General features: G+C 73.0%; 34 protein-coding genes. 19 read left to right on the top strand and 15 right to left on the bottom strand.

The window, feature by feature from the left end; genetic code table 11:
* Nucleotides 1-5: 5 nt before the first annotated feature.
* A complete protein-coding gene (locus ACFCV8_RS13025; RefSeq protein ID WP_376685378.1) occupies nt 6-746 on the bottom strand; it encodes a 3-oxoacyl-ACP reductase family protein in 741 nt (246 codons plus the stop codon).
* 474 nt (nt 747-1220) lie between these two features.
* Here ACFCV8_RS13025 and ACFCV8_RS13020 point away from each other — a divergent pair, with 474 nt between their 5' ends.
* The 3 genes from ACFCV8_RS13020 to ACFCV8_RS13010 all read left to right on the top strand — a co-directional run bounded on the left by ACFCV8_RS13020 (nt 1221) and on the right by ACFCV8_RS13010 (nt 3777).
* Nucleotides 1221-1868 (top strand): class I SAM-dependent methyltransferase, encoded by a 648-nt coding sequence (locus ACFCV8_RS13020; protein ID WP_376685377.1) that lies wholly within the window; start codon nt 1221-1223, stop codon nt 1866-1868.
* A 203-nt stretch (nt 1869-2071) separates the two neighbouring features.
* The gene (locus tag ACFCV8_RS13015) at nt 2072-2449 is read left to right on the top strand and encodes a hypothetical protein (RefSeq protein WP_376685376.1); all 378 of its coding nucleotides are present in this window, start codon (nt 2072-2074) and stop codon (nt 2447-2449) included.
* Between the two features lie 353 nt (nt 2450-2802).
* On the top strand, nt 2803-3777 hold the full coding sequence (locus ACFCV8_RS13010) for a LuxR C-terminal-related transcriptional regulator (RefSeq protein WP_376685375.1): 975 nt from the start codon (nt 2803-2805) through the stop codon (nt 3775-3777).
* A gap of 121 nt (nt 3778-3898) precedes the next feature.
* On the opposite strand, the gene ACFCV8_RS13005 is transcribed toward ACFCV8_RS13010, so the two are convergent.
* Entirely contained in the window at nt 3899-5119 is a 1221-nt protein-coding gene (locus tag ACFCV8_RS13005; RefSeq protein WP_376685374.1) for a hypothetical protein, read from the bottom strand.
* A 472-nt stretch (nt 5120-5591) separates the two neighbouring features.
* On the opposite strand from ACFCV8_RS13005, the gene ACFCV8_RS13000 reads away from it, so the two are divergent.
* Nucleotides 5592-6380, top strand: a complete 789-nt coding sequence (locus ACFCV8_RS13000) for an SAM-dependent methyltransferase (RefSeq protein WP_376685373.1) — start codon at nt 5592-5594, stop codon at nt 6378-6380.
* Between the two features lie 96 nt (nt 6381-6476).
* Here ACFCV8_RS13000 and ACFCV8_RS12995 read toward each other — a convergent pair whose 3' ends face one another.
* Nucleotides 6477-7721, bottom strand: a complete 1245-nt coding sequence (locus ACFCV8_RS12995) for a cytochrome P450 (RefSeq protein ID WP_376685372.1) — start codon at nt 7719-7721, stop codon at nt 6477-6479.
* Between the two features lie 252 nt (nt 7722-7973).
* On the opposite strand from ACFCV8_RS12995, the gene ACFCV8_RS12990 reads away from it, so the two are divergent.
* Nucleotides 7974-8855: a hypothetical protein gene (locus tag ACFCV8_RS12990; RefSeq protein ID WP_376685371.1), complete on the top strand. Its 882-nt coding sequence runs from the start codon at nt 7974-7976 to the stop codon at nt 8853-8855.
* A 32-nt stretch (nt 8856-8887) separates the two neighbouring features.
* Here the strand turns inward: ACFCV8_RS12990 and ACFCV8_RS12985 are convergent, their stop codons facing one another.
* Nucleotides 8888-9445 (bottom strand): hypothetical protein, encoded by a 558-nt coding sequence (locus tag ACFCV8_RS12985; protein WP_376685370.1) that lies wholly within the window; start codon nt 9443-9445, stop codon nt 8888-8890.
* 122 nt (nt 9446-9567) lie between these two features.
* Nucleotides 9568-10281 carry a TetR/AcrR family transcriptional regulator gene (locus ACFCV8_RS12980; protein ID WP_376685369.1) on the bottom strand — a complete coding sequence of 238 codons (714 nt, stop codon included), beginning with the start codon at nt 10279-10281 and terminating at the stop codon, nt 9568-9570.
* A 119-nt stretch (nt 10282-10400) separates the two neighbouring features.
* Here ACFCV8_RS12980 and ACFCV8_RS12975 point away from each other — a divergent pair, with 119 nt between their 5' ends.
* Nucleotides 10401-11654, top strand: a complete 1254-nt coding sequence (locus ACFCV8_RS12975; protein WP_376685368.1) for a saccharopine dehydrogenase family protein — start codon at nt 10401-10403, stop codon at nt 11652-11654.
* Here ACFCV8_RS12975 and ACFCV8_RS12970 read toward each other — a convergent pair.
* Nucleotides 11648-13147, bottom strand: a complete 1500-nt coding sequence (locus tag ACFCV8_RS12970; protein ID WP_376685367.1) for a hypothetical protein — start codon at nt 13145-13147, stop codon at nt 11648-11650. The genes ACFCV8_RS12975 and ACFCV8_RS12970 overlap by 7 nt on opposite strands.
* A 249-nt stretch (nt 13148-13396) precedes the next feature.
* Between ACFCV8_RS12970 and ACFCV8_RS12965 the strand changes: the two genes are divergently transcribed.
* Nucleotides 13397-14461: a 2,3-butanediol dehydrogenase gene (locus tag ACFCV8_RS12965; protein ID WP_376685366.1), complete on the top strand. Its 1065-nt coding sequence runs from the start codon at nt 13397-13399 to the stop codon at nt 14459-14461.
* Nucleotides 14462-14508: 47 nt separating this feature from the next.
* Here ACFCV8_RS12965 and ACFCV8_RS12960 read toward each other — a convergent pair whose 3' ends face one another.
* Nucleotides 14509-15804, bottom strand: coding sequence for a serine hydrolase domain-containing protein (locus ACFCV8_RS12960; protein ID WP_376685365.1), 1296 nt, complete (start codon nt 15802-15804; stop codon nt 14509-14511).
* 282 nt (nt 15805-16086) lie between these two features.
* On the opposite strand from ACFCV8_RS12960, the gene ACFCV8_RS12955 reads away from it, so the two are divergent.
* From ACFCV8_RS12955 to ACFCV8_RS12930, 6 genes are all read left to right on the top strand, one after another.
* Nucleotides 16087-16956 carry a DUF4132 domain-containing protein gene (locus tag ACFCV8_RS12955; RefSeq protein ID WP_376685364.1) on the top strand — a complete coding sequence of 290 codons (870 nt, stop codon included), beginning with the start codon at nt 16087-16089 and terminating at the stop codon, nt 16954-16956.
* Nucleotides 16953-21866, top strand: a complete 4914-nt coding sequence (locus ACFCV8_RS12950; protein WP_376685363.1) for a DNA-binding protein — start codon at nt 16953-16955, stop codon at nt 21864-21866. Before ACFCV8_RS12955 ends, ACFCV8_RS12950 begins: the two co-directional genes overlap by 4 nt.
* A gap of 151 nt (nt 21867-22017) precedes the next feature.
* Nucleotides 22018-23172 (top strand): AAA family ATPase, encoded by a 1155-nt coding sequence (locus ACFCV8_RS12945; RefSeq protein WP_376685362.1) that lies wholly within the window; start codon nt 22018-22020, stop codon nt 23170-23172.
* Complete coding sequence (locus ACFCV8_RS12940; protein ID WP_376685361.1) at nt 23169-26927, top strand: DUF5682 family protein; 3759 nt, start codon at nt 23169-23171, stop codon at nt 26925-26927. The genes ACFCV8_RS12945 and ACFCV8_RS12940 overlap by 4 nt, the downstream gene beginning before the upstream one ends.
* Nucleotides 26924-28756, top strand: coding sequence for a hypothetical protein (locus tag ACFCV8_RS12935; RefSeq protein WP_376685360.1), 1833 nt, complete (start codon nt 26924-26926; stop codon nt 28754-28756). Before ACFCV8_RS12940 ends, ACFCV8_RS12935 begins: the two co-directional genes overlap by 4 nt.
* Nucleotides 28757-29054: 298 nt before the next feature.
* Entirely contained in the window at nt 29055-29309 is a 255-nt protein-coding gene (locus ACFCV8_RS12930) for a hypothetical protein (protein ID WP_376685359.1), read from the top strand.
* Between the two features lie 174 nt (nt 29310-29483).
* On the opposite strand, the gene ACFCV8_RS12925 is transcribed toward ACFCV8_RS12930, so the two are convergent.
* Nucleotides 29484-30836 carry a bifunctional folylpolyglutamate synthase/dihydrofolate synthase gene (locus ACFCV8_RS12925; RefSeq protein ID WP_376685358.1) on the bottom strand — a complete coding sequence of 451 codons (1353 nt, stop codon included), beginning with the start codon at nt 30834-30836 and terminating at the stop codon, nt 29484-29486.
* Nucleotides 30837-31377: 541 nt separating this feature from the next.
* Between ACFCV8_RS12925 and ACFCV8_RS12920 the strand changes: the two genes are divergently transcribed.
* Nucleotides 31378-32037: a DUF4232 domain-containing protein gene (locus ACFCV8_RS12920; protein WP_376685357.1), complete on the top strand. Its 660-nt coding sequence runs from the start codon at nt 31378-31380 to the stop codon at nt 32035-32037.
* A 75-nt stretch (nt 32038-32112) separates the two neighbouring features.
* Here the strand turns inward: ACFCV8_RS12920 and ACFCV8_RS12915 are convergent, their stop codons facing one another.
* Together ACFCV8_RS12915 and ACFCV8_RS12910 are read right to left on the bottom strand one after the other, a co-directional pair.
* Nucleotides 32113-33426: a hypothetical protein gene (locus ACFCV8_RS12915; protein WP_376685356.1), complete on the bottom strand. Its 1314-nt coding sequence runs from the start codon at nt 33424-33426 to the stop codon at nt 32113-32115.
* Nucleotides 33427-33527: 101 nt separating this feature from the next.
* Nucleotides 33528-34517 carry an SDR family NAD(P)-dependent oxidoreductase gene (locus ACFCV8_RS12910; RefSeq protein WP_376685379.1) on the bottom strand — a complete coding sequence of 330 codons (990 nt, stop codon included), beginning with the start codon at nt 34515-34517 and terminating at the stop codon, nt 33528-33530.
* Between the two features lie 234 nt (nt 34518-34751).
* Between ACFCV8_RS12910 and ACFCV8_RS12905 the strand changes: the two genes are divergently transcribed.
* The 5 genes from ACFCV8_RS12905 (at nt 34752) to ACFCV8_RS12885 (ending at nt 41537) form a co-directional block, all read left to right on the top strand.
* Nucleotides 34752-35792 carry a helix-turn-helix domain-containing protein gene (locus ACFCV8_RS12905; RefSeq protein ID WP_376685355.1) on the top strand — a complete coding sequence of 347 codons (1041 nt, stop codon included), beginning with the start codon at nt 34752-34754 and terminating at the stop codon, nt 35790-35792.
* A 111-nt stretch (nt 35793-35903) separates the two neighbouring features.
* Nucleotides 35904-36311, top strand: a complete 408-nt coding sequence (locus tag ACFCV8_RS12900; RefSeq protein ID WP_376685354.1) for a hypothetical protein — start codon at nt 35904-35906, stop codon at nt 36309-36311.
* Between the two features lie 710 nt (nt 36312-37021).
* Nucleotides 37022-37690 (top strand): macro domain-containing protein, encoded by a 669-nt coding sequence (locus tag ACFCV8_RS12895; RefSeq protein WP_376685353.1) that lies wholly within the window; start codon nt 37022-37024, stop codon nt 37688-37690.
* A gap of 160 nt (nt 37691-37850) precedes the next feature.
* Entirely contained in the window at nt 37851-39515 is a 1665-nt protein-coding gene (locus tag ACFCV8_RS12890; protein WP_376685352.1) for an ADP-ribosyltransferase domain-containing protein, read from the top strand.
* A 444-nt stretch (nt 39516-39959) separates the two neighbouring features.
* On the top strand, nt 39960-41537 hold the full coding sequence (locus tag ACFCV8_RS12885) for an alpha/beta hydrolase (protein ID WP_376685351.1): 1578 nt from the start codon (nt 39960-39962) through the stop codon (nt 41535-41537).
* Between the two features lie 99 nt (nt 41538-41636).
* Here the strand turns inward: ACFCV8_RS12885 and ACFCV8_RS12880 are convergent, their stop codons facing one another.
* From ACFCV8_RS12880 to ACFCV8_RS12860, 5 genes are all read right to left on the bottom strand, one after another.
* Nucleotides 41637-42977 carry a cytochrome P450 gene (locus tag ACFCV8_RS12880; protein ID WP_376685350.1) on the bottom strand — a complete coding sequence of 447 codons (1341 nt, stop codon included), beginning with the start codon at nt 42975-42977 and terminating at the stop codon, nt 41637-41639.
* Between the two features lie 386 nt (nt 42978-43363).
* On the bottom strand, nt 43364-43789 hold the full coding sequence (locus ACFCV8_RS12875) for an SRPBCC family protein (RefSeq protein WP_376685349.1): 426 nt from the start codon (nt 43787-43789) through the stop codon (nt 43364-43366).
* A 54-nt stretch (nt 43790-43843) separates the two neighbouring features.
* The gene (locus ACFCV8_RS12870; protein ID WP_376685348.1) at nt 43844-44854 is read right to left on the bottom strand and encodes an aldo/keto reductase; all 1011 of its coding nucleotides are present in this window, start codon (nt 44852-44854) and stop codon (nt 43844-43846) included.
* A 325-nt stretch (nt 44855-45179) separates the two neighbouring features.
* Complete coding sequence (locus tag ACFCV8_RS12865) at nt 45180-45953, bottom strand: SDR family NAD(P)-dependent oxidoreductase (RefSeq protein WP_376685347.1); 774 nt, start codon at nt 45951-45953, stop codon at nt 45180-45182.
* Nucleotides 45954-47004: 1051 nt separating this feature from the next.
* Nucleotides 47005-48042, bottom strand: a complete 1038-nt coding sequence (locus ACFCV8_RS12860) for a TIGR03571 family LLM class oxidoreductase (RefSeq protein WP_376685346.1) — start codon at nt 48040-48042, stop codon at nt 47005-47007.
* Between the last annotated feature and the right edge of the window lie 99 nt (nt 48043-48141).

The following is a 48141-nucleotide window of genomic DNA, read 5'->3' as shown; positions in this document are numbered from 1 at the left end:
CGCCGTCAGGCGGTGAAGCCGCCGTCGACGTGGAGGCAGGCCCCGGTGACGTAGGCGCCGTCCGGGCTCGCCAGATGGGCGACGGTGGCCGCGATCTCGGAGGCCTCCGCGTAACGGCCCAGCGCGGTCAGGCCCGCGATCGCCCGGGCGCCGGGCCCGTCGGCGGGGTTGGCGTCGGTGTCGGTGGGGCCGGGATGCACCAGATTGACGGTGATCCCGCGCGGGCCCAGTTCCCGGGCCAGCCCCCGGGTCATCCCCGCCAGGGCCGTCTTGCTCATCGAGTACAGCGCCAGCCCCGGGAAGGGGGCGCGGTCGGCGACGTTGCTGCCGATGCTGATGATGCGGCCGCCCGGGCCCATGTGCCGGGCGGCGGCCTGGGACGCGGTGAACGGTGCCCGGACGTTCACCGCCAGGGTGCGGTCGATCTCCGCCGGGCCCCAGTCCTCCAGGGGGCCGACGAGGAAGACCGCGGCGTTGTTGACCAGGACGTCCAGCCTGCCGAACGTCGCGGCCGCCTCGTCCACCGCGGCGGCCGGAGCCCCGGGCGCGGCGCTGTCGGCCCGCAGGGCCAGGGCCCGGCGCCCCGCGGCCCTGATCCGCTCGACCACGCCCTCGGCGCGTTCCGTGTTGTTCTCGTAGGTCAGGACGATGTCGGCGCCCTCCTCGGCCAGTCGCAGTGCCACCGCGGCACCGATACCCCGGCTGCCGCCCGTGACGAGGGCGACGTTTCCTTCAAGTCGGTTCATGGCACCGAGCTTTGCTGGTGCGGCGGAAGGGCGCTGGCGGGAATCCGACCCGGAATTCGGCACGTGGTGCTGCGGCGTCCGCCGTGGAAACCCGCCAGCCGCTCCGAGGGTGCGCGTGTCCGTGAACGCGGGAACGAGACCGACCGCCGTCACACTCGACTGCCCCGGCCCGCAGTCCCCGGCGGCCTTCTGCCAGCAGGCCACCGGCTTCGAGCCGCACCCGAAGCCGGACCCCGCCTTCGCGGGCCTCACCCGTGCGGACGGGCTCTTCACCGGCTTCCAGCGGGACGACGGCCGCCGGGCCCCGCGCCACCACGCGAACGGGGGCGGCGGCCACCCGGGCGACAGGCACAGGCCGAATTCCCTTCGAGGGAACGAGCCACGCCGCACGGGGAGTTGGGAACCTTCTCGGTACGCCCCGGCCGGCCCCGGACCACGGCCGGCTGAACCACGGAAGGAGGACAGTCCACGGCCATGGAGAAGGAACCGGGCACCGACGACTGGCTCCAGAACACCCGCACCTCGTACGACACCGTCGCCGAGAGCTACGCGGACCGCACCCGCCACCTCCTGGACGAAACCCCCGAGGAACGCGGCGCCCTGGCCCGCTTCGCCGGCCTGGTGCGCGCCCGGGGCGGCGGACCGGTCGCGGACGTGGGCTGCGGAACGGGCAGGATCACCGCCCACCTGAACCGGCTGGGAACGGACGCCTTCGGCATCGACCTGTCGCCCGGCATGATCGAGACGGCCCGGCACGAGCACCCCGGACTCCGGTTCGACACCGGCTCCATGACGGACCTCGCCCTCCCCGACGCCTCGGTGACCGGCCTGATCGCCTGGTACACACTGATCCACGTGCCCGACCACGAGATCGGTCCGGTCCTCGCGCACTTCCGGCGCGTCCTGAGGCCCGGCGGCCCGCTGCTGCTCGGCTTCCATGTCGGCGACGGGGTACGGCTGAAGACCGAGGGCTACGGCCACCCCATGAACGTCCGCGTCCACCGCCGCAGCCACGACCGGATGTCCGCATGGCTCGACGAGGCGGGCTTCACCGTCCGGTCGCGCACCACCCTCACCTCCGCCGAGAGCAGGCTCGGCGGCATCGTCCTGGCGCACCGGTGAAACGCGCCGCGGCCCGAACGGCCGCCGCACGGCGTGAACCGGTCTTCTTCGCCCGGTCCGATCGCCCGGGTCTCGTCCGGTTCGGCCTCGCTTGTCCGCGCGTTATCCGGCCAGCCTTTTGATTGAAGTCTTGATTGCCCGGGGGGCAGGGGTGAGGCTTGGCCGCGGCTGGACGGATCACCCGACCTTTGTGAGGAGAAGGCATGCGCATCCAGGGTCTGAAGAGGGCCGCGGCCGGTGTCGCGGTCATGTCCGCGGCGTTGCTGGCCGGAGTCGTGCCGGGAACGGCATCGGCATCCTCCGGTCCGGCCACCGGGACGGATCCGTCGCAGTGCGCCGTCGCGGGCAACATCTGCGTCTGGGAAGGCGCCCTCACCGGCCGGTGGGCCCTCTACGAGGACATCGGCACCGCGTGCGTGACCGCGCCGTTCGGCGTACTGGCCACCGTGAACATGACGGACCGACGGGTGGAGTTCTACCGCGACGGCGACTGCACGGGCACCTCCGCCCACAGCGAGCCCTCCCTGGGCCTGCACTCCTGGAAGAGCGTCGGCGCCCTGTACAGCTTCCGGGCCGTCTGACACGGCCGCCGCCGGGCCCGAGAGCACCTCGGCCCGGCGGCCCGCACCTTTCACCGGCACCACCCCACCGACCCCGCCCGGCGAAACGCCCCACGGCCTTCCCCACTCACCGCCCGCGGACCAGGTGACCGGATACCCCCACTGCCGACGGCCGCAGACCGGCCGCAGGCACATCCGCCCCCCCCCACAGGTGCCCGTACGGGTGCTCTCACCCGCACCGCACGTCGCGCCGCACGCACCCGGGCCCGCAGGACCGGCCCGGTGTCCGGCCGGCGATCTCTGACGGAACGACAGCCCCCGCAGGGGTGGGGCCGGTCGGCGGCGCCGCGCGGCGCCGCCGGGTTTGGGGGAACATGCGCACGCTGCGCCCGTTGCAGGATCTCGGCCTGTCCGCGAGAGCGGAGACCGTCTATCTCGCGCTCGTGGAACGGGGGCCGCAGACCCCGGCCGAGCTCACCGGCCGGCCGGAGCTGGCCGGGGTGCCGCTCGACGGCCTCAAGGACGCCGCCGCCGAGCTGGGCGACATCGGTCTGGTGTCCCGTACGGGCGGCAGGCTGACCGCCCAGCCGCCCCGCGCGGTGCTGGAGGCGGTCGCCGAGCGGCGCGCGCGCCAGGCCAGGGCCGCCTACGAGAGCGCCACGGCCCTGTCGCAGTACTGGCTCGACCACACCGCCGGGGCGAGCTACGTGGAGGTCGTCGACACCTCCGAGCGGCGCGGGGAGGTGCAGTCGTGGGTGCACAACGGGGCCGTGTCCCAGGTGCGCGCGCTGTCGATCGGGCCGGTGGGCGGGGGCGACCGGATGCCGGAGGTCGGCCCCGGCACCCTGGACGCGCTGGCCCGCGGGGTCGCCTACCGGGTGGTGTACAGCGCCAACATCCTGCAGGACCCCAAGGCGCTGGACGTGGCGCACGAGTGCGTGGCCCGGGGGGAGCAGGCCCGGGTCTTCCCCGACGTCGCGCTGAACGTCCTGGTCTGCGACGACCGTTTCGCCGTGGTCTCCGTCGCCGCCCCCAACCGTACGGGGCACCACAGCGTCGTCGTGCAGCCGTCGGGGCTCCTGGACGGGCTGACCGGCGTCTTCGAGTCGTACTGGCAGCTCGCCGTTCCGCTCCCGCCGGCCGGGGAGACCGTCAAGAGCGAGGCGGCCCCCGAGGGGCGGCAGCTGCTGAGCTATCTCAGCGCCGGGCTGACCGACGAGTCGATCGCCCGTGAGCTGGGGGTGAGCGAGCGCACCGTCGCCCGGCGCATCGCCCGCCTCCAGGAGATGCTCGGAGCCAAGACCCGCTTCCAGCTCGGCATCCAGGCCAGCCGCCGCGGCTGGCTGTGACCCCGGGCGGCAGGACAGGACGCGTGGACGCGGGTGCGCGCGGGGCGGGCCGGTGCGTGATCCGGCCCGCCCGCGCGGGTCCGCGGCCGGGGCGTTCAGCGCCCGCGCGCGGAGGGTGCCGCTACTTGCTGTCCGGCTTGACCAGGTCGGGCAGCTTGGCCTCGAAGAGCTTGTCGAACGTGAGGGCGGGCAGTATGTGCCCCTGGTTCGGTGCCTCGTTGGCTATGCTCGCGCCCCAGCTCGACGTGTTGAAACGCTGGTTGGGCGTGCCGTGGTGGCCGGAGCTGGTGAAGCTGCAGTCGCCGACCTGGTAGAACGACTTCTCGGACTTCAGGACGCGGGCGGCGTTCAGCGACTCGCCGCGGGAGTGTGTCAGGTAGTACGTGCCGAACGCGTCCGCCATGAGCTCGGTGCGGCGGGTGGCCTCCGGGCCGGTCAGGTCGCTCTCGAAGAGGTTCTTCTGGTACTGGACGTGGTGGCCGAACTCGTGGCCCAGGATGCCGCGCGGCGCGACGTCGCCCAGGTTCACCTTGTACATGCCCTGCAGGATGCCGTCGCCCATGATGATCCGGTCCGTGACGCCGAGCGGCGCCGGGTCGTCCTTCTCGCTGTAGGCGAAGGCGTTGAACGTGAAGATCGGGTTGGCGCCGCCCTGGAGGGACGGCTCGGAGTCGACCAGTTCGATGAGCATGTCGGCCAGGTCGAGGTTCTCTTCAGGTGTGCCGCCGTACAGCACGGAGAGCGTACGCGAGAGGCGGTCGGAGCTGGTGAAGACGTCCGCGCCGTGCATGGGGATCAGCTCGATGTTCGCCGAGTCGATGTCCCAGAAGCGCTTGAGGTTCTTCATCTCGGAGTTGAGCTGCTGGGTGTACTGGCCGTTGACGCCGAACGTGTTCGACGACGACTCCTTGCCGTAGATCAGCGCGTCGTAGGTGGGCATGTCGAACCCGCCGAAGAGCGAGAGGATGAAGATGTTCCACGGGTCCTGGACGTCGTCGAGGAGCGCGTTGGCGTACTGCGACAGCTCGGTCGTCTGGCACTGGTAGTCGCCCGGGTTGATCGCGCTGTCGCGGATCTCCTGCCACTGTCCGCCCTGCAGGCCGTACTTGACCTTCGCGGCGTCGAGACGGGCCTGCCAGTCGGCGGGCAGCTTCGCCAGGATCCGGTCGACGACGGCCTGGTGCTGCGGGTCCATGGAGGAGGTGTCGAGGGAGGACTGCGACGAGGGGCCCGCCGCAGCCGTGACACCGGCCGTGTCAGCGGCGTGCGCGGGAAGCGTCATGCCAAAGCCGCAGGTCGCGGCGATGACCAGGCTCGCTGCCACGGACAGGGTCTTCTTCACGGGGTCTCCTTTCGAGGGCGCCCGGACGAGGCACCCAAGGGCGACGCCCAGTCTGTAAGTCCGACTACCGGATCAAGAACAGTCGGTCACTGTCCGAAACCGGCATGTCTGGAACCTGACAACCTTGCAGGTGGTGCCGCCGCCCGGCGCCGCCTCGCCGCGGCCCGACGCGCCGCCGGGAGCCGCAGGAGGCAGGCGTACGATTCGGCCACACGGAGAATGAACTGCGAGAATCTCGCAACGACTTCGGCTACGGCTACGACATCACCGCACAAGAAGGCCTGCCCGTACTCACACAGATGCGTGACATGCACGGACCCGGCTCCTGCGCCGGACGGACCGGACGGGGTGACCCCCGGGCCCGCCAGGAACCGGACCTCCGCATCGGCACCCTTTGGCGCGGTGCTGTTCAGCCACCCCGGTCATCGGGCCGGACCCGACCGCAGCACACACGACACGAAGCGAGGCGCATATGAACCCCAACTCCGAGCTCGAGGCCCGGATACGCAGCGGCGTACCGCACTCGGCCCGTGTGTGGAACTACTGGATCGGGGGCAAGGACCACTACCCCGTCGACCAGGAGCTGGGGGACCAGGTCATCGCCACCTACCCGCAGACCCGGGAACTCGCCCTGGCGTCGCGCGCCTTCCAGGCCCGCGCGGTCCGCTACCTGGCCGGTGAGGCGGGAATCTCCCAGTTCCTCGACATCGGAACCGGCCTCCCCGTCCAGAACAGCACCCACGAAGTCGCCCAGACCGTACGGCCCACGGCACGCATCGTCTACGTCGACAACGACCCCCTGGTCCTGGCCCACGCCCGCGCCCTCCTGACGAGCGCACCGGACGGCATGACGAACTACGTGCACGCCGACCTGCGCGATGCCGAACAGGTGCTCCAGGAAGCCGCGGAGACCCTGGACATGACACAGCCGGTGGCCGTCATGGTGCTCTCCACCCTGGGACACGTCGAACCGCAGGCCGGCATCGATCTCATGCGCCGGTACATGGCCGGAACCCCTGAGGGCAGCCACCTCGTGCTCTGCGACACGATCGCCACCCCGCAGACACTGGCCGCGCAGGAGGCGTACGCCTCAGGAGACACCCCGGCCTACCTGGTACGCCGGCCCGAGGAGATCCTCGCGAGCGCCGACGGGATGGAGCTGGTGGAGCCGGGGTTCGGGTCCATCTCGCTGTGGCGTCCCGAGCCGGGTGAAGCGGGCGCCGAGCCCGTCGACCAGTGGGGATTCGTCGCCCGGAAGTGAAACGCGGCGCCCGCACACGGGCCGGGCGCCCGTCGGTCCCGCCGGCCACCGGCGGCCGGTCCCCTTCCCCCGGCGCACTTCGGCCGCCTCGCACCGTCAGGCCGCCCCGGTGTCCCCTTCCCCGCGGGCGGGCTCCAGCACCACGTCCAGGCGCCTGGTGGTGTGGGAGATGAAACTGGGCACCGGGGTGCGGTCCTCGCCGTCGGCGAGGCGGATGCCCGGGTAACGGCCGAAGAGCCGGGCGAGGGCGATCTCCCCCTCGGCGCGCGCCAGCGGAGCCCCCAGGCACAGATGGACGCCGTGCCCGAAGGCGAGGTGGTCCTTCGTCAGCCGCAGCAGGAGGAACCGGTCGGCGTCCGGCCCGTGCTCACCGGGATGACGGCCGGCCGCTCCGTAGCAGGCCAGGATCGGTTCGCCCCGGGCGATGACGGAGCCGTCGGGGAGGGTGATGTCCTCCACGGGGTAGCGCAGCGGCAGGTTCGCGATGGGCGCGTCGCGGCGCAGGGTCTCCTCGACGACATCGCCCCAGGTGGCACGCCGCGCGCGGACATGGCCGAGTTCCCCGGGGTGGGTGAGGAGGTTGCGGACGGCGTTGGTGAGGAGCCCGACCGTGGTCTCGAAGCCGGCGGTGATCACCAGCAGGAGCGTATCGATGAGCTCCTGCTCGTTCAGCGTCCCGTTCTCGTCGTCGCGGGCGTACACCAGCGCGGTGGTCAGGTCCTCGCCCGGGTTCTCGCGCTTGTACGCCACCAGATCGCGCAGGATCCCGTACAACTCCTCCTGGCAGGCCACCTGCTCCTGCCGGCCGTACGCGGTGGAGAAGATCACGTCGGCGAGCTGCCGGACCCGGTCGTGGTCCTGCCCGGGCATTCCCATGAGGCGGCAGATGAACAGGATGGGCAGGCGCCGGGTGTAGGCGGCGACCAGTTCCACGGGCTCACCCGGGGCATGTGCGGCGTCGAGGGCGTCGAGCAGCCGGTCCGCCGTCTCCTCGATGACGGGGACCATCTCGCGGGTGCGCCGGGCGGTGAACGCCGTCCGGACGAGCCCGCGCAGCCGGTGGTGGTCCCGCCCGTACGCGGTGAACATGTTCCGGACGCTGACCCACAGGGCCAGCGGCCAGGTGCCCTGCGCGTCCTCGAAGCCGGGCCAGTGCGCCCGCGCGTCCTTCGAGATCCGGGGGTCGGTCAGCAACTGCCGCAGCCACCCGGGATCGGTGACGGCCCATGCCTCGACGCCGAGCACGTCGACCCGGCTGACCGGGCCCCGGGCCCTGAGCGCACGGTCCTCACCGCTGCGGTCGAGACCACGGGGGTCCAGTGCGTAGACGCTGCTGTCCATGAGGACCTCTCTTCGTACGTGCCCGGGCGGGCGGACGGCACCGGTGGGCGCCGCAGGGATGGTGCCCACCGGGCCCGGGCGGGACACGGGCACCGCCCCGGCCCACCCGGACGGGGGCCGCCCGGCTCCCCGTGTTTACGTCAACGAGCCTTAATCCAGGGTGTGTTGACGGTCATTGCCTACCGCTGCTGTAATCCACTCGCCTGTGAAAACAGTGTTCTGCACAGCAGAACAGAAGGAGGGCGGGACCGGATGAAGCTGGGCAGGATCTCGGCGGTCGCGGCAGTCGCGGCCGCGACACTCATCGGGAGCGCCGCGTCTCCCGCCATGGCCGCGGCGGCCTGGACACGGACCGCGGACTACGAACGGTGGACCGGGTTCAACGCACTGGAACGCGGCCAGGGCGTCGCCACGGACGGGACGTACTTCTACTACGCCGGACCCGGCGGAATGGTGAAGGCCACCGCCGCGAACGACTCCGAGGCCGCGTCGTCGATAGCCCCCATCCCCTGGGAACTGAGCGGAACGTACGGCAGCGACCACATAGGCGACGTGGAGTACTACGGCGGCTACGTGATCGCACCGCTCGAGGACGGCGGCAAGAACTACCAGCACCCGCTGCTCGCGCTGTACGACGCGAGCGACCTGAGCTACACCGGCCGCTATCTGCAGCTGCCCCTCGCGCAGATGCCGGGCGGCGTGCCCTGGGTCGCGGTCGACGCCGCGGCCGGACTCGTCTACACCTCGCCCTGGGACCACGACGCCGCACGGGGTACGGACAAGCTCGTCGCCTACCGCCTCGACGACCTGCTGAACCTGCCGTCCGGCTCGACGCTCCCCGTGGCCCGGACCGTGACACTGTCGCAGCCCCTGAGCCGGATCCAGGGCGCCGCGATGTGGCAGGGCAGGCTCTACGCCTCCGTGGACGACAAGGCGAAGTCCGTCTACTCGGTCGACCCCGCCTCCGGCCAGGTCGCCTACGAATTCCACCAGGACGTGGAACCCGGGGACGAGGTCCAGGGAATCGCCGCCTGGGACTTCGGCCCCTCGGGCGGTCAGCTGCACATCGTCAACGTGGGATCGGGCTGGAAGTCGATCTTCCTCTACCTGCAGCACTACACCCGGGCCGGCTGAACCGGCCCCGCCCCGGGCCCCCGCGGCAGCGCTCAGCCCGGCCCGGGAGCGAGCGGGGGAAGGCCGTGCGCGGCGAGGGCGCGGCCGGCGAAGTCCGGGTCGGCGAGGGGGACATGCCGGTCGGCGAGGAGGGCGAACAACTCCGCGAGCCCGCGTGGGCCGCCGCCCCGGAGCCGGTGGCCGGAAGCGAGGCCGAGCACACCGACGAGCGGCCCGCGGCCGGTGGCCGGCGTCGAGGCCAGGCGCAGCCGCAGGGTGAGGCGGGCCGCGCCCGAATCGGGGTCCTCGTCGAGGTCCATGTCCAGGCCGGTGACATCCTCCCAGCGGTAGCGGCGGCGCAGCAGGGCCCGGGACAGGACGAGCCCCTCGCCGTCGGCGCGTACCCAGAAGCCGGCGGGCACGGACACGGCCACGGCCAGGGCCACCGCGGCGGCGACCGCCAGGCAGCCGCCGACGCCCAGCCGGTCCGCCGTACCGCCCGTGCCGAGGACGGCAGCCGTCACGAGACCCAGGAGGCAGCCGGGCCCCACGCCCGAGAAACGCCACAGGAAACCCAGCCGTACGCGCCGGAACCGGTTCGTCATGTCCATGGGCCCCATCCTGAAGCCCCGGTGTCACCGTTTCGCCCCGGTCCGGCCTCACCTCGGCCGCGACCGGACCGGCCGCCCCGGGGGGAATGCCCGCCCGGCCCGCTCCGTCCGTCCCGCCGGGGTCACCCGCCCGGCCGGGCGGCGGCCAGCTCCGCGGCGATCTCGTTCAGCAGCGTGTCCAGGAGCACCGGATAGGCACTGTGCGGCATCCGGGCCACCAGCAAGGGGGCCGTCGCCGCGATGTTCGGATGGGACTCGGCGGGCAGCCGGGCGTAGATCGAACCCCACATGTCCTCATCGGCCCCGCGGGCCTCCTCCGACAGCGCCAGCGCCCCCGCGTCGAGCGCGGCGAAGGCCAGCGACAGGTCGATGAACGCGTGGTAGAAGCGGACCGCCGCGGCATCGGGCAGGCCCGTCCCGCGCAGAATGCCGAGGATCGCCTCGTCCACCGCGATCTCCCGGGGCCGCCCGCTGACACGGCTGGCCGTGAGCACGGCGGCCTGGGGGTGGGCAAGATACGAGGAGTGCACGGCAAGCCCGAGGGACCGCAGATCGGTACGCCAGTCACCGACGGCCGCCCACCCGTCCATCGCCCGCCCCATCAGCTCGTTGCCGATGGCCCGCGCGATGTCGTCCATTCCCGCGAAGTACCGGTACAGGGTGCTGGGATCCGCCCCCAGCGCGGCCCCCAGCCGGCGGGCCGTCAGCCCCGTACTGCCGTGCTCCCGCAGCACCCGCAGGGCGGTCCGCACGATCAGCGCCTCCGAGAGCACCGAACCCTGCCGCGTCGGCCTGCGCCTGCGACGCGCCTCCTCGGGCACCACCTTCTTGGGCACTGCCTCACCCCTCCGCACCGCCGCCGACCCTTATGCCAACGCGGTTGACCTTACAGCAGGGGGTGCTGTTGCATCAGGGCCACTTCCCCAGGCACCCACCCCCGAGAAAGGCCCCCGACATGCGCGTACTCCTCGTCGGCGCAGGCGGCGTCGGCACCGCCGCGACCCGGATCGCAGCCCGCAGGGACTTCCTGACCCACATGGTCGTCGCCGACTACGACCTCTCCCGCGCACAGGCCGCACTCGACGCACTGCCCGAACACGACAGCCGCTTCAGCGCCCTGCGCCTGGACGCCTCCGACGAGAAGGCCGTACGCCGGGCACTCACCGAGCACCACTGCGACATCCTGCTCAACGCCACCGACCCCCGGTTCGTGATGCCCCTGTTCAACGCGGCACTCGCCACCCGAACGCACTACATGGACATGGCGATGTCACTGTCCGCCCCGCACCCCTCCCGGCCCTACGAACAGTGCGGCACCAAACTCGGCGACGAACAGTTCGCACTGGCCGGCGCATGGGAGGAAGCGGAACGCCTCGCCCTGGTCGGCATGGGCGTCGAACCCGGACTGTCCGACGTCTTCGCCCGGTACGCCGCGGACGAACTCTTCGACGAGATCGAGGAGATCGGCATCCGCGACGGCGCCAACCTGACCGTCGAGGGCCACGCCTTCGCCCCGTCGTTCAACATCTGGACCACCATCGAGGAATGCCTCAACCCGCCGGTGGTGTACGACAAGGAACGCGGCTGGTACACCACCCCGCCCTTCAGCGAACCCGAAGTCTTCGACTTCCCCGAAGGCATCGGCCCGGTGGAATGCGTCAACGTCGAACACGAAGAAGTGCTGCTCGTGCCCCGCTGGATCGACACCCGGCGCGTCACCTTCAAGTACGGCCTCGGCGACGACTTCATCGAGAAGCTCAAGACCCTCCACGAACTCGGCCTGGACTCCACCGCCAGGATCACCGTGCCCGGCGACGACGGCCCCGTACGCGTCTCCCCGCGCGACGTCGTCGCCGCCTGCCTCCCCGACCCCGCCGCACTCGGCGACCGGATGACCGGCAAGACCTGCGCCGGAACCTGGATCAGGGGCACCAGGAACGGCGAACCCCGCGAGGTGTACCTCTACCACGTCGTCGACAACCAGTGGTCCATGCGGGAGTACGGCTCACAGGCCGTCGTCTGGCAGACGGCCATCAACCCCGTCATCGCCCTCGAACTGCTGGCCACCGGCGCATGGACGGGCAAGGGCGTCCTCGGCCCCGAAGCCCTGCCCGCCCAGCCCTACCTCGACCTGCTCACCGCGTACGGCTCCCCCTGGGGCATCCGCGAACAGACCCGGGAACAGGACCGCACCCCGGCCGGTCAGTGAACGCAGACATGAGGCGCGGCGGCCCCCGCGACCGGGGGCTCGCTCGCCGCGGCCGCCCGCGCCACGTCCTCCAGCAGACGCAACCGCTGCGCACCATCCACGTACCGGCCGTCGACCAGCACGGAATGGATCCGCCGCGTATGACGGATGTCGACACGCGGATCCGCGTCCAGCACCACCAGATCGGCACGGTCCTCCGGCAGGCCGAGCATCCGGGCGGGCGCGACCGTCGCGGCATGAAGAACATCCCGGGCCGGCAGCCCCGCCTCGGCGAGCAACTCCAGCTCATGGTGGAGAGAGAAGCCCTGAACCGCGTAACCGGTCCCCGTGTCCGTGCCCGCCAGCAACTCCACACCGGCCCGGTGGAGTTCCCCGACGAGCCGCAGCCGGTGTTCGTAGATCCGCTCGATACGCGACACGTCCCGCGCGGTGCGCCACCCGGTCAGCGCGGACCAGATCCCGGGCCAGACACCGGTCATCCAGCCGGGCAGATACGCGAACTCCGGTGATTCGGCGGGAAGCCGGCCGGTGCGTTCCAGCGAATCGTGGACGGTGAGGGTCGGGACGACCCGGGTGCCATTGGCGGCGAGCCGGTCGAACAGGGCACGGGTACGGCCGACGTCGTACGTCCGCACCGCCTCCCACTCCACCGCGTGCACCTGCCGGAACCAGCTCGCGTAACGCTCGAAGCTCGTGCCGAGGGAGGAGTCGATACGCACCTTCGCCATGGCCCGCCCGACCTCGTCCGCCCGGGACGAGGTGGCCAGGAGGAGGGCGTGGAGGTGCTCGATGGACTGCTGCCCGGCATCGCTCGCACGGGCGGGGGAGAGGGTGTCGGGGCAGTGCCCCGCGAAACGCAGCCCCTGACGGCGGGACTCGTCGGCAACCGCCTCGTACGCCTCGGGCGTCAGCCGTGAGTACACCTTGACGAAGTCGCAGCCCTCCGCCTTCGACTCGCGCACCGCCTGCCGCGCGGCCGGGGCATCGGCGGCCTCGATGGCACGCTCACCGATGTCATCGGCCCACAACGAGGGCCGCCCGTCGATGATCGGGCCGGCGATCACCCAGCGCGGTCCCAGGAGCGTGCCCGCACGGACCTTCTCCCGCCACTCGTGGTGGAGCGGACCGCCCCACATCTCACGGACCGCGGTCACACCGTTGAGGGGGAAGAGGGGCGGCAGCACGGACTCGGGCCCGTCATTGTGGACATGGGAGTCCACCAGACCGCCCATGACCACGAACTTGCCGGTCAGGTCATACGTCACCGCCCCGTCGGGAACCACCACCTCGGCCGAACGCCCCACCTGGACAACACGGCCGTCACGCACGAGAACGGTACGGCCGGGACCCGCACCGAGAACCGTGGCACGGGTGAACGCGAGGACACGGCCCGCAGCCGTACGGGAAACAGCGGCCGCTGCCGGCGCGGCGGGCAGAAGGGCGCCGCCGGTGAGGGCGGCCGAACCGGCGAGAACTTCACGTCGAGTGGACATGACACCACCCTGGCCCGGCCCGGGGCACCGGTCACTGGCCCCAGGCAGTGGGCGCGAGGTGTCCGCAACACCACCACGGGGGAGGGGCACCACCCCGCGGCGGCCCCGCACCGGACCCGACGAGCGCCCGGCCACACAGAAACGTAACGTGGCTATTGGTGTGAATATGTCGCACAAGAGGTGCACCTCGCCCCACCGGCAGGAACCCGACACGGGGGTGAGCGGACCACAGCCGAAGGAGCCGGCCCAGTGAAGGCTGCACGCTACTACGACCGCGGTGACATCCGGATCGAAGACATTCCGGAACCCACCGTGCAACCGGGCACCGTAGGCATCGACGTCGCATACTGCGGAATCTGCGGCACCGACCTGCACGAATACCTCGACGGACCGATCTTCGTCCCACCCGCGGGCCACCCGCACCCGGTCTCGGGCGAATCCGCACCCGTCACACTCGGCCACGAAATGTCCGGCACCGTGTACGCGGTCGGCGAAGGCGTCGACGACCTGAAACCGGGCGACCGCGTCGTCGTCGAGCCCTACATCCTGCGCCCCGACGTCGACACCAGCGAGAACAACCCGACCTACCACCTCTCGCCCGACATGAACTTCATCGGGCTCGGCGGCCGCGGCGGCGGACTCGCGGAGAAGATCGTCGTCGAACGCCGATGGGTCCACCCCGTCGGGGACGTCCCGCTCGACCAGGCAGCGCTCATCGAACCGCTCTCGGTCGCCTACCATGCCTTCCAGCGCTCGGGCGCGAAGGAAGGCGACTTCGCCCTCGTCGGCGGCGCCGGCCCGATCGGGCTGCTCACCTGCGCGGTGCTCAAGGCGATGGGCATCACGGTCGCGGTCACCGAACTCAGCTCGCTGCGCCGGAAGAAGGCCCTGGACGCCAAGGTCGCCGACCACGTCATCGACCCCGCCGACACCGACGTCGCCGAGGAGGTCCGCCGCCTCACCGGCGGCAAAGGCGCGGACGTCGCCTTCGAAGCCACATCCGTCAACGCGGTCCTCGACACACTGATGGACGCCGTCAGGCCCGGCGGCGCCATCACCGTCATCTCGATCTGGGGCAGGCCCGCATCGCTCGACATGCAGAAACTCGTCCTCAAGGAGATCGACCTGCGCGGCACCATCGCCTACGTCAACTCCCACCCGCAGACCATCGAACTCGTCCGGGAGGGCCGCATCGACCTGGCCCCGTTCATCACCCGGACCATCGGCCTGGACGACCTGGTCACCCAGGGCTTCGAAACCCTGATCCACCACAACGAAACAGCCGTCAAGATCCTGGTGGACCCCCGCGCCTGACACCCGTTCCGGCCCGGCGGTCCACAGGGTCCGCCGGGCCGGCCGGCTCAGCGCAGGACCGCCGCCCAGGACCCGGGGGAGAGATCGGCGCCGGGGAGCACCGCGGGGGCGGGCGCGGCCGACAGCGCCGGGGACGGGGCGGTGGCGTACGCCGGGCACAGCGCGCCGACGACGTAGCGGTTGAGGGCGTCGTCGATCGGGCTCGGCTCGAAGCTCGTGCCGTCCGCGTCGAGCCGTTCGTACTTCATCAGGTTCCAGCCCGCGGACACCTGGCGGCTGCCGTCCGGACTGGACAGCGAGATGGTTCCGGCGCCGAACACCGCGCCGTCGTGGCCCCAGAAGCGGCCGCAGCCGGGGATGTCGACGGCGTACAGGCCGAGGCCGTAGTCGATGCCGCCCATCGGCACCGTGCGCTGCATCTCCCCGAGCGCCGCCGGGCCGATCAGCCGGCCGGTCAGCAGGGCGCGGTAGAAGCGGTTCAGGTCGTCGGTGGTGGAGACGACCGCGCCCGCCGTGGAGGCCCAGGACATGTCGTAGACGCTGTAGTCGCGGGGCGGGTCGATCAGGCCGTAGAAGTTCTCGTACATCCGGGCGTGCGGGCCGCGGATGTAGGGACTGCCCGGGTAGGAGGTGTGGTGCAGTCCGGCGCGGTCGATGACGTTCCGGGTGATGTACGTCTCCGGGTCCTGGCCGGTGACTTCGGCCAGGAGCAGTCCGGCGATGACGTAGTTGGTGTTGGAGTAGTGGGCGGGCTGGGCCCCCGGCGTTCCGGTGGCCGGGGCCGCGAGCCCCAGACGGACCAGTTCCCGCGGGCTGATGGAGCGGAAGCGCTCCTCGTCGAGGCTGGCCGTCGAGCCCTGCGCCAGGGACGGGAAGGCGTCGACGAGGTAGTCGCCGATGCCGCTGGTGTGGTTCAGCAGCATCCGGACGGTGATCCGGCGGCCGCGCTCACCGGGAACCAGGTCCGGCAGGTAGTCTCCGACGGGGGCGTCCAGGCGGATGCGGCCGCGTTCGACCTGCTGGAGTACGGCGACCGCGGCGAAGGTCTTGCTGATGCTGCCCACCCGGTGCCGCATCCCCGGCTTCACCGGGCGGCCCGTGGCCATGTCGGCGACCCCCGAGGCACCGGCCCAACTCCGGTCGCCGTCACGGACGGTGGAGTAGACGCCGTACATGCCCGCCTCATGGACGGCACGCAGGGAACTGCCGAGCGCCGCCGGGTCCAAGGCCGCCCCGGACGGGGACGACGGCACGGACGCGGCGACCGCACCCGGGGCCCCGGCCGAGGCCACGGGGACGGCGGCGGCCAGTAACAGGGTGGTGGCGATGACGGTCCCGGTCATCCGGAGGATACGCAACAGGAGTCCCTTCCCTCGTGTTCGAACATCTCCGGGTCATCCTGATCGATCATGTCCGGTGACGGCATCGTTCCTGGGAACGAGCCGTCACCGGACACCCCTGCCCTGCCGCCGGGCCGGCCGCCCCGCGAAGGTCCGGGGCCCTGCTCCCAGACCGCGTTGTCAGCGGCCCTCGTTAGTCTCCCCCTCATATCGCAGTTCAGGGACTTCGTGGTCCCTGGTTCCGGCTGCGCTGGTATCCGACGGACAGATGGAGGGGCACGGCTGATGGCGTGGCTGGCAGCGGGTGAGGGGTACGAGATCACCCTCGAGGACGGGCGTGTGGTCGCACGGCGCGCCGGGGGACGGCAGCTGAAGACACTGCCGAAGGCATTGCGCGACAGTCCCGAGGCCGACCGGCTCAGGCAGCTGGCCGAGTGGCTGGACCGGCACGCCGCCTCGTGCGTGGCCCAGGTGGACGCCTGGATGGTGTCGTCGCTCCCGGTCCCGACCGAACTGATCGTACGGGTGTGGCCGGACGAGGCATGGCAGGCGGCGCTGCGCGACATGGCCGTCGTGGGCGACGACCCGGACGAGACCGGCTTCCTGCGGGACGTCACCGGCGACGGGGAACTCAAGGTGGTCGACCTCGACGGCGAGACCGTGCGGCTGTCACCGCGCACGGTGACGCTTCCCCACCCCGTTCTCCTGCCGGACCTCGACGACGTGCGGGACTTCGCGGCCGACCTCGGCATCACCCAGAAGGTGGAGCAGATCCACCGGGCGACCTGGACCAGACCGGACGGACCGGACGGACCGGATGCCGGGCGCCCGGAGACGGAGGTACGGGACTACGCGGGCGGGAAGTTCGCCTCGCGGTTCGGCCTCGCGGCCCGCGCCACGAGCCTCGGCTACCGGGTGTCCGGCGGCTACGCCACCTGCAAGGTGCGCGACGGGGGCAGCAGCACGGAGGCGTCGGTGTGGATCGGCGAGCCGTACTGGGACGGGGAGTCGGAGACCGGCGCACTGAGCTGGCACGACGAGGACGGCCGCGCGGTGCGGCTGACCGAGGTCGGACCGGTGGCCTGGTCCGAGGGAATGCGCATGGCCGCTGCGCTGTACGCCGGCCGCACGATCGAAAAGGGTGGGGAAGCGTGACCGGGACGGTTGGAAACGACAACGGGGAACTGCTCGCGGCGGGCGCGGTGCTCCCGGCCGACGCGCGGGACGCGGGCCCTTCGGCGGTCGAGCTGACCGCACGGGCCTACCACCACACGGTGCTCGGCGAGGACCGGGTCGTCGTACGGCTGGCCGCGGCCGAACTGGGCTCCGCCGAGGACCTCGCCGCGAGCTTCCTGGGACTCGAACCGCACGGCGAGCCGGCCGTGGTCGGCCTCGGCCGGCGCCGGGAACTCGGCTTTCCCGAATGGGTGCTGGTGCACCACCCCGAGGACGGGCACCACGCCCTGGCGGTCGTACCGGAGCTGGACCGGCTGGCCCGGCAGGCCAGGACCAAGCCCAAGGCCGCCCTGGACGCCTGCCACGAACTGGCCGGGCGGCTCGCCCAGTCCGTCCCGCACTTCCTTCCCCTCTTCTACGAGCAGGCCGCGCGGGTCTTCCTCGGCGTCGAGAACAGCACGTACGCCGGCCAGCTGTTCGGCCGCGCCCGCGCGAGCGAGGCACAGCACGGACTGACGGTCGACGAGAACCGGCTCGACGCCGTGTTCCTGGAGTTCGCCCTGGCCGGCGCGCTGCCGGTGAAGGTACTGACCGGCTACGGCAAGGACCTCTCGGCCCGGCTCGCACCCGCCGAGGCGTACGAGCGGTTCCGGCGGCTGTGCGTGCGCCGCACCGCCGGCGGCCTCGCACCGTCCGCCCAGGCCGCGACCGAACTCAAGCGCCTCGCCCGCGCCGCGGCCCTCTCCGGCAACGAGGCGGAGCAGGACTACCTCGCCGAGCTCCTCCCGCTGCCGGCCACCCTGCGGGCCGCCGCCGGCTGGTGGAAATCGCACCGCGGCGCACTGGTCGCGCTCGCCCGGCGCGTCCCGTCCGTACGGGGCACCCTGCTGTCGATGGACCCGCCCGGGGACAACGGGGAGACGGCCGAACTGTGGCTGGGGATCCTGGCGGACTCGGGAGCCGACGCCGGCCTCGCCGACGCCGGCCTGCCGCAGGAGGAGCAGTGCTCCGACGGCGCGGCGGGCTGGCTGGAGCGCTTTTACAACGCCCGGCACCGCGGCTGGGGTCCGCGCCCGACACCGCCCGCCCTGCTCGAACTGACCGGGCGGGCGGCCGGCCGGATACGCGCCGATCTGGCGGCCCGGCCCGAGGACGGACGGTTCCTGCGCATCGGCACCGAGGACGCGAACCTGCTGGACCTCCTGCTCCAGCTGGACATCGCGGTCGCCGACCCCGAGACGAAGCCCACCCGCCACCGGCGCGACAACGCCCTGAACCTGTCGGACTGGGCGGACAGCGAACAGCCGCGGGACCTGGTCGCGCTCGCGGCCGACCCGCGCTTCCGGCCCGCCTTCGGCCGTGGCGCGGACAACTACAACAACGCGTCCTCCGGCGCGGACGTGATGCGGAAGCTGGCCGCCTCGCCCGGCGGCCGCCCGATGCTCACCGAATGGATGCGCGAGGTGGCCGCCTCGTCGGTGACCACCGGGCTGCCCGGACTGCCGAAGACGATCGAGCGGCTCTCGTGGCTGCCCTCCGAGGCCCTCGCGCTCGCGCCGCAGGAGGTCGCGGCCGCGGCCGGGGCCGACCTCGGCGAGGCCGTGGCACGCACGCTCCAGGGCGGCCTGTGGGAGGAACTGCGCTGGCCGGCGTGGGAGGAGGCGCTGGCGGAACTGGCGCCCGGACCCCACACCACCGAGGGCCTGACGGTCTGCGAGGCCTGGCCGTACCTGATCGTGGCCAACGCCACCCAGGCACGTGTCATCGACGCCGACTCCACCGTTCTCGTACACGATCTGCGGGTGCCCACCACGTCCGTGTGGCAGAGGGGCTTCCACTACGTGGACGGCGCACTGCTGGTGTTCTGGAGCACGTACGGCCGCGGCGAGCCGCAGGGCTACTGGCACACCGCACCCGACACGGTGTTCGCCCTCGCGGGCACCGACTCCTGGGCCATGCGCTCGGACCACCTCAGCCTGCAACTGCCCGGCGGCGGCCGCGCCACCGGCGGCGGGGTCCTCCACCGCGGCGACACGAAACTGCCCGCGGAGCACGCCCTGCTGTCCGACGGCACGTCGTACTGGGTGTGGCAGGCCAACGACGGGGAGGACAAGGGCGGCTGGCTCGAGTACGACCCCGTGAGCGGCGCCCACGGCCGGCGCTCGCAGCCCGGATTCCTCGCCGACGCACTGCTGCCGCACGCCCCCGGCGCCGAGCTGGCAGCGGCCTCGTGCCGGCTGCGGCCCGCCCCGGCGGTCGCGGACCCGGCCCCGGGGACGTCCGCGGACGGGCTCATCGGCTGGCGCGTCGTGCGGCTGCCCGACGGCAGCCACCACGGCGAGGACACCACCGGACGGTCCGTCACCCTCCCCAAGGGCGCGGGCAGGCCGGTCGCCGCCCTGACGTTCCCCGGCGACGACCGGCCGCGGGCACTGACGCAGCAGTGGCGCGAACTGTCGCTCAGCGACCCGCAGGGCCTGGTCACGGCGACCGCCGAATGCGACCACCGCAACGAGCTGTACGGGACCGCGGCCCGGGCCCTGCCGCCGCTGCCGTACCTGCACATGCTGCGCCCGCGTGATCCGCAGGGATCGGCCGCGCTGCGGCACACCGACGCGGAGACGGCCGGGGCCCTGCTCAAGGCGGCCGCGCTCGCGGAGCGGGCGGCGGACCTGCCCGCACTGGTGAGCACCGCGCTCCCGCAGCTCTCGGCACCCGAGCTGATCGCCGGCGTGGTGAAGGTGCTGCGCTTCGCGGTACGGCAGCAGAAGACACTGGACGCCGTCGCCGCACGGCTCGACCCCGCCACCGGGCCCGCCGAGACCCGGACCCAGGGACCGAGCGACCACACGCTCGCCAAGGCACTCCACGGCATCGTCAGCACCGGCTACCACCGCTACGGCGCGGACACCGACGTGACCCACCGCTACCTGGAGACCCTGGCGTCCGTACGCGCCGACACCGCCGCCACGGCACCGCCGGGCCGACTGCACCTCGACCTGCCGCCGCTGCCGTACTCGGGACTGCCGTTCGTTTCGCTCCTGGACGAGCCGGCCGCGATCGCCTACCGGGCCGTCGCACCCGGCAGCGACCCGGAACACCGCACAGCCCTCCTCGAAGTCCTCGGCCGGGTGGACGCGCTGGGCCTGGCCTCGACGGCGGCCTCGGCCGGCCACTGGCGCCAGGTCCTGGTCCGCCTGACAACACCCCACCTGCACACACCGGACGGCCAGCGGCGCAGCCTCGCGCACCGCAGCGTGCTGCCCCTGGGCGGCGGAGCCGCGCTCGGCTTCACCGAGCACAACTCCGAAGCCGACGGCGGGTGGGAGTTCGGCGCCCTGCTCCACGACCCGAGCGGACGTTTCGAGGTCCCCGGCCCCTACACCCTGAGCAGCGACACACCGGTGGGCGACCGGGTGCGCGGCGCCGACTGGCTGACCGGCTTCCTCACAGAGGCACGGACCCGTGCGGCAGCACCCTTCCTGCCGGACGCCGCCGACGAGTTCAGCGACCTCACCGGCGTGTCCCGGGCACTGGCCCGGATCGTTCTCGCGGGCATGCCCGACATCGACAGCTGGGAGAGCAACTTCCTGCCGGCCGAACTGCGCAGGACACTCGGCCTGAAGGTCGCCGAGGCGGGACACGCCCGCGACGAACTGCGCGCACTCCCGCTCGGGACACGCCGGGCGGTGCTCGCGGCGCTCCTGCCCGACGACCCGGCACGACTGTGGAACCAGGGCCCGGACATCACATCGGCGGCCGCCGTGTGGAACGAGAAGGTGGGACGGCGCCGGCAGGTGCCCGACTGGCTGGCGACGGAGGCCGCACGCGCCGCGCGCAGCGGCTGGCCCGTGCACCGGGCACTCCCGGCACTGCTGGAACCGGCCTCGTCGCCGGAGCTCGCCACCGACGTGCCGTGGCACATCGAGGGCGACCGCCCGGCGACGGCATCCCCCGCCGACGCACCGTTCACCTCGGCGGTACTGACCGGCTCGATGAGCCTGACGGCCTGGCTGGCCCACCGGCTGCCCGCCGGGGACCCGGTACGCGCGGCACTGCCGAGCGCACTGACCGCCGTGCGGCAACGCCTCGCCGCACCCGGACTGCTGCTCTCCGCCGGGTACTGCACCAGCCTCGCGGACTTCCGGAAGGTGGCCGGCGCCCCGACGGAGACGGCCCCGGACCACGAACGGTACGGCGCGGTCCTCATGGCCACGCAGGACGGCCAGCCCCAGCCCGCCGTACGGCCCGCCCTGCTCGACTCCACCGGCTCCGACCCGTACCTGGCCGCACTGCGCGGCGCCGACCAGCAGCCGACCGCGGTCGAGACGGCCCTGCGACGGGCCCACGACCCGGCGTTCGCACGGCTGCTGGCCGACCCCGGCGCACCCGCGGCCGGCACGGCGGACGACGAGGGCCAGTGGTGGCCGCAGGACCCGTCCCGGTCGGTGCCCGGGCACGTGGCCGAGGTCGCCGAGGCGCGCGCCCTGACCGCCGACGCGGCGACGCTGTACCTGATGCTGCTGGCCATGCCCGACCCGACGGACCGCAACACCGCACGATGGACAGGCTGGAAGCCGGCCCGTCTCAAGGCGGCGCGGGCCGAACTCGCCGCGACCGACCTGGTGGTGTCGGCCGTACGGGCCCGGGCGGGACGCTCACTGTTCCTGCCGGGCGCCTGGTCGGAGCAGCCGACCCCCCTCCTGCCCGTCGAGCAGTGGAAGCTGCCGATGTACGGGGTGGCCACCGGCGGCCGCCCGGCGCTGGGCGCCCTGGTGCCGGTCGAACCGGCCGCGGAGCTCTTCGCCCGGGCCTGGCAGCGGATCCTCGAGGGCGACCTTCCGCGCTTCGAGGAGCTGAAGGTGCGGCGCACGAGGCGCCGCCGCTGAGACACCTCCGCCGCGGCACCGCCGAACGGCACCCGGGCCGCCGCTCACCGGCCGCCCCCTGTCAGCACGGCGCGGCGCGCCCGCCCACCGGGCACGCCGCGCCGTCCCCACCCCCGTACACACCTGCCGAACCATGACGAAGGAACCCCGCATGACCGCCACCGAACAGACCGCACCCGACCGGCAGGGCCGGCCGGCCGAGGAGCGCCACGCCGCCGAACTCGCCTTCCTCGCCGCCCAGGACCCCGGCCCGCGCCCGCCCGGCTGGGCGCTCACCCCCCGCGCGGTGGTCACGTTCGTCTGCGGCAGCGACGGCGCGGAACTGGCTCTGCCCCGGCGCAGCGCCGGCCTGCCGCCGAAGCTGGTGATCACCCAGAAGTTCGTCGGCGAGCGCTCCCTGGTCGAACGCTGCGTGGTCACCCTCGCCGGAGAACGCGGACTGCTCCTCACCGGCGAGCCCGGTACGGCCAAGTCGATGCTGTCGGAGCTCCTCGCGGCCGCCGTCAGCGCGACCAGCGCCCTGACCGTGCAGGGCACGGCGGGCACCACCGAGGATGCGTTCCGCTACGGCTGGAACTACGCCCTGCTGCTCGCCCAGGGCCCCACCCCGCAAGCCCTGGTGGACTCCCCGGTCCTCGCCGCCATGCGGGCCGGACGGGTGGTGCGGGTCGAGGAGATCACCCGCTGCCTGCCCGAGGTCCAGGACGCCCTCGTCTCCATCCTGTCCGACCGGCGGATCAGCGTCCCCGAGCTGACCGCCACCGAGGACGCGGTCGTCCGCGCCGCCCCCGGCTTCACCGTCATCGCCACCGCCAACCTGCGCGACCGGGGCGTCTCGGAGATGTCGGCCGCGCTGAAACGCCGCTTCAACTTCGAGACCGTCGACCCGATCGCCGACGCCGACGCCGAAGCGGTCCTGATCCGCCGCCAGGCCGTCGCCGCCGTACAGCGGGCGGGCGCGGCCTTCGCCGTCGACGAAGCCGTCCTCGACGCCCTCGTCACGGTCTTCCGCGACCTGCGCTCCGGACGCTCCACCGAGGGCTGGGACGTGGAGCGGCCCGGCACGGTCATGTCCACCGCCGAAGCCGTCCAGGTCGCGGCATCGCTCGGCGTCGCGGCCGCCTACCTGCCCGGCGGCGACGTACTCGACCTGCTGCCCGGGCACCTGCTCGGCGTGGTCCGCAAGGACGACCCCGCCGACCACGCACGGCTGCTGGGCTACTGGGACGGCCCGGTGCGCCGCCGCGCGGAGAACGGCTCGGCGATGTGGCGCCGGCTCTGGGACCTGCGCGGGAGCCTGCGTTGACGGCCCTCGACCCACGCACGGCCGTGGACGCACTGGCCGCCTCGCGCGCCCCGTACCTGCTGGGAGTACGCCACCACAGCCCGGCGCTGGCCGCGGTGGTACCCGCCCTGCTGGAAGAGGCACGGGCCGAGGTGGTCTGCGTCGAACTGCCGGCCGACTTCCAGCCCTGGCTGGAACACCTGGCGGACCCCGAGACCGTCGCCCCGGTCGCCCTGGCCGGGGCGGGCAGGGAAGGACAGCTCTCGTTCTACCCGTTCGCCGACTTCTCACCGGAACTCGCCGCCATCCGCTGGGCCGCGGGCCGCGGGGTGGAGGTCGTGTGCTGCGACCTCCCCCTCGGCGACCCGGGCTGGTCGGCGGGGACACCCGGGCCGGTACGCGAACCGGACGCGAGCGGGGCCGCACCCCCCTCGGGCGCCACGGACACCGCAGGCCCACTTGACACCGGCCCCGACACCGGCCCCGACACCGGCCCCGCTTCCGGCGACGGGACGGCACGGACACGGCCCTCGTACACCGAGGCACTCGCCGCCGCCGGGACCGGCCGGGACGGCGACGACCTGTGGGACCGCGCGGTGGAGGTGCTGGCCCCGGGGTGCGCCCCGGACACGGTGCGCCGCGCCGCACTGGGCGTGGGCTGGGCCCTGCGCGCCGACGCCGTCGTACCCGCCACCGACCTGGCGCGCGAGGAACGGATGCGGCAGACGATCGCCGCCGCCTCGGCGAACGGGCGCCGGGCAGCAGCCGTGATCGGCGCCTTCCACGCACCCGCGCTCCTCGCGCCCGCACCGGCCGGGGCCGGGACGGCGGACGGCTCCCGCACCACCGGGCGGACGGACGCCCCGCCGGAGACCGGACCACCCGGCACGGAGCCCCGCACACGCGAGTCCGGCACCGACGCGGCAGGGGCACGGCCGGCCGGCCGCACCCGGAACGACGGCGCCGCGGCGGCCGAGGGCCCGGCGGTGACCTCCCTCGTGCCGTACTCCTTCGACCTGCTCGACTCCCGGTCCGGCTACCCGGCCGGAATCCGCGACCCACTGTGGCAGCAGGCGGTCCTCACCACCGCCGGCGACCCGGAGAAGATCCGGGAAGCGGCCGCCGACGCGGTGACCGGCCTGTGCCGCGAGATGCGCCGGAGCGGCCACACCGCAGGCACCGGCGAGGCCGCCGAAACACTGCGCCTGGCCTGCGACCTGGCCACCCTGCGCGGACTGCCCGCACCCGGACGCGGCGAACTCCTGGAAGCCGTCACCACCGTCCTCGGACAGGGCGAACCCCTCGGCCGGGGCCGGGCCCTGGCCCGCGCGCTCCAGACCGTGTTCGTCGGCACCGCCCGCGGCCGGATCACCCCGCACGCGCCCCGATCCGGTCTCGGCCCCTCGGTCGAGGCCGAACTCGCGGAACTGCGACTGCCCCGGCCGGACGACCCCGACCGCCGCGACCTGCGCCTGGACCCGCTCCGCTCGCCACTGGACGGCCGCCGGGAAGTACTGCTCCAGCGACTGCTGGTGATCGGCGCCTCGTACGGCGAACCCCTGGACGTGGCGAACACGGGCGACGCCACCGCACTCGGCACCAAGTGGCGCCTGACATGGACACCATCCGTACCCGCACGCCTCGACCTGGCGGGCGCGCGCGGAGTGACCGCGGCCCAGGCCGCCGCCGGCACGCTCGCCGCGACCGCGCACCACGAGACCGCCGAGGGCGGCCCCACCCCGGCCCAGATCCTCACCGGACTGACCGCCGCCGCCCGCTGCGACCTGCCCGAACTGGTCGACACCCGCCTGCGCGAGGCATCCGCCGTACTGCCCCACAGCGCCGACCTGCCCGAACTCCTCCAGGCCCTGGACCTGCTGGAGGGACTGCGACGCGGCCACTACCCCGGCACACCGCATAACACCCGTGCAGCAGCCGGCACGCTCACGGAGGAACTCCTCGAAGCCGCCGTCCGGTCCCTGCCCGGCCTCGCCGGAAGCGACAACGACGCCGACGCCGGGGCGCTGGTGGCACTGGCGGACCGGACGGCCGCCCGCCACCTGGGCCTGCGACTGGACCGGGCACTCACCGAACTGGCGGCCCGGGGCTCCCCGCTCATCCAGGGCGCGGCCCTGGCCGTACGCGTACTGCTCGACCTGGACGACGCGGCCGCACTGGGCGAGCGCACGGCCGGCTGGATCGACGGAGCCACCACCCCCGACACCCGCCGGGCACTGACGAAACGCCTCGCCGGACTGCTCACCGCCGCCGGACCGCTGCTCCAGACCTCACCGGACGCGCTCGCCGCACTCATGGACCGGATCGACACACTGACCGACCAGGACTTCCTCGACCGGCTCCCGGCCCTGCGCGGCGGCTTCGACACACTGGCCCCGGCCGCCCGCGACCGGCTGCTCACCACCGTGACGGAACGGCTCGGCGACCGGCTCGACCTGGCACTGGACGCCCCGCCCGCCCTGCTCGCCCTGTGGGCGACGGCCGACGCGGCCGGAACGGCGGCACTGAAAGCCCTGGGCCTGCCCGGCACGGACACCGGCACAGGAACGGCCCCGCACCCGGACCACCGCCCCCACCCCGCACCCCCACCCGCCGCGGACGACGAAGCGGACACCGCCGCGGACGACACGGGCCGACGGCTCGGCCGCGCCGACCGCTGGCGGCTGCTGCTCGGCCGCCACAAGGAACAGCTCACCGCCGACGCACGCCGCTACGCCCACGCCCTGGACGAGCTCTACGGCCACGGCCGCGGCGAAGGCGCCCAGGACCTGAACAGCGGCACACCGGGCCAGGGCGGCGGCCAGGACCCCTCCTTCCCCACCGCCCGGGAATGGGCACAGGAACTGGAGGCCCTCTTCGGCACCGACGTACGCGAAGAGGTCCTCGCGGAGGCCGCCGGCACCGGCCGCACCGACGTACTCGCCCAGCTCGATCCGGCCTCGGTACGCCCGTCGGTGGAACTGCTCGGCTCGGTGCTGTCCCTGGCCGGAGGCATGCCCGAGACCCAACTCGCCCGGCTGCGCCCCCTGGTGAAGCGGCTCGTCGACGAGCTGTCCCGGCAACTGGCCACCCGCCTGCGCCCGGCACTCACCGGCCTGGCCACCCCGCGCCCGACCCGACGGCCCGGCGGGCGCCTCGACCTCGCCCGTACCCTGCGGGCCAACCTCGCCCACACCCGGCGGACGAAGGACGGCCGGCTCGTCGTCGTACCGGAGCGCCCGCTGTTCAGCACACGGGCGAGCAAGGAAGCGGACTGGCGCCTGGTCCTCGTCGTCGACGTCTCCGGCTCGATGGAGGCATCGGTCATCTGGTCGGCGCTGACCGCCGCGGTCCTCGGCGGGGTCCCGACCCTGTCCACGCACTTCCTGGCCTTCTCCACACAGGTGATCGACCTGACCGACCGGGTCGAGGACCCGCTGTCGCTGCTGCTGGAGGTCCGGGTCGGCGGCGGCACGCACATCGCGGCCGGTCTCGCACACGCGCGTTCACTGATCACCGTGCCCAGCCGCACACTCGTCGTCGTGGTCAGCGACTTCGAGGAGGGCGCACCGATCGGCGGGCTGCTCGGCGAGGTGCGCGCCCTGGCGTCCTGCGGCGCCCACCTGCTGGGCTGCGCGGCGCTCGACGACACCGGCACACCGCGCTACTCGGTGCCCGTGGCGCGCCAACTCGTCGCGGCCGGCATGCCGGTGGCCGCCCTCAGCCCGCTCGAACTCGCCCGCTGGGTGGGCGACCGCCTCCGTGGAGAACCCCGTTGAGTACCGAACCCCTGCCCCCCGTCGCCCCCGACGTCCTCGCCGACGCCGTCGAGCAGCTCAGCACACGGCTGCGCAAGAAACTCGACGCGGCGATCTCGGGCTGCGCGGACCGGGCCACCGCCACGGCCGACGGGGCGGTCGAGGTCCACTTCGGCGAGGACACCACCGTCACACTGCGCCCGGGCCCCTCCGGCACGGTCACGAACGCGGAACAGGCCGTGTGCACCTGCCTGTTGGCCCCCCGCTGCCTGCACCGCGCCGCAGCCCTGGGCGCGGCACCCATCGCCGACGGGGAGGACGGCGCGGGCGGCACGGCGCCCGGCAACGCGGGGCCCGGGAAGACCGCCCCCACCGCATCCACCGCCCCCGACGCCGCGGCCCCTCCGGCCGCACCGGCCGCTCCCGGCCCGGAGCAGATCCGCGCCGCCACGGCGCTGTGGGACGCCGCCGCCGAGGCCCTGTCCGCCGGCGTCACGGCGGGCGGCGCCGTGGTGCAGGCCGAACTGCTCCGCGCCGCCCACACCGCACGGCTGGCCGGACTGCCGCAGGCCGAAGCGGCCGCGCTGAGAGTCGTACGCGGCCTGCGGGCCGCACGGGAACGGAACGCGGGACAGCGCCTCGCCGACCTCGCCGGAGCCTTCCGCGAACTGCTGGCGGGCACCGCCCTGCTCGCCTCCGGGGCCGCCGGCACGAAGGCGGCAAGCTCCGCGCGCCGGGCCTACGAACAGGGCGGCAGCCTGCAGGTGTACGGCCTGTGCCGGGAACCGGTGCTGTCCGCGACCGGATACGGCGGAGTGGCCACGCACCTGGTCGGCCCGGACGGCACCGGCTACACGGTGTCCGACGTGCGCCCCGGCGGCCTCGCCCGTGCGAAGGGCGCGGGGTCCGCCTCCGTGGCGCTCGGCGGCGCCGTCCTCGACCACGCCGGGCTGGCCCGCGGGGGCCTGCGGATCGTCGGCGCGACCGTCTCCGCGGACGGAAGGCTCGGGGCGGGGCGAGGGGTCAGGGCGACACCACTGCGCGGGGTGGACTGGTCCGAGGAACCCGCCGCCGCCCTCTTCGCCCGGCCGGTGCGGGAGGCGATCGCCGCCGTGCTCGCCGACGCCGCGCCGGAAGCGGGCGGGCCCGGCGGAACAGCGCCCGGTCTGCTGGGGTGCGACGTCGAGGTGACCGGTGCGGCCGACGGCTTCGTCGTCGTCCGCGTCGCCGGTGGGGGACCGCTGCTGCGGCTTCGCCCCGCACACCCCCACCCGGAGCTGCCGCACGCCGCCAACCTGCGGCGGATCGCCGAACACCCGGGGCTCGCCCTGCGCGTGCTCGGCCGCCCCGACCTGGACCGGGCGGCAACCCTCCTGCCACTGGCGGTCGGGCCGGTGCCGGGGGCGCTTGCCACGCTGCGTCTGCCGGACGCGTGGAAGAGCCGTGCCGACCTGGGCTACGACCGGCTCCAGGGCGAACACTTCCCCCGCCGGACAGCGGCATCCGCGGCCCGCGAACCGGTCACCGCGGGCCCCGACCCGCTGGCACAGGCACCGCTGTGGCGGGTCCGGCGCCTGCTGGAGACGGGCGTCGCGGGCGGCCGCCGTGCCGTGGCCGAGGCGGGCCGCGGCACGGACGCGGCCTCGCTCTCCGCCCGCCTGACCCGGGCCGGACTCGGCGCGGCGGCCCACCTCGCACAGGCCCTGACAACGGAGGCGGGCCGCCGCCCCCGCGACCCCTTCGGCCGCCTGACCGACCCCAGCGCCGACGCCTACGCGAGGGCCTGGCTCGCCTCGGCCGTACACCTGGCGGCCGCGGAACGCTCACTGGTGGCCGCATCCTGGTCGTGACCCGTGACCCGTGACCCGTGACCCGCCGGGCCGCCCACGGGCCACCGGTCCGGCATCCTGCCGCCCGGCCGGCAGTCCCGGCACGCCTCCGCGGACGCCCGCACCGCGGTCCGGTGGGATTCCGCGCCGGTGACGGGCGGGCCGACTCGTTTTCTTGCCCAAAGCCTCGCCCCCACGAGTGGTTTCGCCCGGTGACGGAGCCGATCCCGTGGCGTCCTTCTCCCGTTCCCGGTGAGGGTGGCGCTGCGGGGCGTGCGAGGTGCCGCCCCGCGTTCCGGCGGAGGAGAAGAGGACACCCATGGCCACGTACGAGACCGAGATCCACACCGGAGGCGGTGGCTGGCAGTCGGACGAACCGCTGTCGCTCAGCATCGTGAACCGCGACGCAGTCGTTCCCGAGGACGGCCGCCCCTCGACCGGAACGACCGTCACATGGAGCGGAGACCAGGGCAACGGCTCCGTCACCTTCTTCGACGAGGGCAGCCGCTTCGAGGGAACCGCCCAGTTCCCCGGTGAAGGCCCCGTCGGCTACCGCGGCCGGGCCCAGGGCTGACCGCGCCTCGTCCCCGCGCACCGGGTGCCGGGAGGAGAAGTCCGCCGGCCCGTCACCGTCGGCCCGTCGTGGGGTGCCCGCACCAGGCACCCCACGACGCCCCGTCAGGGATCCGTTCCCCGGCACTGCCCGCCCGGGTGCCCGGCCCGCGCGACAGACGTCCTGCGTGGGCCCTCACACGGGTTGCAGAGCGAGCGCGGTGCGGGTTTCGCCGATGAGGCGCAGCGAGCCGAGTACGACGATCAGGCCGCCGGGCCCGGCGATGCCCGCGGCCCGGCGCAGCGCCGACGGGGTGTCCTCGGCCGTCAGACACGGCCCCTGGCGGCCGGGGGAGAGGTGGCTGTGCAGGGCGGCGGGGGCTGCTGCCTGGTGCGAGTCGGTGCGGGTGAGGACCAGCGGCCAGTCGGCGGGGAGCGGGGCGAGCATGCCGGAGACGTCCTTGTCGTGCATCGAGGCGAAGACCAGCACGGGCGGGCCCGAGCCGCCGTCGGTACGGGCGTGGCCCCGGATCTCCGGAGCGACGGTCTCGACCCCCTGCGGATTGGTGGCGCCTTCCAGCAGGACACGGCCCGTCCAGCCGTCCAGCCGGGCGTGGGGGACGAGTTCGAGACGGCCGGGCCAGCGCGTGGCCGCCAGCCGTGGGCGGAGCCGTTCATTGTCCGGCTCGCGGATGTGGCCGCGTTCGGCCATCGCGTCCACCGCGGCCATGGCGACCGCGAGGTTGTGATGCTGGTGCGCGCCGGGCAGAGGGCAGGGCAGATCGCGGTGCACGGCGCGGGGAGTGGTGACGTCCACCAGCGTCACCGGACCGCGGCTGCCGTCACGGCCGACCGTGCGGGCGGTGTAGCGGATCTCATGGTCCATGCGCCACACGGACAGCCCGGTCCGTGTCCTGAGCACCTGCTCCGCGCTGGAGGCCGCTTCGGGAGCCAGCCGCCCGAGCACCACGTGGTCCCCGTCCCGCACGGCTTCGATCTTGGCCCGGGCGATCAGGTCCAGGGAACCGCCGAGCAGCCGGGTGTGGTCGAGCCCGACGCCGGTGAGGACCTTCACGTCCAGGCCGAGTTCCGCGGCCGCGGCCCTGCTTCCCCCGATGCTCGCCTCGGCCACCGCCAGGCCGACGCCGGCCCGTCGGAAGTGCACGGCGGCGGTGGTGGCGAAGACGCCCTGGCTCAGGACGGGCAGACCGTGCTGCTCGATCGCACTCCAGACCTCGGCGAACGCCGCGGCGTACTCGGCACGTGTGACAGGAACCCCGTCGATCCGGATCCGCTCTCTGAGCTCCTGCAGATGCGGGCTGGGCAGACTGCCCACCCGCGCGCCGGTCGCGGCCACCGCCGACACCGCGAACGCGCAGGTCGATCCCTTGCCGTTCGTCCCGACCACCAGCATCCCGCGCAGTTCCCGCTCGGGACGGCCCAGCGCCTCCAGCAGCCTGGAGACATTCGCCTGCCGCACCGGCCGGGGAAGTCCGTGGGGGTTCTCGTGCACCTTGGCAAGAATGTCGACGCAGCGTTGGTAATCCACCCACCAGATCATGCCACCGAACGTCACGCACCGAAGGCGAAGAGTGAGGATTCCTGCGTGGCCGCCCCGGCGCCGGACCACTGCTCACCGGCCGTCACCCCGCACCGCGGCCGGGCACGGCCCGGGCCTCTCCGGATCGCGCCCCGCCCGTCTGACGCACCGTCGGAAACCGGGGTGACGTCGGCCGGCCGGTACCGGCAAGGAACCGCCCGTACGAGGCGGTGGCAACGCCGCCCGGCACCGGCAACAGCTCACCGTGGCCGCGCCGTTGGCCGGCGGAACGGCCGGCGGAACGGCCGGGGGCCGGGGGCGCGGCCGGTTGGGTGCGGCGGCACGCATCGAGGATCCGCGGCGGGCGCCCACCGCCCCGGTGCCCGCCTGGAGCGGGCCGATCCGGCAGGGCCGCTCGTGCCCGCGCGAGGTGGTCCGCGGGACCGATGAGCCTGTGACGGAACGAAGACGTCGTGGACGACCGCCTGTGACTCGGTGCGAGATACAAATAATTCCGACCGCACGCACCACGCCGTACTGGGGGAACACCGTGAAGTACACCCGCACCACCGCTCTCGCCGCCGTCGCGGTCGCCGCCGTCTTCTCGCTCACCGCCTGTGGTGGCAGCGACAGCTCCGGGAAGGGCTCGTCCACCAGGAACTCCTCGTCCTCGGAGGGGAGTTCGAAGACGGAGGGTGGCTCGGGCTCCGGCGGCTCGGAGGCCGGCAACGCGAAGCCGGACTCCGGTGAGGACACCGAAGCCCGCGCCGGCACGGCCAACGGCGCGACGAGGACCAGCGGCAAGGTCACCTTCTGCAAGACGAAGGACCTGGCCATCGACGCCGTGGACGCCGCGCCCGACGAGACCTCCGGCAGGATCGACATCACCATGATCAACCGGGGCTCGGCCACCTGCTCGGCCACGGGCTTCGCGGGCGTCGACATCAAGGACGCCGACAACACCTCCAACCCCATCGAGCGCGGCCACGCCCAGCCGCGCGTCACCATCCTGAAGCCCGGCGACGCGGCTGTCTTCGACCTCGCCTACGACATCGACAACAGCGGCGACAGCCTCACGTCCCCGACCGACATCCTGGTGACGCCCCCGAACGAGACCCACACCGTGACCCTGAAGTGGCCCGAGGGCGCGGGGGACATCAAGGGCGCCTACACCGACGTCGAGGTCTACCCCACACACACGACCGAGTAGGCGCGGTGCGCGCGGCCGGGGCCCGGTGGGACGGTGTTGTGACCGCACGGCCCCACCGGGGGACGGGACCTCTCCTCAACCACGCGGTCCCGGCCCCGAACAGGCCTGACCGGCCGCCCCCAGGTATCCCAGGGCCTGGCGGAAGTCATCGAGAGCGGGCCCGAACTCGTGGATGGCGGCGTGGAAGGTCGACCGGTCGATCAGGTTCCTGGCCAGTGCCCGCGCCCCCTTTGCCGGGTCGTGCCGGGACAGCCGGCGGGCCAGGTCCACTCCCTCGTCGAACAGGGAGCGCACCCGCTCGGCGAACAGATGGGTGCGGTGTTCCCAGTAGACGGCGGAGCGGATGGTGAGGGCGTGATGCAGGCGGACCAGTTCGGCCAGGTGCCGGCCCGGGTCCTCATCCGCCCGCGGAGCGAGGGCGTCCACCTTCTCGCGCAGGGCATGACGGCTGTCGAAGTAGCGCTGCCTGGCATCGGGCGACCACCGCATGGGCGTTGCACCCGAAGGGGGATGCGGCCCATCGGACACGGACCGGTCGCTCCCGGAGCCGGAGAGAGCCAGCAGTACCGCCCAGAACGACGCCTGATAGCCACTCCAGGACTTCCGCTCACCGGCATCGGCCAGCTCCGTCAGCAGGACGAGCGCCTCCTGCCGCACGAGCGCCGCCCGCTCGTCCCGGCCATGGGCGTCGAGCATCCGCGCGTACCCGATGAGCGAGAGGAGATGACAGGCCATCAGATCGCGGCCCTCCGCGGCTTCGGCCGCTTCCATGCCGACGAGCGTCTCGAACGCCCGGAGCGCTTCCCCGGAACGGCCCGCGTCATGGAGAGCGGCGATCCACTCCAGGAGTGACCAGGCGAGAGCCCCACTGCGGGGCCCTTGGGGCAGGACCGCCGAGACCAGCTCGGTCATGGCATCGGCGGCCTCGGCGTACCTGCCTTCCTCGGAGAGTCCGGCAGCCCAGTCACCCAGCCCCCTGACCACGGGGTCTCCGGAAAGTTCGGCCTGTGCACGGCCGATGGCGAGCATCTCGGCACGCAGGGCGAACCCTTCGACGCGCCGACCCGAGCGGTACAGCTCTCTCTGGCACGTGTCGAGGGCCTTGTACAGAACATCCGCGCGGGCAGGTTCGGCCGGATCGATGGACCGCGCCACGGCCACCGCCTCCTCGCACAGCTCCACGGAGAGCGCGTGTCTCGTGCCGGAGCTGCTGTCGTAGCTCAGACGTTGCAGCGCCTCGGCCAGGAGCGGCAGGTACGAGGCCGGGCCGACCCGGGCGAGCACCCGGTAGGCGTCGACCTCCTCGCGAGGCGTGCGCGGCCCCGAAGCGAGCAGCACATTGCGTGCCCGCATGACGTCGTCCTGATCGACTTTCCCCGAGTGATTCATGACGGAGATTCTGGGCGCCCCGAAGAGAGCCGAACAAGGCTCCTCACCTGTGCTGTTCCTCCTACGAAAACACCCACTGACCTGTCATGATGGATGTGACATCACTTTCCCGGGGCGGGCTCCGCGACCCCGGCCGCCCGGAGCCCGGGCCACCCGGGGACGGCGCTGGAGCCGATGCCGGTCAGATCGCAGCTGGCGTCCCACAACCGCGCCGGGACCAAGGGATCGGCGAGGTGGCTCCACACCGGTTCGCGCCGGGGCTCGCCGCGCAGGCCGAAGACACGCGGCCCCCACAGCTGGCCTCCCCGTACCGCCGGGTCGAGCACCGCCCGGACCGCGGACCACGCACCGGCGTGCTTGCCCTGGAGGAGGAGGGACGCGGGCGCGGCGGACAGCCGTGCGCCGGCCGTCCGCACATGGACCAACGGCCGTGACGGGGTGAGGGAGTCCAACGCGCCGCCGGGATGGACCACCACGCTCGCCACCGTGCTGCCGACGGCACGCAGACGGCGGTCGAGCTCGACGCCGAAGTACATCTGAGCCAGCTTGGAACGGCCGTAGGCGCGCTTGGGCCGGTAGTCCTTCCGGGACTGCAGGTCGTCCAGGTCGAGCCGCTCGGACTTCGCCGCGAAGCTGCCCATGGTCACGACGCGGGCCGCCGGCGCGGCCGACAACAGCGGCATCAGCCACCGGGTCAGCGCGAAATGCCCGAGGTGGTTCGTGCCGAACATCAGCTCGTTGCCGTCACCGGTCTCGACGCGCGGCGGGTCGTCGAGCGCCACGCCGGCGTTGTGCACCACCGCGTCCAGACGCTCCACCCCCAGCGACTCCACCACCGCCCCGAGCGACGAGAGATCGGCGAGGTCCATACGAACGGCCCGCACCCGCGAACCGGGGACACGCCCACGGATCGACGCCAGGGCTGCCTCGGCCCTGCCGGGATCCCGGCAGCCGAGCACGACGGTGGCCCCGGTCGCCGACAACTGCTCCGCGACGAAGTACCCGATACCGGCGTTGCCGCCGGTGACCAGGAAGACGCGGCCGTCAGCACCGGGCAGCCGTCGGACATCCCAGGGCGGGGCAGAGGACATGGACACCATGGCGGCGGGGCTCCTTGCTACGGAATGGGGACTGCGGCTGCCCCCTCGGGCAGCTCGCCCCCACGCTTCCAACGGTCACCGACACATCGCCTACGGGCCACCGACAGCCCCGCCCGACAGCCGATGCCCCGCCGACGCGGCCCTGCCCCGCACACCACCGAGCGGAACGCCCGCCGACAGGAGGACAGTTGCCGCGCCACGGGTGCCACGCCCATGATGGTGACCATGTCGCAGGAGCAGGTGCCGGCAGGCAGCCGGGATGCCGGTGCCCCGGTCTCGCTGTCGAGCGGCGAACTGCCCCGGGGCGACAGGTTCGAGTGGTTCGTCGAGCTGGTGAGGGAGAACGTCGCGCCCTTCTCCCTCAGCAGTGCGCACGCCCACGGCTTCGAAGCCCGCGTCACCGTGGCGGACCTGGGTACCGTTCAGGTCGCTCACCTCGTCTTCGAATCGCTCCGGGCCGCACGGACACTGCGCCACATCAGACGCGACGACCCGGAGACGTATCAGCTCGCCCTGATCGACGGCAGTCCGATGATCACCCGGCAGCACGACAACGAGGCCGAGATCGCCACGGGCAGCCTGGTGCTCTTCGACACCTCCCACCCCCTGGACACCCTCGTTCCGGACGAACGGGGGCAGGGCCGCGTCACGCTGTTACGGATCCCCAGGGACGTCCTTCCGCCGGCCGCCGGCCGGATCGACCGGGTCCTGGCCCGGCAGCTCGTCCCGACCGGAGTGACCGGTCAGGTTCTCTGCCAGTACCTGACCACCGTCCGGGACCGTGCGGCCGAACTCGGCACGGGCGAACGACTACGCCTGGGAACGATCGCGGTCGATCTCGCCGCCGCGTTCCTCGCCGAACACTCCGACACCCAGCACCTGCAATCGCCGGAGTCCCACCGGCAGGTCCTCCGTACACGGATCGACTGCTACATCGAGAGCAACCTCGGCAGCGCGGACCTGACCGCCGCTCACCTCGCCGCGCACCATCACATATCCCTCCGCTCGCTCCACCGGCTCTTCGAGGACCGGTCGGAGACCGTGGCGGCATCGATCCGGCGGCGCCGCCTGGAGCGCTGCCGTGCCGATCTCGCGGACCCGCGGCTGGCCGGGTACCCGATCGCCGCCCTGGCGGCCCGCTGGGGATTTCCCGCACCCGCCGAATTCAGCCGCGCCTTCCGGACGGCGTACGGGCTCAGTCCCCGCGCCTTCCGGCACCGCGCCGGATCCGGCGACGCTCCTCATGCGGCACCTTTGGCCAAGTAGCCCGGCACGCAGGGCCAAGTGCCCTGCCCGGGCCGCCACCAGGATGTGAATCCGCTTCAGGAGACACATCCGGTCCTCGAACGGCCGACGGACCGGAGAACGGGAGGAACCATGCAACGCACCGGACGGACCACCGGCGATGCCGACCCGTCGCCCGTCAGCCGACGGGCGACCCCGGTGAAACACCTCGCCCGCCTCTTCGCCGTACTGGCGGTCGCCCTGGCGACAGCCGTGGGAGTGACGTCGCCGGCCTCGGCCGAGAGCAGGGTCATCACGGGCGCCTACGGCTATTTCGACCCGGGGAAGGTCATGTTCGGCCTGGGCGACACCGAACCCGACGGCCACACCGTATTCATCAGCTGGCACGTGGACACCTACTGGGACGAGTTCGAGAACGACACGGGCAACGGCACGTGGAAGGACGTCTACCTTCCCTACGACTGGCCCGGCGCGCTCCTGGAGTGGAAGGTCTGCGTCACCCGCGTCCGCTGCTCCTCATGGGTGCAGGAACGCCTGTAGACGGCCGGTCGCTTGCTGCCGTCTCCGGCATGCGGCACCCGGTCCGGCGCGTACCGACGGTGCCGGAGCGGCACAGGACACGGGGGAGAACGGGGAGGCGGATCTCGCCGCTCCGGCGATCGGGCTGCTCACGGGGGGCAGTGACGAGCTCCGGGCAGGAGAGAAGCCACCGGCGTCGTCCGGCCCGTGCGGGAACGGCCGGCCACGGCACTACAGGGGCGGGCGGTGCCGGCAGGAGTGACGGCCGCGCCCGGTGACGAAGGCGCCCGCCGGGAGGCGGAGCGGGCCCTCCGTGCAAAGCTGCGGGCGTACCCCTGGGCTTCGGCAGACCCTGGCGGCGCGTCGCAACGAGGCTGAAGCCCCGTCCCGGCCCTGACGGGGCCGGCCCGGCGCGGCAGCCGTCCGACGCGTTCGCGGCCGACCCGGGGCGAAGCGCGCCGCGCGGGACGGGCGGTCCGCGCCGCCGAAGCCGCCTGCCCGCCGCCCGGGATGCTCCCACGGGACCTGCCCGCCTTCCGGAACACCATCCTCCTCGCTCCCGGCGGCCCGGGCCGCAGGCCCTTGAACCGGGACCCACGGCTTCCGTGAGCCCGGCACTTCCGGCACCCCGTCCCTCCCTCCCCGCTCGAACAGCCTGGTCGAACGGCGTTGTCAGTGGTGCGCGGTAGCTTCGGAGTTGTTCGGGATCACTGGATGGGAGAAGTGAATTCGTGGGTTTCAGGCATGCGTTGGACGTCGTCCTGGTCGATGTCAATGACGAGGTGGTGACGGCCTGGCGGTCCGCGTTCGCGGACACGCCGGAGGTCGGGATCAGGCGGGGTTCCCTTCTCGATGTGGATGCGGACGCCTGGGTTTCCCCCACCAACGAGCGCGGCCGGATGGACGGTGGGGTCGACGCCGTCGTCAAGCGGTACCTCGGTGCGGGCATCCAGGTGCGGGTGCAGCGGGCGATCCGTGACCGGTTCGGCGGACGGCTGCCGGTGGGCAGCGCGGTGTGCGTCCCGTCCGGGGCGGACACACCCCGGTACCTGATCTCGACACCCACCATGCGCCAGTCGTCGCAGAACGTCAGCCACACCATGAACGTGGCGCTGGCCTGCGCGGCAGCCTTCCAGGCCGTGCATCTGCAGAACCGGGCGAAGCCGGGCAGCATCCGGTCGGTGGCCCTCGTAGGGATGGGCGCGCAGACCGGGCAGGTGCCCGCGAAGGTGTGCGCCAACCTGATGTGGACGGGCTACACCCTCTTCCACGACCACGGCTTCGCGGACTACGACGAGTTGCGGGCCGCCGTGCTGGGGCAGCTCGACGACATCGAGGGAGCGGGGTCCGCGCGGCGGGTCCGGATCAACGTGCCGCAGCGGCCTTCCTTTCGTCACTGACACGAAATCCGTCACCGATCCGAAGCCCGTCACCGACCCGAAGACCTCGCAGGCCGGTGCCGCCCAGAACGCGGACACCGGCAACGAGCCCGCCGCACCTGTTCAGCATGCCGGGGCGCCCGCGAAGGCGTCCGGCCCGAGTACCGGGAGTTCCACCCTCGTGAGTGATGCCGACGTGACGGCCGCGGGCGATGCCGGATCCCCGGCCAGTGATCCGCTGGACCTGGCCGGCCTGTTCACCGGTGGCGGCGAGCCGTGGCTGCCGCTGCTCGGACCGGTGATCGAGGCGCAGCCGGGAGCCGCCGACTTCATCGGCCCGAAGCGCAGCCCGGAGGTCGTTCCGGTGCGCGAGCTGACCTTCCAGGCACTGAAGCCGCATCCGCCGGAGAAGTGGAAGGTGGTCGTCTTCGGACAGAACCCCTATCCGCGGGCGGAGAGCGCGACCGGCATCGCGATGTTCGACAACACCTTCAACAACTGGAAGGACAGTCAGTTCGGCCGGGTCGTCAGCATCCGCTGCCTCATCAAGGCGGCCGCGATGTGGAAGTACGGCATAGCCAAGAAGACCCCGATCGCCGATGTCCGTGCCCTGCTGAAGAAGGAGGACACGGTCCAGCCGCCCGAGTGGTTCCAGGCGATGCTCACCCAGGGCGTACTGCTGCTGAACGCGTCCCTCACGGCGAGCACGGACGGCGCGATGCCGACCGACCGGCACACATCGTTCTGGCGCCCCGTGACCGAGCAGATCCTCGAGGAGATCCTCCGGGCGAAGCAGGACGCGGCGGAGGAGGACGACCGGGGAGTGGTGTTCGCCTGGTGGGGCGCGCACGCCCGGAGCCTGAAGAGGGTCGTCCAGCGGCTGGAGAAGAAGTACCCGGGGGTGCAGGTCCGCCACCTGGACCACGCCAATCCGGCCGCACAGGGGGATCTGTTCTGCGAGGGCGACCACTTCGCCCAGGTGAACGACGCCCTGGCGGCGGTGGGAGCCGAGCCGGTCGACTGGCTGCCGCAGAAGGGCTGGGACCGGGGGACGGGCAAGACCGGCGGGCCGGAAGGGGGCGACGTCGCACAGCGGATGGGCGCGTTCATCACGTCCACGATGGAGTTGCACCAGCTGTATCTGGAGCGGCTCACCAGCGTCAAGGACGAGGGCCTCGCCCTGCCGCCCGTCACCGGAGTCTTCGACACACCGCTGATGGACTTCCGGAAGGCCGTCGAGCCGGTCTCGCAGGTGCTCGCGAACCTGGACCGGCACATCGACCTGTCGAGCCGCTTCGGAGAGACGAAGGCCGCGGAAACGACGGCCGCGGGCGCGCAGCCGGGGGACGTCGCGGGCACCTTGTCGGCCGACGCGATCTCGGCCCTCTACCTGTACACCTGCGAGTCCGGCTTCTACCGCGAGATCAACGCCGTGCTGCGCTCCTCGGACCGCGAACGCGTGGTGCCGTACCTGCCGTACCTGCGGTTGCTGTTCTCGGCGATGGAGGCGCTGCCGGCGCGGACACGGCCGCTGTGGCGTGGTGTGGCGCTGGACCTGCGGTCCCAGTACCCGCTGGGGCGGACGGTGACGTGGTGGGGCGTGTCCTCGTGCACGTCCGAGCTGGGTGTGGCCCGCGCGTTCCTCGGCGGACGCGGCCGGCGGACGCTGTTCGAGGTGACACCCGCGCGAGCGGTGGGGATCCGGCGGTTCTCCGCGTTCACGGGGGAGGAGGAGTACATCCTCGCGCCGGGGACACAGCTGAAGGTGACGGAGGTGAAGGCCGAGCGCGGCGGCCTGTGCACCGTGCGGCTGACCGAGCTGGAGGGAGCCGGCCTGGTCTCGTGACGCGGCGGCCCCGCCCCGGTGAAGGATCTTCCGGGGCGGGGCCCTCCCCGTGCCCGCGACCCCGCCCGGCCCTGTTCCGTGACGGCCCGCGGAGACACGATGCCGGGGCCATGACGCGCCGCACCGCGCCGCCACGCCGCCGCACCGCAGGAGGCGTCACCGGCTCACCGAACCGCTCCCCGGACACCTCGGCCGCGGGCCCGGGCATGGCCAACCGGCCCATGGGGCTTCCTGCTTGACGTTCCCCCATGCCGTACCCCGCCGTGTCCGGGCACGGGCGGTGGTACACAGGGCGTACGCCGACGGCCCGACCTGATGCACCTGACGTACCACCGGTTCATGCCGCACGGCGATGCGGCCGGGCGGGGTGCGTTGAAAGGCTCGACCGGCACGGCCCGGACACTCTCCGGGCCGGCCGTGTCCGTCACCGTCAGGAGAAGCACCATGATCACCCCCGGCACCGCCGTGAGGCGCGCCTCGGCCGCAGGACTCGTCCTCGCTGCCGGCCTCACCACCGGCCTGGTCACCGCGCCCGCCGCGCCCGCCGCGACGCCCGCATCCGCCGACGCGGCCCCTGCGGCCGGGCTCGGCCGCTACTACCAGCAGCGCCCCCACTGGCACGGCTGCACCCAGAACGCGGACGACGAGACGGGCCGCGCCCTCGACGCCGCGGGCGCACGCTGCGCGGACGTGACCGTACCGCTCGACTACAGCAAGCCCCGCGGCAGGGCCATCACCGTCGCCATATCCCGTCTGAAGGCCACCGACACCCGCCACCGGATCGGCTCCCTCCTGATCAACCCGGGCGGCCCGGGCGGCCCGGCCCTCGGCACGGGGCTCCTCGTGCGCCCCATGATGAAGGAGACCGGCGCCCGCTACGACCTCATCGGCATGGACCCGCGCTTCACCGGCCGCAGCACCCCCCTGGACTGCGGCCTGACCTCCGGCCCCGGCCTGCTGTCGGCCGGCCCCGACCGGGCCGGCTTCGACCGCCAGACGGCCCGCGCTAAGGACGTCGCACAGCGGTGCCGCACCACCAACGGCCCGCTCCTGCCCCACGTCACCACACGCAACACCGCCCGCGACATCGACGTCGTCCGCAGCGTCCTCGGCGAGCGGAAGATCTCCTACCTGGGCTTCTCCTACGGCACCTACCTGGGCACGGCCTACACCCAGATGTTTCCCAAGCGCTACGACCGGGTCGTCCTCGACAGCGCCCTGGACCCCGACCGCTACAACCCCCGCCTCCTCAAGGGAGCCGACGCGGAGAACGAGAAGGCGTACGACGACTGGGCCGACTGGACGGCCGCGCGTGACGCCACCTACGGCCTCGGCCGCACCCGCCAACAGGTGCGCGCCACTCTCGACGGCGTGATCGCCGCCTCCACCCGCGAACCGCTGACCGTCGGCACCGCCCCCGACGTCTTCCGCCTCGACAACAGCCAGGTCCCCGCCCTGCTCTTCACCGAGCTCGCCGACGAGACCGAACCGGCACGCGCCTCCCTGGCCGAGCACATGGCCCTGCTCGCCCGGGCCGCCGAAGGCCGCCCCACCACCCTGCCGCCCGCCTTCGCCGCCCTGATGCGCAGCGTGTTCACCCCTGCCGGTTCCCCCGTCGCCAGCGCCCAGACCGCGATCCTGTGCGGCGACGTCGCCGCCCCGCGCGACCCCGAGACGTACTGGCGCGACATCGAGAGCGGCCGCGCCGCCCACCCGCTGTTCGCCCCGCTGACCGAGAGCATCACCCCGTGCGCCTTCTGGGACCGCCCCCGCGAGGCACCCGTCCGGGTCAGCCACGACACCCGGGCCCTGATCGTCGCCTCCACCGGTGACCCCCGCGTCCCCTACACCAACAGCGTCGCCCTGCACGACCGTCTGCCCAGCTCGCGCCTCCTCACCCTCAACGGCGCCAACCAGCACGTCAATTACGGCGCCTACGGCAACGCCTGCATCGACTCCACCGTCAACTCCTACCTCGCCACCGGCCGCCTCCCCGCCCGCGACCGCACCTGCGCCAAGTAACCCGGCCGCGCCAAAAGACCGCGACAGCACGCGCCACGGGCCCTCGCCCCGGAGCCCGTCCGGAGCCTCCGGGGCGAGCACGGCCCGGCCCGTGAGGGATCAGCGGGAGGCCCGCTCGGCCAGTTGCAGGGTGAGGCCGTGGGGCTCCAGATGGAGCCGGGGCCGCGGGCGTACGGAGCCGGGGACGGGCCGCGGGCGCCAGGAGCGGACGATGGAGGCGAGGGACAGGGTCAGGTCCATGAAGGCGAGTTCGTAGCCGATGCACTTGGACGCCCCCGCCCCGAAGGGCAGCCACCCCTGGGTGCGGTGCGGGTCGCGCCCGTCCCACCGGTGAGGGTCGAAGTTCTCCGGGGCGGGGAACAGATCGGGGCGGTGGTGCAGCACATAGGGGCTCAGCAGCACCTGCGCGCCGGCCGGAATCCGCCACGGACCGACGACGGTGTCCTTGACGGCCACGCGCGGGAAGATCCAGCTGGGGTCACGCCGCCGCAGGACCTCGGCGACGACGCCCCGGGTCAGGGGAAGCCGGTCCATCACCTCGGCCACCGGGCACCCCTGCTCCAGGCCGGTGACGGCCTGCGCCTCCTGCGCCACCGCGGCGTCCAGCCCGGCGTCCCGCGAGAGCTGGTACAGGGCCCAGGCGTGGCCGACGGCGTTGGCCGTCACCCCGCCCAGGAGCACGGTCATGGCGGTGTCGCGCACCTCCCGGTCGCTGAGCGGGTCGCTGTCGGCGGAGGTGGTGAACATGGACATCAGGTCGCCGTGGTCCTCGCCGTCCTCACGGTAGGCGGCGATCTCCTCGTCCAGGAAGCGCAGCAGCGCGGCTTCGCATCTGCGGTAGCGGTGATTGCGCACCGTGGGCAGCCGGTTGAGGCCGGGGGCGATCATGCGCAGAACGGTCTGGTGGTCGACGAAACCGGTGACGGCCTTCCGCAGCCCCGCCACCTCGGTGCCGAACTCCCGGCGGGCGAACATCGTCGCGAGGTTGGAGTGAATGGCCAGCGACCGCATCTGCGCGAGCACGTCCAGCACCTGCCCGTGGCGCCAGCCGGCGGTGAAAGCACGCACCTGGCTCCGGATGGTGCGGGCGTAGCCGGTCATCCGGTCCGTGTGGAAGGCGGGCTGGGCGAGCCGGCGGAGCCGCTTGTGCTGTGACAGGGGGCAGGTGGCCATGCCGTCTCCGACGACGGACCGCATGTTCTCGTAGAACACGCCCCCTTTGTCGAAACCGTGGTCGGCGTTCCTGAGGACCTGCTGGGCCGCCTGGGGTGAGCACACCACGTAGGTCGGGGTCCGGCCGAAGCGGAGCTCCACGACATCGCCCTGGCGCGGCAGCGCGGCCAGAAGGGCCAGGGGGTCGGTGAGCAGGGGCATGAGGTGCCCCAGCAGCGGCAGACCGCCCGGTGCGGTGGGCGGCCTCTGGGGGGTCGGCGGAAGCACGGGCGGTTCCTTTCGCGTCGTGGGAAGGAGCGCGCACGTTCGGCTGGTGCGCGGGCGGCACGGGGCGGATGCGACGGCCCCGCCCGGTGCCTTCGCCGTGCCGGACCAGCGGTGTCGTACCGAGTGCCGCCGGTGGGGCGGTCACGGCTCCTTCCCGGGCGAACGGTGCGACGACCACGGTGCGCGGCACGGCAATCGGTGGACGCCCACTGGCTACCCCGGCCACCGGACGGAACGCCTTGCCCCGGGGGCGCGCGGGCGCACTTTGCGCCTGCCCGCTCACGCCGGGGCCCGCCGGCCGCCCGATACGCCCGGACGCACCGCAGCCCGGGTGCGTGGAGGCGTACCCGGGCTGTGCGGCTGGATGCGGTGGTGACTCCGGGGTGTCAGGCGGAGAGGGTCTTGTGGAGGGCGTCGAGGCCGTCGGCGTAGATGCCGGTGAAGAGGTCGACGACTTCCTGGTCGGTGGCGGTGCCCTTGGGGTGGAAGCGGCCGGACCACTGGACCTCGGCGACGTCGTCGCGGCCGGGGACGGTGTGGACGCGGATGGTGGAGACGTATCCGTCGTCTACCGGGAACGGGGCCTGGAGGATGGCGTAGCTGTACTGGCGTTCGGTCTCGTTGAAGTCGACGAGGCGTTCGATGATGACTTCGCCCTCGGGGTTCTTCAGGCGGCGGACCCGGCCGCCCTCGACGGCGACACTCTCGGGGATGTAGGGGAGCCAGTCGGGCAGGGCGTCGAAGCCGCCGATGAGGGCCCAGACCTTGTCGGGGGAGGCGGGGACGATACGGGAGACGGACGTGGAAGCCATGGTGGAACTCCTGCTTACTGCGTGTGGGGGGAGGTGGGGGGTGTGGGGTGTGGGTCAGGCGTTGTTGGGGAGCGGGGCGGCCGGGCTGACCAGGCCGGCGGTGCGCAGGTCGTGCCAGAACGCGGCCGGGATCTTCTCGTTGAGGGCGGCGATGTCCTCGGCGATGCGGCTGGGCTTGGTGGCGCCGGGGACGACGGCGGCGGAGACCGGGTGGGCCAGGGAGAACTGGAGGGCTGCGGCCTTGATGGAGATGCCGTGCTTAGCGGTGAGTTCCTTGAGGCGGTTCACCTTCGCGATGATCTCGGCGGGGGCCTTCTGGTACTCGAAGTGGGCGCCGCCGGCGAGGATGCCGGAGCTGTAGGGGCCGCCGACGACCATGCCGACGCCCTGCTCCTGAGCCATGGGCAGCAGGCGCTGCAGGGCGTGCTCGTGGTCCAGGAGGGTGTAGCGGCCGGCGAGGAGGAAGCCGTCGGGCTTGGGCTCGTCCAGGGCGAGGGTCATCTCGATCGGCTCGGTCTTGTTGACGCCCAGGCCCCAGGCCTTGATGACGCCCTCGTCCCGCAGGCGGGACAGGACACGGAAGGCGCCGGTGCGGGCCTCCTCGAACTTCTGCACCCACAGGTCGCCGTGGAAGTCCTGCGCGATGTCGTGGACCCAGACGATGTCCAGGCGGTCGACGCCCAGGCGCTTCAGCGAGCCCTCGATGGAACGCTCGGTGGCCTCGGCGGTCCACTCGTGCAGCATCTTGTTCGGGTTGCCGTGCTCGAAGATCCCGCCCTTCTCACCCAGGTCGCGGGCCCCCTCCTCCACCTCGTCGAGGATGACCCGGCCGACCTTGGTCGACAGGACGTACTCGTCGCGCGGCCTGGCGGACAGGACCTCGCCCAGACGCTGCTCGGAAAGGCCGGACCCGTAGAACGGGGCGGTGTCGAAGTAGCGGATGCCCTGGTCCCAGGCGGCCTCGACGGTGGCGCGGGCCTCCTCGTCGGGAATCGCGCGGAACATGTTGCCGAGCGGAGCCGTACCGAAACCGAGACGACCGGGAAGGATGTTCTTGAGGGACATGACGATGCCTTTTCGATCAGTGGAACCGGGGTGGGGATCCCCGGCACGGGGACGAGGCATGAGTGGGAACGGATGCCTCCGTGGTCGGCGGCTCTGCCGGCGGAACCATGCGGCGGATGCGCGGTGGCGTCCTGCTGGGGCCGGGCTGTGCATTTAGATGCATGAGCGCCTTATGTGTAAGAACAATAATTGCAGACGCCGGATAATGCAAGGGGGTGCGTTGGGACCCCACAGGACGCGGCGGGCCGGCACGGCGGATCACCCCGCGCACGCGTCGGATACGAGCCGTCCGGCACGGGACCGGCCGCCGTGCCGGGCACCCGTTTCAGGGAACGATCGTGGGGACGACGCCGCCGTCGGCGCCGAGCGCCCGGCCCGTGGTCGCCGAGGCCTGCTCCGACGCCACGTACGTGATCATGCTGGCCACCTCGTGGGGGCGGATCAGGCGTTTGAGCAGCGACGAGGACGCACGGTTCTCGGCCAGGTAGCGCCGCTCCTGCTCACCGGCGTCTAGACCGGGATAGAGCTCGTCGAACATGGCCAGCACGCCGTCACTCATCGTCGGCCCGGGCAGCACGCAGTTCACCGTGACCCCGGTGCCGGCGACCTCCTGGGCCATGCCGCGGGACACGGCCAGCTGCGCCGTCTTGGTCATTCCGTAGTGGACCATGTCCGTCGGCGGCTGGAAGCCGGCCTCGCTGCTGACGAAGATCACGCGACCCCACCCGCGCCGGGCCATCCGCGGCGCGTAGTGGCGTGCCAGGCGCACGCCGGAGAGCACGTTGACCTCGTAGAGGCGCAGCCAGTCCGCATCGGGGATCTCGAACACGGGCTTGGTCTCGAAGACGCCGGTGTTGTTGACCAGGATGTCGACCTCGGGCAGCTGCCGGACCAGGTCGGCCGTTCCTTCGGCGGTCCCTACATCGGCCGTGATGCCGCGCCCGCCGATCCGCTCCGCCGTTTCGGCGACGCGGCCGGCGTTACGGCCGTTGACCACGACATCGGCCCCGGCGGAGGCCAGCGCCCGCGCGGTGGCTTCGCCGATTCCCGCGGTCGACCCGGTGACCAGGGCGACACGTCCGCTGAGATCGATCTGCATCGGGTGAGTACCTCTCCAGAAGTGGTGGCGGCCCATCGGTGGCGGACCGTGTCCGATTCGTTCCCGCGCCGCCCCGCCCGCGGCGGCGGGCGCCGGTGAAGTGCGCGTCGCCCCGCCGATGACCATGCCGCCCGGCTGCGGGGCGAATCCCCCGACGGCCACGGCGGTGGCCCGACCGGTCCTCACCGTGGCCGGCGGCCCGCGGGGACGTTCCGGCGCCGGCACGAACTCCCGCGGCGGCTTCGCCGGTACGAACGAGCCCGCGCGGCCGCCCCTCCCGGTCAGGCCCCCGTCCGACCCGGGGGAAGCCGTGCGCCGCGGCCGTGAAGCCCTCGCGGGCCGGGTTCCGCGCCGCGGCGGCCCGTGACCGGCAGCACCTGCCACACCATCCGGGTGTACGCCTCCATGCCCTGCGCCTCCTTCCTCGCCCTTCTCGGAAAGCCCGAGGTCTTCGCACTGCGGCTCGCCGGGCCGGACAGCGGGGCGGCGCAGGCATGCGCACGGGCGCCGTGGACAGCCGGAACAAACAATTGCCGTCGGAGTGCGGGGCCGCACGGCGAACGCGGGCCCCGGCCGGCCGTGTCCGTCCGCAAGAGGTGCCGTCCGGCGTGCGATCACAGGGCGGCGGGAGGCCGCTCGCAGCGGACGCGCACGGGTGCTCCGGCAGCGGGGTGGGGCGCCGCGGCCGTTGCCGCGCATCCGCCCGGGATCGCGGGACGGCCCTTGGCCCGTTCAGGTGCTCCCGGAACGGGGCGGCGGGGTGCACGGGCCGGGCCGGGCCGTACGGTTCGAGGAGCCGTGCCGGTGACGGGGCCGAAACCTGTGACGGGGCCGGCCCGGACGTGCGGCCTGGCCGAACCGGGCCGGGCGGGGTCCGGGCGTCGGCCACGGCCGGTGGCGGCGGTCGCGGTGCTCTCCGGGCCGTTCAGGACGGCGCTCTGCCGACGGCGCGTTCCCGGCCCGGCCGCGGTGGTGCCTCTCCGGGGCGGCTACGGCCGACGGCGTCCGGAGGGAGCCCGGCACCCCCGTACTCGGGCGAGCGCTGCCCGGCTCAGGAAGCGACCGGGCCGGCGGCGTCGGTCCCGGCCGCCGTGCCGGGGGAGGGGAAGTGCGGCAGGACCGTTTCGGCGAGCTCGTGGAGAACCTCTTCCACGGGGCGGTTGCCGGGACGGAGGTTGAAGGAGACATGGGCGACGCCGAGTTCGCCCATCGCCCGCAGATGATCGATCAGGGCCTGGCGGCCGGTGCGCAGCCCGAGCCGGATCGGGGTCGCCGCTGTGGAGGGCGACTCGGTGAGGTCCAGCTGCATGGGAGTGAGGTACGGCTTGGACGTGCCGGCGGTCAGTTCCTGCCACTCCCGTGTCCTGAGGCGCAGGGCCTCCAGCGGGCGCGGGTAGTTGAGGGACGCGTCCGCGTTCCGCGAGATCCACTCGGCCGACTGCTGGGCGTGTCCGGCGATGGCGAGAGGCACGGACGGGCCCGTCGGCTTGGGCAGGACGTCCAGACGGCGGTCGGCGCCGAGACCGAGCCCGGGCAGTTCCATGCCCGCGTCGTCGGTGTGCCGCGCCCACGCGGCACGCAGGATCTCCACGCCCTTGCGGAACGTGGCGCCGCGACCCTGGAAGTCCTCCCCGAACAGGGGGTACTCGACGGGCCGGTCCCCGCTCGCGAGGCCGAGGACGAACCGGCCGCCGGAAAGCACGTCCACCGTGGCGGCGGCCTTGGCGACCAGCAGCGGCTGCCGCAGCGGCAGGACGACGGCCGCGGTCCCGAGCACGGCCCGCTCGGTCACGGCCGCGAGGTGCCCGAGGTGTGTGAACGTCTCGAAGACGGAGCCGGCGTCACCGAACTGTTCGGGATCGTAGAGGGGAACGTCCCGCACCCAGAGCCCGGCGAAGCCCAGCCGGTCCGCCAGACGGGCGAGTTCGGCATGACGGGTCAGATCCGGGACGCCGAAGGGGCGGCCCGCGGCCCGGTCGGCACGCAGCCGGGTCGCGCCCCAGTCGTTGTCGAGGGGCAGCTCGAGACCCAGGGTCGGAAGGTTCGAGGCGTTCACGAGCCGGTCCAGGGCGGTGGGGGCGACGGACATGACAGACACAACTTTCGCGAGAGCGGCGACGGCGCGGAGGTACGGGAGTCGGGCTCGCGGGGGCGGGGACCTGCCGTCCACGCCCGCGCGGGCCGTGGC

The organism is Streptomyces sp. NPDC056347, from assembly GCF_042262625.1.
Classification (GTDB): Bacteria; Actinomycetota; Actinomycetes; order Streptomycetales; family Streptomycetaceae; genus Streptomyces.
Note: the sequence above shows the minus strand (reverse complement) of the source record. Positions and strands in the feature narration are given on the sequence as shown.

What these genes read in the sequence shown, in the direction of transcription:
- ACFCV8_RS12995 (WP_376685372.1), bottom strand. Translation starts at nt 7,721, where the DNA reads ATGGACAGCAGCGTCTACGCACTGGACCCCCGTGGTCTCGACCGCAGC.
- ACFCV8_RS12905 (WP_376685355.1), top strand. Translation starts at nt 34,752, where the DNA reads ATGTCGCAGGAGCAGGTGCCGGCAGGCAGCCGGGATGCCGGTGCCCCG.
- ACFCV8_RS12960 (WP_376685365.1), bottom strand. Translation starts at nt 15,804, where the DNA reads ATGACCGGGACCGTCATCGCCACCACCCTGTTACTGGCCGCCGCCGTC.
- ACFCV8_RS12865 (WP_376685347.1), bottom strand. Translation starts at nt 45,953, where the DNA reads ATGCAGATCGATCTCAGCGGACGTGTCGCCCTGGTCACCGGGTCGACC.
- ACFCV8_RS13000 (WP_376685373.1), top strand. Translation starts at nt 5,592, where the DNA reads ATGAACCCCAACTCCGAGCTCGAGGCCCGGATACGCAGCGGCGTACCG.
- ACFCV8_RS13010 (WP_376685375.1), top strand. Translation starts at nt 2,803, where the DNA reads ATGCGCACGCTGCGCCCGTTGCAGGATCTCGGCCTGTCCGCGAGAGCG.
- ACFCV8_RS12955 (WP_376685364.1), top strand. Translation starts at nt 16,087, where the DNA reads ATGGCGTGGCTGGCAGCGGGTGAGGGGTACGAGATCACCCTCGAGGAC.
- ACFCV8_RS12985 (WP_376685370.1), bottom strand. Translation starts at nt 9,445, where the DNA reads ATGGACATGACGAACCGGTTCCGGCGCGTACGGCTGGGTTTCCTGTGG.
- ACFCV8_RS13020 (WP_376685377.1), top strand. Translation starts at nt 1,221, where the DNA reads ATGGAGAAGGAACCGGGCACCGACGACTGGCTCCAGAACACCCGCACC.
- ACFCV8_RS12870 (WP_376685348.1), bottom strand. Translation starts at nt 44,854, where the DNA reads ATGTCCCTCAAGAACATCCTTCCCGGTCGTCTCGGTTTCGGTACGGCT.
- ACFCV8_RS12900 (WP_376685354.1), top strand. Translation starts at nt 35,904, where the DNA reads ATGCAACGCACCGGACGGACCACCGGCGATGCCGACCCGTCGCCCGTC.
- ACFCV8_RS12945 (WP_376685362.1), top strand. Translation starts at nt 22,018, where the DNA reads ATGACCGCCACCGAACAGACCGCACCCGACCGGCAGGGCCGGCCGGCC.
- ACFCV8_RS12990 (WP_376685371.1), top strand. Translation starts at nt 7,974, where the DNA reads ATGAAGCTGGGCAGGATCTCGGCGGTCGCGGCAGTCGCGGCCGCGACA.
- ACFCV8_RS12930 (WP_376685359.1), top strand. Translation starts at nt 29,055, where the DNA reads ATGGCCACGTACGAGACCGAGATCCACACCGGAGGCGGTGGCTGGCAG.
- ACFCV8_RS13025 (WP_376685378.1), bottom strand. Translation starts at nt 746, where the DNA reads ATGAACCGACTTGAAGGAAACGTCGCCCTCGTCACGGGCGGCAGCCGG.
- ACFCV8_RS12970 (WP_376685367.1), bottom strand. Translation starts at nt 13,147, where the DNA reads ATGTCCACTCGACGTGAAGTTCTCGCCGGTTCGGCCGCCCTCACCGGC.
- ACFCV8_RS12885 (WP_376685351.1), top strand. Translation starts at nt 39,960, where the DNA reads ATGATCACCCCCGGCACCGCCGTGAGGCGCGCCTCGGCCGCAGGACTC.
- ACFCV8_RS12915 (WP_376685356.1), bottom strand. Translation starts at nt 33,426, where the DNA reads ATGAATCACTCGGGGAAAGTCGATCAGGACGACGTCATGCGGGCACGC.
- ACFCV8_RS12975 (WP_376685368.1), top strand. Translation starts at nt 10,401, where the DNA reads ATGCGCGTACTCCTCGTCGGCGCAGGCGGCGTCGGCACCGCCGCGACC.
- ACFCV8_RS12910 (WP_376685379.1), bottom strand. Translation starts at nt 34,517, where the DNA reads ATGTCCTCTGCCCCGCCCTGGGATGTCCGACGGCTGCCCGGTGCTGAC.
- ACFCV8_RS13015 (WP_376685376.1), top strand. Translation starts at nt 2,072, where the DNA reads ATGCGCATCCAGGGTCTGAAGAGGGCCGCGGCCGGTGTCGCGGTCATG.
- ACFCV8_RS12860 (WP_376685346.1), bottom strand. Translation starts at nt 48,042, where the DNA reads ATGTCCGTCGCCCCCACCGCCCTGGACCGGCTCGTGAACGCCTCGAAC.
- ACFCV8_RS12875 (WP_376685349.1), bottom strand. Translation starts at nt 43,789, where the DNA reads ATGGCTTCCACGTCCGTCTCCCGTATCGTCCCCGCCTCCCCCGACAAG.